The sequence below is a fragment of the Paenibacillus sp. FSL P4-0127 genome, from assembly GCF_038007325.1.
Taxonomy (GTDB): domain Bacteria; phylum Bacillota; class Bacilli; order Paenibacillales; family Paenibacillaceae; genus Fontibacillus; species Fontibacillus macerans.
In genome coordinates this window covers 57,672-115,342 of the sequence record NZ_JBBOWY010000002.1, presented here as the reverse complement: position 1 = coordinate 115,342, position 57,671 = coordinate 57,672, and the positions used below count along the sequence as shown (strand labels likewise).

At 49.4% G+C, this 57,671-nt stretch carries 52 protein-coding genes, 1 tRNA gene, 1 pseudogene and 1 riboswitch (2 of these 55 cut by a window edge); of the genes and pseudogenes, 23 read left to right on the top strand and 31 right to left on the bottom strand.

What is annotated here, in order from left to right; translation table 11 throughout:
- Positions 1-500, top strand: partial view of a hypothetical protein gene (locus NYE74_RS27120; RefSeq protein ID WP_270619881.1) — the 3' portion only. It extends 481 nt beyond the left edge of the window; the window shows 500 of its 981 coding nt (coding positions 482-981); the start codon falls outside the window, past its left edge; it ends in the stop codon at positions 498-500.
- A 102-nt stretch (positions 501-602) separates the two neighbouring features.
- Here NYE74_RS27120 and NYE74_RS27115 read toward each other — a convergent pair whose 3' ends face one another.
- The 4 genes from NYE74_RS27115 to NYE74_RS27100 form a co-directional block, all read right to left on the bottom strand.
- Entirely contained in the window at positions 603-2,846 is a 2,244-nt protein-coding gene (locus NYE74_RS27115) for an amylo-alpha-1,6-glucosidase (protein ID WP_051985725.1), read from the bottom strand.
- 98 nt (positions 2,847-2,944) lie between these two features.
- Positions 2,945-3,823: a carbohydrate ABC transporter permease gene (locus tag NYE74_RS27110; protein WP_082208111.1), complete on the bottom strand. Its 879-nt coding sequence runs from the start codon at positions 3,821-3,823 to the stop codon at positions 2,945-2,947.
- A gap of 18 nt (positions 3,824-3,841) precedes the next feature.
- A complete protein-coding gene (locus NYE74_RS27105; protein ID WP_036626396.1) occupies positions 3,842-4,732 on the bottom strand; it encodes an ABC transporter permease in 891 nt (296 codons plus the stop codon).
- Between the two features lie 21 nt (positions 4,733-4,753).
- Positions 4,754-6,469 (bottom strand): extracellular solute-binding protein, encoded by a 1,716-nt coding sequence (locus NYE74_RS27100; RefSeq protein WP_036626397.1) that lies wholly within the window; start codon positions 6,467-6,469, stop codon positions 4,754-4,756.
- A gap of 273 nt (positions 6,470-6,742) precedes the next feature.
- Here NYE74_RS27100 and NYE74_RS27095 point away from each other — a divergent pair, with 273 nt between their 5' ends.
- Together NYE74_RS27095 and NYE74_RS27090 are read left to right on the top strand one after the other, a co-directional pair.
- The gene (locus NYE74_RS27095; protein WP_036626398.1) at positions 6,743-8,287 is read left to right on the top strand and encodes a response regulator; all 1,545 of its coding nucleotides are present in this window, start codon (positions 6,743-6,745) and stop codon (positions 8,285-8,287) included.
- Between the two features lies 1 nt (position 8,288).
- Complete coding sequence (locus NYE74_RS27090; RefSeq protein WP_170180013.1) at positions 8,289-9,986, top strand: cache domain-containing sensor histidine kinase; 1,698 nt, start codon at positions 8,289-8,291, stop codon at positions 9,984-9,986.
- Positions 9,987-10,102: 116 nt separating this feature from the next.
- Here NYE74_RS27090 and NYE74_RS27085 read toward each other — a convergent pair whose 3' ends face one another.
- Entirely contained in the window at positions 10,103-10,390 is a 288-nt protein-coding gene (locus NYE74_RS27085) for a hypothetical protein (RefSeq protein WP_036626400.1), read from the bottom strand.
- 399 nt (positions 10,391-10,789) lie between these two features.
- Here NYE74_RS27085 and NYE74_RS27080 point away from each other — a divergent pair, with 399 nt between their 5' ends.
- Together NYE74_RS27080 and NYE74_RS27075 are read left to right on the top strand one after the other, a co-directional pair.
- Entirely contained in the window at positions 10,790-11,176 is a 387-nt protein-coding gene (locus tag NYE74_RS27080) for a MerR family transcriptional regulator (RefSeq protein WP_036626402.1), read from the top strand.
- A gap of 65 nt (positions 11,177-11,241) precedes the next feature.
- Positions 11,242-12,066 carry an NAD(P)-dependent oxidoreductase gene (locus NYE74_RS27075; RefSeq protein ID WP_051985727.1) on the top strand — a complete coding sequence of 275 codons (825 nt, stop codon included), beginning with the start codon at positions 11,242-11,244 and terminating at the stop codon, positions 12,064-12,066.
- 124 nt (positions 12,067-12,190) lie between these two features.
- Here the strand turns inward: NYE74_RS27075 and NYE74_RS27070 are convergent, their stop codons facing one another.
- Entirely contained in the window at positions 12,191-12,637 is a 447-nt protein-coding gene (locus NYE74_RS27070; protein WP_051985728.1) for a hypothetical protein, read from the bottom strand.
- A 234-nt stretch (positions 12,638-12,871) separates the two neighbouring features.
- Here NYE74_RS27070 and NYE74_RS27065 point away from each other — a divergent pair, with 234 nt between their 5' ends.
- Positions 12,872-12,955, top strand: coding sequence for a putative holin-like toxin (locus tag NYE74_RS27065; protein WP_082207943.1), 84 nt, complete (start codon positions 12,872-12,874; stop codon positions 12,953-12,955).
- Between the two features lie 528 nt (positions 12,956-13,483).
- Here NYE74_RS27065 and NYE74_RS27060 read toward each other — a convergent pair.
- The 6 genes from NYE74_RS27060 to NYE74_RS27035 all read right to left on the bottom strand — a co-directional run bounded on the left by NYE74_RS27060 (position 13,484) and on the right by NYE74_RS27035 (position 16,637).
- Positions 13,484-14,011 carry a hypothetical protein gene (locus tag NYE74_RS27060; RefSeq protein ID WP_036626403.1) on the bottom strand — a complete coding sequence of 176 codons (528 nt, stop codon included), beginning with the start codon at positions 14,009-14,011 and terminating at the stop codon, positions 13,484-13,486.
- Positions 14,012-14,123: 112 nt separating this feature from the next.
- Entirely contained in the window at positions 14,124-14,567 is a 444-nt protein-coding gene (locus tag NYE74_RS27055) for a HEAT repeat domain-containing protein (protein ID WP_124332773.1), read from the bottom strand.
- 213 nt (positions 14,568-14,780) lie between these two features.
- On the bottom strand, positions 14,781-14,900 hold the full coding sequence (locus tag NYE74_RS27050) for a putative holin-like toxin (RefSeq protein WP_227872865.1): 120 nt from the start codon (positions 14,898-14,900) through the stop codon (positions 14,781-14,783).
- A 140-nt stretch (positions 14,901-15,040) separates the two neighbouring features.
- Positions 15,041-15,202 (bottom strand): hypothetical protein, encoded by a 162-nt coding sequence (locus NYE74_RS27045; protein WP_227877105.1) that lies wholly within the window; start codon positions 15,200-15,202, stop codon positions 15,041-15,043.
- A gap of 279 nt (positions 15,203-15,481) precedes the next feature.
- Complete coding sequence (locus tag NYE74_RS27040; protein WP_155621102.1) at positions 15,482-15,601, bottom strand: putative holin-like toxin; 120 nt, start codon at positions 15,599-15,601, stop codon at positions 15,482-15,484.
- Between the two features lie 112 nt (positions 15,602-15,713).
- Positions 15,714-16,637, bottom strand: a complete 924-nt coding sequence (locus tag NYE74_RS27035; RefSeq protein ID WP_036626404.1) for a helix-turn-helix transcriptional regulator — start codon at positions 16,635-16,637, stop codon at positions 15,714-15,716.
- 96 nt (positions 16,638-16,733) lie between these two features.
- On the opposite strand from NYE74_RS27035, the gene NYE74_RS27030 reads away from it, so the two are divergent.
- The 3 genes from NYE74_RS27030 (at position 16,734) to NYE74_RS27020 (ending at position 20,587) form a co-directional block, all read left to right on the top strand.
- Positions 16,734-17,225, top strand: coding sequence for a GyrI-like domain-containing protein (locus NYE74_RS27030; RefSeq protein WP_036626406.1), 492 nt, complete (start codon positions 16,734-16,736; stop codon positions 17,223-17,225).
- A 430-nt stretch (positions 17,226-17,655) separates the two neighbouring features.
- On the top strand, positions 17,656-19,491 hold the full coding sequence (locus tag NYE74_RS27025) for an Ig-like domain-containing protein (RefSeq protein ID WP_341005342.1): 1,836 nt from the start codon (positions 17,656-17,658) through the stop codon (positions 19,489-19,491).
- A gap of 457 nt (positions 19,492-19,948) precedes the next feature.
- Positions 19,949-20,587: a phosphatase PAP2 family protein gene (locus NYE74_RS27020; protein WP_341005341.1), complete on the top strand. Its 639-nt coding sequence runs from the start codon at positions 19,949-19,951 to the stop codon at positions 20,585-20,587.
- 325 nt (positions 20,588-20,912) lie between these two features.
- On the opposite strand, the gene NYE74_RS27015 is transcribed toward NYE74_RS27020, so the two are convergent.
- Positions 20,913-21,398, bottom strand: a complete 486-nt coding sequence (locus NYE74_RS27015; RefSeq protein WP_316560765.1) for an EVE domain-containing protein — start codon at positions 21,396-21,398, stop codon at positions 20,913-20,915.
- A 336-nt stretch (positions 21,399-21,734) separates the two neighbouring features.
- A pseudogene (locus NYE74_RS27010) lies at positions 21,735-21,950 on the bottom strand (ArsR/SmtB family transcription factor); the annotation flags it as partial.
- 85 nt (positions 21,951-22,035) lie between these two features.
- On the opposite strand from NYE74_RS27010, the gene NYE74_RS27005 reads away from it, so the two are divergent.
- From NYE74_RS27005 to arsC, 3 genes are read left to right on the top strand one after another with little or no spacing between them, the layout of a single operon-like run.
- Positions 22,036-22,362 carry an ArsR/SmtB family transcription factor gene (locus NYE74_RS27005; protein ID WP_328271629.1) on the top strand — a complete coding sequence of 109 codons (327 nt, stop codon included), beginning with the start codon at positions 22,036-22,038 and terminating at the stop codon, positions 22,360-22,362.
- 15 nt (positions 22,363-22,377) lie between these two features.
- Positions 22,378-23,673 carry an arsenic transporter gene (locus tag NYE74_RS27000; protein WP_341005340.1) on the top strand — a complete coding sequence of 432 codons (1,296 nt, stop codon included), beginning with the start codon at positions 22,378-22,380 and terminating at the stop codon, positions 23,671-23,673.
- A 36-nt stretch (positions 23,674-23,709) separates the two neighbouring features.
- Complete coding sequence (gene arsC, locus NYE74_RS26995; protein WP_270619889.1) at positions 23,710-24,135, top strand: arsenate reductase (thioredoxin); 426 nt, start codon at positions 23,710-23,712, stop codon at positions 24,133-24,135.
- Positions 24,136-24,259: 124 nt separating this feature from the next.
- On the opposite strand, the gene NYE74_RS26990 is transcribed toward arsC, so the two are convergent.
- Entirely contained in the window at positions 24,260-25,027 is a 768-nt protein-coding gene (locus NYE74_RS26990; protein WP_270619891.1) for a carbonic anhydrase, read from the bottom strand.
- Positions 25,028-25,497: 470 nt separating this feature from the next.
- Here NYE74_RS26990 and NYE74_RS26985 point away from each other — a divergent pair, with 470 nt between their 5' ends.
- Entirely contained in the window at positions 25,498-26,361 is an 864-nt protein-coding gene (locus tag NYE74_RS26985) for a lytic polysaccharide monooxygenase (protein WP_341005339.1), read from the top strand.
- Positions 26,362-26,413: 52 nt separating this feature from the next.
- Here the strand turns inward: NYE74_RS26985 and NYE74_RS26980 are convergent, their stop codons facing one another.
- The 3 genes from NYE74_RS26980 to azlC all read right to left on the bottom strand — a co-directional run bounded on the left by NYE74_RS26980 (position 26,414) and on the right by azlC (position 29,793).
- Entirely contained in the window at positions 26,414-28,240 is a 1,827-nt protein-coding gene (locus tag NYE74_RS26980; RefSeq protein WP_240752356.1) for an APC family permease, read from the bottom strand.
- 153 nt (positions 28,241-28,393) lie between these two features.
- Positions 28,394-28,573: riboswitch (cyclic di-AMP (ydaO/yuaA leader) on the bottom strand.
- 177 nt (positions 28,574-28,750) lie between these two features.
- The gene (locus tag NYE74_RS26975) at positions 28,751-29,083 is read right to left on the bottom strand and encodes a branched-chain amino acid transporter permease (protein WP_036626419.1); all 333 of its coding nucleotides are present in this window, start codon (positions 29,081-29,083) and stop codon (positions 28,751-28,753) included.
- Positions 29,080-29,793 carry an azaleucine resistance protein AzlC gene (gene azlC / locus NYE74_RS26970; RefSeq protein WP_036626420.1) on the bottom strand — a complete coding sequence of 238 codons (714 nt, stop codon included), beginning with the start codon at positions 29,791-29,793 and terminating at the stop codon, positions 29,080-29,082. Before azlC ends, NYE74_RS26975 begins: the two co-directional genes overlap by 4 nt.
- A 111-nt stretch (positions 29,794-29,904) precedes the next feature.
- Here azlC and NYE74_RS26965 point away from each other — a divergent pair, with 111 nt between their 5' ends.
- Positions 29,905-31,332, top strand: a complete 1,428-nt coding sequence (locus NYE74_RS26965; RefSeq protein ID WP_051985731.1) for an aminotransferase-like domain-containing protein — start codon at positions 29,905-29,907, stop codon at positions 31,330-31,332.
- On the opposite strand, the gene NYE74_RS26960 is transcribed toward NYE74_RS26965, so the two are convergent.
- The 4 genes from NYE74_RS26960 to NYE74_RS26945 form a co-directional block, all read right to left on the bottom strand.
- Positions 31,267-31,983, bottom strand: coding sequence for a glycosyltransferase (locus NYE74_RS26960; RefSeq protein ID WP_082207945.1), 717 nt, complete (start codon positions 31,981-31,983; stop codon positions 31,267-31,269). The two genes, NYE74_RS26965 and NYE74_RS26960, sit on opposite strands and share 66 nt — an antisense overlap.
- A 99-nt stretch (positions 31,984-32,082) precedes the next feature.
- On the bottom strand, positions 32,083-32,871 hold the full coding sequence (locus NYE74_RS26955) for a metal-dependent hydrolase (RefSeq protein ID WP_036626421.1): 789 nt from the start codon (positions 32,869-32,871) through the stop codon (positions 32,083-32,085).
- 126 nt (positions 32,872-32,997) lie between these two features.
- Positions 32,998-33,492 (bottom strand): sigma factor-like helix-turn-helix DNA-binding protein, encoded by a 495-nt coding sequence (locus NYE74_RS26950; RefSeq protein WP_036626422.1) that lies wholly within the window; start codon positions 33,490-33,492, stop codon positions 32,998-33,000.
- Positions 33,482-34,792 (bottom strand): hemolysin family protein, encoded by a 1,311-nt coding sequence (locus NYE74_RS26945; protein WP_036626423.1) that lies wholly within the window; start codon positions 34,790-34,792, stop codon positions 33,482-33,484. Before NYE74_RS26945 ends, NYE74_RS26950 begins: the two co-directional genes overlap by 11 nt.
- 242 nt (positions 34,793-35,034) lie before the next feature.
- Here NYE74_RS26945 and NYE74_RS26940 point away from each other — a divergent pair, with 242 nt between their 5' ends.
- The 3 genes from NYE74_RS26940 to NYE74_RS26930 all read left to right on the top strand — a co-directional run bounded on the left by NYE74_RS26940 (position 35,035) and on the right by NYE74_RS26930 (position 38,653).
- Positions 35,035-35,814: a DUF1836 domain-containing protein gene (locus NYE74_RS26940; RefSeq protein ID WP_036626424.1), complete on the top strand. Its 780-nt coding sequence runs from the start codon at positions 35,035-35,037 to the stop codon at positions 35,812-35,814.
- Positions 35,815-35,933: 119 nt separating this feature from the next.
- Positions 35,934-36,932, top strand: coding sequence for an ABC transporter substrate-binding protein (locus tag NYE74_RS26935; protein ID WP_036626425.1), 999 nt, complete (start codon positions 35,934-35,936; stop codon positions 36,930-36,932).
- Positions 36,933-37,084: 152 nt separating this feature from the next.
- Positions 37,085-38,653, top strand: a complete 1,569-nt coding sequence (locus tag NYE74_RS26930; protein ID WP_341005338.1) for an AraC family transcriptional regulator — start codon at positions 37,085-37,087, stop codon at positions 38,651-38,653.
- A 92-nt stretch (positions 38,654-38,745) separates the two neighbouring features.
- Here NYE74_RS26930 and NYE74_RS26925 read toward each other — a convergent pair whose 3' ends face one another.
- The 4 genes from NYE74_RS26925 to NYE74_RS26910 all read right to left on the bottom strand — a co-directional run bounded on the left by NYE74_RS26925 (position 38,746) and on the right by NYE74_RS26910 (position 43,641).
- Positions 38,746-39,564, bottom strand: coding sequence for a DUF2935 domain-containing protein (locus tag NYE74_RS26925; RefSeq protein ID WP_036626429.1), 819 nt, complete (start codon positions 39,562-39,564; stop codon positions 38,746-38,748).
- Positions 39,565-40,206: 642 nt separating this feature from the next.
- Positions 40,207-41,859: a DUF4179 domain-containing protein gene (locus NYE74_RS26920; protein ID WP_341005337.1), complete on the bottom strand. Its 1,653-nt coding sequence runs from the start codon at positions 41,857-41,859 to the stop codon at positions 40,207-40,209.
- Positions 41,846-42,382, bottom strand: a complete 537-nt coding sequence (locus tag NYE74_RS26915) for an RNA polymerase sigma factor (RefSeq protein WP_240752353.1) — start codon at positions 42,380-42,382, stop codon at positions 41,846-41,848. The genes NYE74_RS26920 and NYE74_RS26915 overlap by 14 nt, the downstream gene beginning before the upstream one ends.
- Before the next feature lie 239 nt (positions 42,383-42,621).
- Positions 42,622-43,641, bottom strand: a complete 1,020-nt coding sequence (locus NYE74_RS26910; RefSeq protein ID WP_341005336.1) for an alpha/beta fold hydrolase — start codon at positions 43,639-43,641, stop codon at positions 42,622-42,624.
- A 142-nt stretch (positions 43,642-43,783) separates the two neighbouring features.
- Between NYE74_RS26910 and NYE74_RS26905 the strand changes: the two genes are divergently transcribed.
- The gene (locus tag NYE74_RS26905) at positions 43,784-44,692 is read left to right on the top strand and encodes a LysR family transcriptional regulator (RefSeq protein WP_341005335.1); all 909 of its coding nucleotides are present in this window, start codon (positions 43,784-43,786) and stop codon (positions 44,690-44,692) included.
- A 369-nt stretch (positions 44,693-45,061) separates the two neighbouring features.
- Here NYE74_RS26905 and NYE74_RS26900 read toward each other — a convergent pair whose 3' ends face one another.
- The 3 genes from NYE74_RS26900 to NYE74_RS26890 form a co-directional block, all read right to left on the bottom strand.
- Positions 45,062-45,430 carry a DUF1330 domain-containing protein gene (locus NYE74_RS26900; protein ID WP_124332776.1) on the bottom strand — a complete coding sequence of 123 codons (369 nt, stop codon included), beginning with the start codon at positions 45,428-45,430 and terminating at the stop codon, positions 45,062-45,064.
- A gap of 143 nt (positions 45,431-45,573) precedes the next feature.
- A tRNA-Thr gene (locus NYE74_RS26895) sits at positions 45,574-45,646 on the bottom strand.
- Between the two features lie 193 nt (positions 45,647-45,839).
- Complete coding sequence (locus NYE74_RS26890; protein WP_036626438.1) at positions 45,840-46,139, bottom strand: MTH1187 family thiamine-binding protein; 300 nt, start codon at positions 46,137-46,139, stop codon at positions 45,840-45,842.
- A gap of 254 nt (positions 46,140-46,393) precedes the next feature.
- On the opposite strand from NYE74_RS26890, the gene NYE74_RS26885 reads away from it, so the two are divergent.
- From NYE74_RS26885 to NYE74_RS26865, 5 genes are all read left to right on the top strand, one after another.
- A complete protein-coding gene (locus NYE74_RS26885; RefSeq protein WP_240752336.1) occupies positions 46,394-47,590 on the top strand; it encodes an IS4 family transposase in 1,197 nt (398 codons plus the stop codon).
- 860 nt (positions 47,591-48,450) lie between these two features.
- Entirely contained in the window at positions 48,451-50,436 is a 1,986-nt protein-coding gene (locus NYE74_RS26880; RefSeq protein ID WP_036626439.1) for an anaerobic ribonucleoside triphosphate reductase, read from the top strand.
- The gene (nrdG, locus tag NYE74_RS26875) at positions 50,433-50,957 is read left to right on the top strand and encodes an anaerobic ribonucleoside-triphosphate reductase activating protein (protein WP_036626440.1); all 525 of its coding nucleotides are present in this window, start codon (positions 50,433-50,435) and stop codon (positions 50,955-50,957) included. Before NYE74_RS26880 ends, nrdG begins: the two co-directional genes overlap by 4 nt.
- 145 nt (positions 50,958-51,102) lie before the next feature.
- Complete coding sequence (locus tag NYE74_RS26870; protein WP_124332777.1) at positions 51,103-53,121, top strand: Na+/H+ antiporter; 2,019 nt, start codon at positions 51,103-51,105, stop codon at positions 53,119-53,121.
- A 137-nt stretch (positions 53,122-53,258) separates the two neighbouring features.
- Positions 53,259-54,326, top strand: coding sequence for a hypothetical protein (locus tag NYE74_RS26865; RefSeq protein WP_341005334.1), 1,068 nt, complete (start codon positions 53,259-53,261; stop codon positions 54,324-54,326).
- Between the two features lie 3 nt (positions 54,327-54,329).
- Here the strand turns inward: NYE74_RS26865 and NYE74_RS26860 are convergent, their stop codons facing one another.
- Both NYE74_RS26860 and NYE74_RS26855 read right to left on the bottom strand, forming a co-directional pair.
- Positions 54,330-57,128: a glycosyl hydrolase 2 galactose-binding domain-containing protein gene (locus NYE74_RS26860; RefSeq protein WP_341005333.1), complete on the bottom strand. Its 2,799-nt coding sequence runs from the start codon at positions 57,126-57,128 to the stop codon at positions 54,330-54,332.
- A gap of 31 nt (positions 57,129-57,159) precedes the next feature.
- Positions 57,160-57,671, bottom strand: the 3' end of a protein-coding gene (locus NYE74_RS26855; protein WP_341005332.1) for a helix-turn-helix domain-containing protein. Its footprint extends 1,072 nt past the window's final position; the window shows 512 of its 1,584 coding nt (coding positions 1,073-1,584); the start codon falls outside the window, past its right edge; it ends in the stop codon at positions 57,160-57,162.

Sequence of the window (57,671 nt, the reverse complement as noted above, 5' to 3'; positions counted from 1 at the left end):
AGCTAGCCTCCAACATCGGTGAAACGGACATCTACGCCGTGAAGGGGTATGATACCGATTTCCGCATTATGTCTTACACCGAGATCGACGGCCAAGTATATGCCGAGCTGTTCGAGCATACCAACGGCATCACCGTAAGCAGCGGAGCTGATCTGCTCGGTAAACTGAATCTGGAAGGCCGGATCGCCTCAGCCGAATGGGAGAGCTTCGACAGCTGGAACAACGGCCTGCAGCAGTATACGCCACTGGAAAACGACGAAACGCTAGGCAGCTTCCTAGCGGCCCTTCAGGACGCCAAACCGCTGGCAGCAGAACCGCTGATAAATCAGGGCATCTACGATGACGTGAACCGTATATCCCTCTACCTGACGCTGGAGGACCATACCCGCGTGGAACTGACGCTATTCGGCCGGGGACTGGTACGCTACGGCAATGCGCCGGTCTTTTTCGAGGTCGAATCCGGTGCGTTTCAAGCGTTGTGGGAGCATATGACACCATAACAAGGCCGGCAATAAAGCAGCGGCTTGTTTCTTCGGAAGCAAGCCGCTGTTTTTATCTGCTCCATATCATCGTGGACATCGGCCATCGTCATAGCTTTAGATTCAACTTATATCGTTTTCTCCAATTACTGGGTGATGCTCCAAACTTAACGGCTCTGCAAACTTCACATTGTGAAAGTACCGATTGTTCTGCGCTGCGTGCTTAGCACGGTCTTCAGACTTAGATACGTCAAGTTCAACGAATTTACCATACGAATCCTGCAAAGTGATCTTTAAGCTGTCGGCGCCAACGTTTAGAGTCAACACCGAGCTCGGCTCAACATCAACTTTTACGATTTCGAATGGGGATATGTCGATCATGGCCTGCAGTGCGATATGCTTAAAAACGTAGCGGTATGCCCGGTTAACTGCATCTTTCTTGTAGCTTGCCTCTATAACGCCTTTGCCTGCCTTCACCAAGTAATTCAGCGACTGTAATTCACCAGGAATTCTAGGCGCGATCGTCAAGGTATGATGAATCAAATCAGGACGCATGCCTAAGAAATACTGATACCATACGCGAAGATGCTCGGCATTCGACCAGGCCTGCAAATAGGCACCTGTCAGCTTGGCCCAGCTCTGGCCTTCATGCGGGTAGGCGTTCATATTTTCACACAATCCCCCGACTACCCCGAGATTCAAGGCCTGCCAGTTCATGTTCTTGAACAGCTTGTACGCCGTCTCTTCCTGTCCAAGTTCAATCATGCGCTGCATGGCTATGCCGTTCAACCAGAGCCACACGGCACCATTATGGTAAGCCGCGTCTTTATGGTAATGAGGCGTCAAATGAAAGGGATGGAACAACGGATGATGCCGTTCCAGAGAAGAAACGCCCCATGGGTAGACGAGTTCTTCCCAAGCCGTGCGGATTGCCTGGCATTTGAACTCATGGTCTTCAAACAGTTCGAAGGCGAACAATTGGTTCGGCCTTAATGAGAATTCCGCCTGATCATGCGCGTCTAAACGATCCGCCAAAAATGGATGCGCCTGATCCCGGAAGTCGATGCCGAAATGATGCTGCAATTTCTCGGCGATGCCATTCCATTTGACGGCATTCTCCGTGTCGTTCATAAATTCGGCGAAATAAACGCCTGCACGCAATTGATTGTACCAAAGCGCTTGAATGTCATTAGCGCGGGTATCACGCGGTGAATACGAGTTCAAGTCGGCATCCCTCGCATCCATCCAAGTTTCATTAGCGGCGTGCATCAGGTAGCCCTTTTCATCCACCCAATATTTAATGGAGCCCTCGATGCTATTACATACGGCAGGGTATAGTTCCTTGATAACATCCGTATCCCCGGAGTATTTCACATAATCCTGCAACTGGATAATAAATCGCGGTGTACCATCCGTCGTATGGTAATCGATATTTTGAGGAGCCAGGATGTTTGGCACTCTACCGAAAAAGACCGAATTCTTATCCGTATTCTGGAACTCGGCAAAGGACAGCAATATATTTCTGGCCTTCTCGAACTGTCCGGTAACGAGACAGGCCCCGGTCAGAGATATAAACTGGTCTCTTCCCCAATATTCATTGAACCAGGGCAGACCGGCATATATGCCGTCGCCCTGCTGTCTGGTAACCAACTGATCCATCGTCATATGAATCCAGTCCAGCGCCAGAGCGAGGTCCTTATCATCGCTCTCCAGATGAACATTGTGCCGCAGAAAATCCTCCATCCGTTTCATACGTGCAGTTTTCCATTGGAGGCTATCGTCTCTGGTACCATGAATCAAGGCTACCGCTTCATCTGCCGTCTTCCCCGCCGCGATATAGAATCCGCCGGCATTTGCCCCGGTAGTTAAAATGTCCTGCTTAAGTTGAACGGCTTGCCCGTCCTTGGAGCTTACGGCAATGATCCAATCCCCCTCCATCGACTGGAAGAAGACATTTGTCTCTTGCTGGCTCAGCAGCTTAAGCTTCTCCCCCGTGAAATGAATTCCGATCGTACGCTCGGCTCCGGCAACTTGAATCTCCAGTATGTTCTTGTAGTCGAACATCCACAGTTCTTCCTTGAGGCCTCCTTCGTGAATCCGTTCCATTTTGTAAGGATAAACCCAAACCTCGGACTTTCGGTTGTCCAGTGCTTTATGATCCGCAGTCAGGGCATAGCCGCCAAAAATCCGGTTCTTGGCGATGTTCATCCCCGCAAAGAAAGAGTGCTCCGCATGATTCGTATCATGAGACTGCGTAAAATAATATGCCGCCTCTTTATTCGTAAAAGAAACAGCCCGATTCGCTTCTGCGGGTACGAATATTCTCATTGCATCCAGAATGTTGCTGTTCGGTTGATGACTGCTCATAATTAACCTCCTGAATTCGCCTTAATCGCTTAAATACAAGGCCGCCATGAAAGATCACAGCGGCCCCTGGTAAACAGTCCCATTCTTTTACTTCAAGTCTATTCTTTTACAGAACCCACTACAATCCCTGAAACGAAATATTTCTGCATGAACGGATAAATCATGAGCAGCGGCAAAGTAGAAACTACGATTTTGGCTGCGTTCAAGGTCCGGTCGGAGATCTTCGCAAGCTCCATTAGTTTCTCCGGATCGGTAATGTTCTGAACCTCTACGCTCAGCTGCTGAATATAGGTCTGCAGCGGATAGTTTGAAGTTTTGTTGATATAGACCAGTGCGCCGAAATAATCGTTCCAATGGCCAACAATCGTAAACAGCATGACCGTCGCCAACGTAGGCAACACAACGGGAAGAAAAATGCGCATCAGGATTCTCCATTGCGAAGCCCCGTCAATCGTGGCCGCTTCTTCAAGCGACTTCGGCACCCCGCGAAATGCGTTCATTAGCAGGATGACGTTGCCGATCGGAACGGCCCCTGGCAAAATCAGGGACCAAATGGAATCGAGCAAATGAAGCTGTTTGACCACCATAAATGTAGGGATCAGACCGCCAGAGAACAGCATGGCGAAAATAACGATGTTCATGTACACCTTCTGGCCGCCGAACTGCCTCGGGCTCTTCGATAACGGGTAAGCGGTAAGAATCATTAGCGTCATATTGACGAGCAGACCTAAGGCTACCCGTTCGACCGAGATCATGAACGAACGCCAAAACTGGGAATCCGATAGCAATTTCTCATAGGAACTTAACGTCGGATTGACCGGAAAAATACTGACCAGATTCGCGGAAGCTGCCGCGTTATCACTGAAAGATATAGCTACCAGGTTAAGCAAAGGAACTAGACAGGATAAGGTAAACGCCAGCAATAATATCCAAATAATAATATCTGCAATGCGGCTTTTTACGATTTGAGCGGTAATGGGAGCCACCCCCTTCTTCTAGAAAATGCGATAATCAGTAAGTTTTTGAGCTATCTTATTCGCGGAAAGAATCAAGATAATACCGACTACCGACCGTAAAAGGCCTACTGCCGTTCCCAAGCTATATTGTCTTTCCACGAGACCTACCCGGTATACGTAGGTATCAATAATATCCGCAGTCTCATAAACCAGCGGATTGTACAGGTTAAAGATCTGGTCAAACCCGGCATTCAGTACATTAGGCAGGTTCAGGGTCGTAACGAGAATAATCGTAGGCATCATGCCCGGAAGCGTAATATGCCACAGCTGCTTCCAGCGATTTGCTCCGTCAATGGAGGCTGCCTCATACTGGCCCGGATCAATCGACGTCAATGAGGCCAGGTAGATGATCGATCCATATCCGAATCCCTTCCATACATCCGTTAGAACCAGCATCGGTCTGAACCAGTCGTTGCTGGCCATGAACAGGATCGGGTCAATGCCGAACCAGCCGAGGAACGTATTGATCGGGCCCTCATAAGAGAAAATATTCATCACTACGGTAGCCAGAATCGCCCAGGACAGAAAGTTCGGCAAGTAAACAACCGTTTGCATAAAACGTTTGGCAAAACGTACGCGCATTTCATTCAGCAAGAGAGCAAAAATGATGGATACCAACGTTCCCGCAACAATTTTCCACACAGCAATGATAATGGTATTGGCAAAGATCAGTTTGCTGTCGGGAATTTGCAGCATAAACTTGAAGTTATCCAGGCCTACCCAGGCTGAGCCGCCGATCCCTTTGGCAGGAATATAGTTCTGAAATGCCATTACAATTCCAAACATCGGAATAAACGAGAATATAATCAGAAAGATCATGCCAGGCAGCATCATGAAGTGGAAGGCTGCTTGATCTTTTTTATTCTTCATTAAGGATCATCTCTTTCAACTTCAATTGGAAGCGAGCGCTTCATTAACTTCCTTGGTAATGATATCGCCACCGGTCTTCTTCCAGCTGTCGACAAAATTATCGAAGGCATCGGGAGTCTGATCGCCGGTAATAATTCTCAAATACATTTCAAGTTCCATTTTGGATAAGGTCGGCCATTTCAACGACATGGAAGGCGTCGTTCCAAAGAACACCGGATTGACCTCCTTGATATTCGCCTCCTTCACCATGCTCGCTGTACTAATGCTGGATGCATAACCTGCCCATGCTACCGAATCCGGAGCCTCGCCTTTCTTCACGCTGTCAAGATATCTCTTGTAAGAATTATACGCGTTGATATCATTGTTGCTGATCAATTTGCTGGCATCGCCTGTTTCCAGGGCTTCCTTCATAATGTCAACGTTGCGGTAGAAAGCGTCATAGTAGTCGATATTAACCATAATCGGAGATCCACCCACGTTAAGATTGCTATAATCCTCGAACTCTTTCAGAGTCGCTTCGTCCTTCTCTTGATAGCGCTGATAATCAAATTGGAGACTGACCATTTTTACGGCTGCCTCAGGATGTTCGAAGCCTTTGCGCACAACCAGGTAGCTACTGGAAGGATTTCCGGTGAACATCGTAAGCGAACCATCCTCGGACTGCGGAGCTACATAAGATACCCACTCTGCATCCGGATTAAGCTTAAGCGTATCCGCTACTGTCCAGCTTCCCCACCAGTTATCCAGGAAGGAACCGCTCTTGCCGCCAGTAAGCAGCGCTTTACGGTCATCCCCTGTACGAACCGCGAGCTGGCGGTCGATCAGGCCTTTCTTGTACATGTCGGCGATTTTAGTAAGCGCAGGCTTCATTTCGGGCTGGATCGAACCATATACCGCATTTCCGCTGCCGTCGTCAATCCACTGTTTCGGGTACGCTCCGTATAAGGAGAAGATGTTGTTCAACGAATATTGGCCGCCGGAAATACCGGCAACGTTCTCATTGTCAACGACGAGTCCAACCGTTTTTCCCGGTCCGTTACCGCCCGGATCTTTTTCAATGAACTGCGTAATAATGTTCTCCACATCTTCCAACGTCTTAGGCTCTTTAAGTCCTAATTTGTCCATCCAATCCTTCCGCAGCCAGAGGACCCCCGGACCGTGAGAAATTTCCGTAGTTGGAATCGCCATCAATTTACCGTCGAATTTGGCATTCTCCAGTACACGTCCGCCGTAGGAATCATAGATCTCTTTAATCCGGTCGCTTGCCGTATTGTTATATGCTTCTGTAAGATCAGCGATCAAATCGTTCTCATACAACTGCTGTAATGTTGAATAATCAGGAACGACCATAATATCCGGAATTTCGCCGCTGACGATCGCCATCGATACTTTCTGGTTGTAGTCTGTTCCGTCATTGGCTTCGAACTTTGCAATGTTCTGTACGTTAAGCTTCTCCTTGAAGTATCTTGTCCAGACATTGTCCGTAGCGTTATCCTTCTCATAAGGAGTTCCATCCAGCATCGAATAGTTCGATGCCGTTTGACCCACTGTATAAGTTACGGTCTCGGGATATTTCCCAAAAGGAGTAGTCATCGCTTCTTCCCAAGCAGGAGCATTCGCAGTAGCTGCTGCAGAACTGTTATTTCCCTTGTCGGAGTTTTGGCAACCGGCGAGGGACGCTGCCACCAGTAGCGCTGCCAACACAAGTGAACTTGCACGCTTTGTTTTTGATAACATCGATAGACCTCCCTATTTTTATCTTATTAAATTTAATAGCGTTTAACTCACACGATTTTAAAACGGTTTCAAAGCGCCGGCTTGCTAAAAAACCTGAATTCCATAAGTACAAATTTATTCTATGATTGACATGAATAAACGTAAACGAAAAAAAATTACGTTTTATATCAAAAAATACTCGCATTCTCCAGGTCAAATTGCCCGTTCGATAACCGGTAAAGTAAAATCATGCTGTAAAGCAAAATCATGCTGTACATGAAGCAGGAGGATATAATGTTAACGATTCTGGTGGTAGACGATCATAAAGAAGAACGCGAAGGGATCGCCTTCCTTATTAAAGAGTTGGGTCTCCCTCTTCAGCTGGAGACGGCAGACAATGGCCCCAAAGCACTCGATTACTTGAAGCGGCAATCCGTCGACATCTTGTTTACCGATGTAAGGATGCCGCAGATGGACGGTCTGCAGCTAACGAGACAGGCTCTGGAGCTTCACCCCGGGCTCAAGGTCATTCTGTTCAGCGGCTTCGCTGAATTCGAATATGCCAAGACGGCTTTAGCTTTGGGAGTCTCCGATTATCTGCTCAAGCCGATCAATGTCGAAGCTTTCCAAACGACGATAAAAAAAGTGATAGACGAATTGACTGACCGGCAGCAGCAGGACGAAGCCTCGCAGATGAAACAGGCTTATGTAAAGAAACATATTCTCTTTACCTTGGTTAACGGCATCGGGGAACCGCCGTCCATGCAAGGATTGTGGCATGACTTCCCTACCTACTATGAAGGAATGCTCCTGCTGGAATTCGAGAAAAATTTCTTTGAGAACGCTGATCCGGAATTCGAGGAATTTCTGCTCTCCCTGCTCGATACCCCAGCCGACTATTTAAACATGAACGGCTGCCAGAGTCTGCTGCTGTTCCCTGAGCAAAGCGGTGTTCATTCAAGTATTTCCTATCAAAAGCTGGCAACGCGTATTCATGATCATATTTTGATGAAATATAGAGCAACCTGTTACATTGGCATTAAAAAAGGGTTAACCGCCATACAGGACCTGTCCGAGATTCTGCCGGAATTGGAGCAATTGATGGAATACCGCTTCTTCCTGCCGGATACCTTCGTGTTTGACACGAAGAATGAACTTCTGTTCTCCGAGCAGCTATTTCCCGACCTGTCCGACACCCAGATTATTGAACAAATCCGCAGCAATATAAAGGACAGAAATATTTTTAGCTTGAAAGCCAACATAGAGTTGCTCTATCAGAAATACTTAAGACAGATTCAGTTTTCGCAATTGTATGTCAAGCATACCTTTTCAACGGTATATCAAAGTATGATGTCTTCCATAAAAGCATCGGAGCGGGAAATCCATCTGGGGATTGATAAAATATATAAAGCTGACGATTTGAGAGATATCAAGAGCATTGTTTGGGAAGGAGTCGTCCACCTTGAACACAGCTTCGGGAATGCGGAGCCTGCCCAGAATAAGGATATCATGTCTATAAGACAGTATATTGAGGATCATTTCGCCGAGGATCTGAGTCTGGAGCTTCTTGCCTCGAGAGTATATTTGTCCCCCCATTATTTAAGCTCGATGTTCAAGAAAACGACCGGCTGCGGGATCAACAAGTACATTAAAAACGTACGCATGCAGAAGGCAAAGGAACTGCTGACAAACACCCATTTGAAGATATCCGATGTATGTAGCGCTGTGGGTTACCGCAACATCTCTTACTTCTGTCAGAATTTCCGGGATTTCTATGGCCATACCCCCGAGAAATTCAGACAGTATAACCAAGGTGACCTTGAATCCGTGGAGGACTAACATGCAAATCTGGCGATCTCTCAAGAAGTATATCCATGACTTGAACTTTCAGACGAAAATCAAACTCGCCTTTTTGCTAATCAGCATGATTCCGGTCATCGTACTGGGGAGCTTCTGTTTCTCGGAGACAAGATCGCTGCTCATCAATCAGTCGAAATCCGATTTGAACGCCGCCCTGAATCAAAGCGCTTTAACCCTTAACAGTCAACTGGAAGCGTACAATAAAATCGTAAACTTTCTGAGATTCAATCAGGAAATCGTAAATGCCGCCAATCATACGTATACCAGTACTTTTGAAATGTACGACACTTTCGTCAACGTGATCGATCAGAATTTCTATACCGCACGCAATTTGAACACAAGCATCGAACAGCTTACGCTATATACGGGAAGCAATCTCCATCAGCATGGGCAAACGGTACACCCTATTGATGAAATCAAGAATACTGACTGGTATCCGCAGGTCATGAACTCCACCAATGTATTGTGGTTTTCTGACAACGATAAAATTTTTAGCGTCACCCGGATTCTTAATACGAAAGAGAGAAACCCGAAAGATAATATTTTGTATGCTTGCATCAACTATGAGAGTCTTATGCAGCCTTTTGAAACGTTGGAGGCTCAGGGAGCGAAGCTCCTTGTATTGGATGGTGATGGGCAAGCTGTCTATTCCTCGGAACAAGAGTACCCTGCTTCTCTTTTCACGGAACCGTCCGTAGAGGAATTGGATTGGAATGGAGAGAAAAATACCGTACTGCATTCAAGCATTTCTACCTCAGGGTGGACGGTATTCCTGTACAAACCTACAGATCTGATTACCAATTCAGCCTGGCGGATCGTCTCGACCGTTCTGCTCATGATTATAGCCTGCATAGCCGCTGTAGCTGTAGCTGGCTCCCTGTTCTCGCGCAAATTTATATCCAGGATTCAGCATCTGCGAAATAATATGAAGACGGTTGAGGAAGGATCGTTGGAAGTGACTGTATATAGTGACTCCAAGGATGAGATCGGGGATCTGATCCGGGGCTTCGGAAACATGGTCTTCAAAACGGAGGACTTGATCAATAAAGTGTACCGAGAAGAAATAGCGCGTAAGGAATACGAAATGAAAGCTCTGCAGGCCCAGATCAATCCTCATTTCCTCTACAACTCGCTCTCGCTGATCAATTGGCGTGCGCTGCGGATCCATGCAACCGACATTAGCGAAATGGCCCAACTCTTATCTACGTTTTATCGCACGACGCTCAATAAGGGCGACAATATGATACTGGTAGCGAATGAGATTTTAAATGTGCAGTCGTATATGAAGATCCAATTGATTATGCACAGCAACAGCTTCGATGTAGAGTATCAAATAGACGAAGCCATTCTCGCCTATCATATGCCTAACCTGATGCTTCAGCCGCTTGTGGAGAATGCGATAATTCATGGAATCGAAAACAGGGGCAAGGGTGGAGAGATTAAACTATCGGGCAGATTGGAGGATGGTTGTATCGTTTTTCAGGTAGAAGACAATGGAATCGGTATAGAACCGGAACGCCTTGCTCAATTGCTTGAATCCAAACCTACAGGCTATGGACTTAAAAATGTGCATGATCGTACAAAAGTGATGTACGGCCCGGAATACGGATTATCGATACAAAGTGAAGTGAATCAGGGGACCAGGGTTACGCTAAAATTTCCGGTAAACAAACACTGATAAAAGAAGACGGATCGCAGGATACGATGGGGTGACATCGCTCTCCGGAAATCCGTCTTTTTGAGAATTCCAGATGCCGGCGAAATCGCTAATACGAAGGCGCTCACTTGAGAGTTTTACTGATATTCGGCAGTTTCGTCCAGCAAGGTAATGACAAGTTGAACTCCGTCCTTCATGCCTTGCATGTACAAAAGCTCATTCTCTAAAGCCCGCCTGAAGTGATGCTTATCCTCCCAATCCATATACTCCGGCAGCTTCTTTTTATCCTCGTCGGGAAACATCGCCTCAAAAGCCGAATGTTCTTCGGCACGAAGTTTACGCATCTCAGGATCACGTGCGATCCGTGCCGACACGTCATCCAGCCTTTGCTGAATTGCGCTTTGCAGCCATGCTGGAAATTGCATTGTTTCTCCCCCTCCTCTCAAAATAACCTTAGCTCTATTATGGAGGAGTTTATAATTGAACTTAATGAGTTTTGAGGGTATTATTTTTGATAGTTTTAAGAGTATTCTCTGGAACTCCCGAAATAAGCTGTCCCCCAATCAACTTCTCTTCGGCAGTTCGGACCAAACCAACACCAATGATGAAACAGAACTGATTATCGATGCTCTAAATCAATGTAGTCTATTCTTGCTCTTCCCGAAAGTAGCTTCGCGATCTGAAGATCCATCCGCGTCCGCATCTGAGTACGGATATAAGCTTGTCTGGAGTTATCCTGTTCGCCTTTACATCGCCCAATCAAAAGTGCTATGATACAAACATGACGTTAACGTTATATTTTATTGTGAAAGGAGTGATCGATCATGGACCGTATGCGTATCGGCGAGTTGACAAAACGTGCCGGGGTAACCCAGCGCACGGTCCGTTATTACGAGAGCATCGGACTGCTTCCTTCAGGCGAGCGCGAGGGCAACGGTCATCACTATTACACGGAAGAAACGGTCGCCCGTCTGCGGAAGATCGATCAGTTGAAGAAACTGGGCTTAAGCCTTGAGGAAATTCGGGACGTAATCGAGCTCTATTTCACGGACCCTAGCGGAGTTCAGCCGAAGCGGAAGGTTCTTGGCCTGCTGCGCCAGCATCTGGCCGACACGGACGAGAAGCTCGAAGCACTGGGGCAGTTCCGCGCCGATCTGCAGTCCCATATCGAACGCTTCGAGCGGTGGCTCGAGACCAATGATCGAGCCTAAATTTTTTTGCCATAAACATGACGTTAACGTCATGTTCATAAAACTTCGAAGGAGGAATTTTATTAATGAGAGAAAACATTGGATTTATCGGACTCGGCCTGCTCGGGCTGCCCGTCGCAGCCAATCTGCTCCAAGCGGGGTATGCGTTGACCGTATACAACCGCACCGCGGACAAAGCGGAGCCGCTCGTTGCCCAGGGCGCGGTACAGGCGGCCCGTCCCGCCGACGCCGTGACGGCCGGGGGCATCGTCGTCACCTTGGTGTGGGACGATGAAGCATTGGAAAGCGTCGTCAGAAGCGAGGACTTCCTGGAGCGGCTCGGGCCGGGCGGCATTCACGTGTCGATGAGCACAGTGTCACCGGATACGGGCAGGAAGCTGGCGGACTTGCACGCGCGGCACGGCTCCGTCTATGTCGAGGCACCCGTCTTCGGGCGGCCCGAGGCGGCCGCTGCCAGGCAGCTGTGGATTCCCGTAGCGGGTCCGCAGGAAGCGAAGGAGCGGTTGCGGCCGGTGCTGGAGGCGATGGGAGCCAGAGGGATTTTTGACTTCGGCGAAGAAGCCGGTACGGCCGTGCTCGTCAAGCTGATCGGTAACTTCCTCATTGTCTCCGCCGCACGCTCGCTGGAGGAAGCACTAGGAATAGCCGAGCGCAGCGGGGTCGATCCCAAAGCGGCGGTCGACATGCTTACGAGCACGCTGTTCCCCGCCCCAATCTATCAAACCTATGGCCAAATGATCGCCGAGAAGACGGCAACCATCTCCCAAAGTAAAATTCCGCAGAAGGATGTCGGCCTCTTCCTGGCGGCGGCGCAAAACGCGCAATTCCCCGCTCCGCTCGCCGGTCTGCTGCTCGATATGCTGGAAGGCGGAGATCGGAGCAGACAATAGACTGGGCCGATTCGCAAAATAAGAAGGGGCTGTCCCAAGGTCACGAAAGTGACCTGAGGGACAACCCCGTTTTTTTCGTTGTACATTCACTATAGTCTTAACAAGTCTTTTGTTTTATACAAGTTTACATTTTAGGAAGATCGATCTTAATCTTCAACCCTTCCTCCTTCAAACCGGGCAGCACAAAAGGAACCCGCATCTTTTCGATTCCCGTTTTGTCATTTACTAAGGTGTAATAAGCCAATAAAATGCCTTTAACGGTATTTTCGTGAACAGGTTCACGCACCAGCAACTCGCTAATGGTAACCTCCCTTTCGTTCTCACCAAATCCGAGGGCAATATGATAATTGAAAAAGGGAATGGAACTCTTGCTTCCGGCAAAACACACAATCGGGAACCGCCAATTGGTAAAATCATTTACCGTAGTCTCGGCCTCTTCTAAGGTAAGAGTTTTAGGCCCAACGTTCAGGTTGCTTAATCCATGACGTATCACTCGATAATATGCAAACTCCATGAGGTGATCTCTAAACTTGGGAATTAATGCCCCATGTAGATAGCAAGGGCCGATCATTCGCAAAACCTCCTAGTCTGACCGGCGAATAACCTGAAAACTGTAATTTTTGGTTCCCTAGTACTTGATGATTCTTGGGTGATGGCCACAGAATCGCCTTGTTCATCGCTATTTTCATTAGAGCTTCTTCTATCATTTCAGTTATCTACCATTAGTATCCATGGTATAATTTGGTTTGTACAACATATCAGCTAACAGGGCGGCAGCCAAATCTCCCGGAAGGGAGGTGAGGCTATGACAGTATATGAAGCATTATCCTTGATGCTCGCATTCGGCATGTTTGTGATTGCCGTGCTGTCTTTCCATAAACGAAAATGAGCCGCCCTGGCAAGGATAACGGCTCATTTCCAATGACCTGAATCTGGCTGCCCGCTCTTTTAGCGGTGGTTGTACAGGGGACCGGCGCCAACCGGTCCTTTTTCTATTTTTATGTTATCACATTGAAAATATTCAGGCAATGCATTTACTTTACAGCGCCCGTTCCGGCTAATACGTCGTCATCTTTTATAATCCAGCACCGGCATTAACACTCTTTTATGCTTGGAGATCTTTTTGTACTCCTTCCTGACCTCCATCTCAATCTCAACGGATAAAGTATCGTATATTAAATTCATTTTGCAAACCGCTCCTCTCCCGGAGAGTGCACCAGATTCATTCTAAATAATGACTGTATCGAGTACAAAAAGTCGTTATCATATCAAAGAAATTTTGACGAAAATCTGCTAAGTGATGATCACTTTTGATTTTGGTTTTTATGTATTCGAATATTCTATCCTGTTCCCTTTTATGTGTGACGACAACAAAACTGTAATCTAGCCCCATAAAACCACCTCATTGCGATATGAATTAACTATTATTGCAAAGTATACATCCATGACACGAGAGATAGACACCATGCTTATCGCATTTCGGATAACCGTATGGAATGGTGGGGCTGTCATCTCCTTCTTCAATCTCAGACCATTCCAAGTAGTTGTTTATATCGACACTTTTTTTTTCAAAAGCACTAATCATTAATTCAAATTGTTGTAAGCATCTCTGGACCATTTCTTGATTAGGTTCATAATTGAGCCGTTCCCATCCTAACCCGTCCATAGCTGATGCAATAGTTCTAAGCATAAATTCTTTCTCCGCTTCAAAAGAGTCGATTTTCCATGGCATTTCATCAATATCAAAACCCACCGTTCCAATTCCAACGCAAGCTTGATCTCTCTGGGCCAGCCAGATGACCAGTTCTTTCTCTCGGTTTGTTGTAGCTAAGATCGACCCGCTTAAAGCAAGGACCTCAATAAAAACGGAAGTCAATCCATTGGACATATGCAAATCTTCAACGGAATAAGCCGGATCTTCGGGTAATGAAATACTATTCCCCATCCCCATACCCACTTTCGGTTCTTTTAATAGGATTTGAAATCCTCGTCATAACTAAAAACTCCAAATGAAGCGGGCTTGGATTTCTTATCCTTCATTCGATTCCCTCCTTAGCCTACCCTTCCCCTAATCGGGCCAGCGCGCGCTTGGCGGCAAGTTTTCCATTATGCATTCCATGTTCTGAGAGCTCTTTTAATTTCTCTTTAGCCGGCAAATATTTGTGATAACCCAAAATGTCGCATGCCCGTTCTTGCACATACATATCCTCGTCATCCAAAAACTTCAGCAGAGTATCCAAGTGGTTATACGGCGTTAACGCCAAAACACTGTAAATATACTGGCATCTTACATCATCGTCCAAATCGGGGGTTTGCAGCATATGATTGATTTGCTCAATACTTTGAAGGTCAGCAGCGTTCGACTCGTTATTGTTATTTTGACCTTGCGGATAATCTTTTTTCAGATCGTCCCAGTCGTGATTCGGATTTTGTTCCAATGCAGCAATAAAAGAGCCGGCGCTCCTAAAAGCAGGAGAAAGATCGGTTTCTTCATGATTCAAATAACACGCTTGTAACCACAGTAGCTGATTCCCATTATATGTTAAACCCGAATTTTAAGCATTGAGGTATAGTAAAGCTTGTGCTACGATAAAAATAGTAAAGGAGCCGTGCTCGCAACACGGACTCCCTGTACACTTGCCGCCTTAAAGAGCGGTCGGCTGTGCTAAGGTGCTACGATCGAAATAGGCCGCATCCTTTGCGTGGAGGGCGGTCTATTTCTTTGTGTTTTGATTAAGCGCTACGATAATGGCCACAACCAGCGTCAACAGCGCAATGATTAGCGCGGCAAAACTGATCATGATCATCAAAGTGTCTTTAATCGCCACAGGCATCACCTCCCTTCCGGGAGATTAGCCGACCACCCTTATAAGCCAGTTTCGTGTACATGCTATATTGTAGCAGAATTTGGCAGTCAGGTAAGAGATGATTTTAACAAGGGTTGGTCATAGTCGTTCCTGCTTGCCTCCTCAATTCATTCATACGCCGACAGATTCGTTCGAAACGCAGGCAAGTTGGCGGCTTTTCCCATCTCGTTCAGCAGATTCTCCATGCTCGCTTGCTGAAAGGACGCCAGATATGCGGCCAACGGTTCATCCGTCCCCTCTAATCCGGTCAGTTCAAACACGATCAGCACATCGTCCTTTACATATATTTTCCAGGAATGAACACTTCCTGCAGCGGCAGCGGTTCATATTGATTATTGCATCTTTGGGTGATATAACCATTCCATTTGCTCGTACAGATGAAATCCGAATTTTAAGCATTGAGGTATAGTAAAGCTTGTGCTACGATAAAAATAGTAAAGGAGCCGTGCTCGCAACACGGGCTCCCTGTACACTTGCCGCTTTAAAGAGCGGTCGGCTGTAGGGTAAAATAGTAACGGAAATAGACCGCTTCCCTTACCCGGGGCGGTCTATTTCTTTATGTTTTGATTAATCGCTACGATAATGGCCACAACCAGCGTCAACAGCGCAATGATTAGCGCGCCAAAACTGATCATGATCATCAAAGTGTCTTTAATCGCCACAGGCATCACCTCCCTTCCGGGAGATTAGCCGACCGCCCTTATAAGCCAGTTTCTTGTACATGCTATATTGTAACAGAATTTGGCAGCCGGGTAAGAAATGATTTTAACAATTTTATTATTATTGCTCGTACTTTGCCAGAATCCTCCCAACGTATTGCCGAAAACCCTCCCGCACTTCGGATGGCCCCACAATTTCGCATTTATCCCCAAAAGCGAGCAGCTTGTCGTAACCAAATTCATTAGGAATGATAGGATACGCAGCCAAGCAAGTATTTTCCTCTACCTTGATTACATTTCCTTCGCCAAATCGCTCAATCACTTTGTCCATCATAGAGCGGTCAATACGGATCGTAACCGAAATCCAATCTTGATTCATCCAATCCGCTCCATCCATCGGAAGCGGTGAAAAATCCCGCGGCACAAAAGTTTCCCGAGAAACTTCCAATTTGCTCATACGAGCCAATTTGAATATCCGGTAATCCCTTTTTTCAACACAATAACCTTGCAGATACCAGCTGCTTTCTTTGAATACGACCCGGTAAGGTTCGACTTTTCGGGAACTTACATGGCCCGCCTTATCAACATAATCAAAGATCAGGCAGCGATCTTCATTCAAGGCCGTTTCCACATGGCTCAGCAGCGTGCGCAACGATTCATTTCCCTGATTCAACGATAAATCGACAACAAATTTTCCTTCCGGAATCGGTGTCCCGCCTTCATGACCAATAGCGCTCAATTTCTCCAGGACATGGACAATTTCCTTATGATTAAACAGCTGCTTATAGCTTTTTAAACTGGTTACCAGTGTTTGAACGTCTGCACGCGTGAATAATTTTTTGTCCACTTTATACGATTTCATCAGGCCAACGCCGCCCGTTGCTCCTTGATGGGTGAAGATGGGCAGCCCGGCAAACGTCAATGTATCGATATCGCGGTAGATGGTTCGTCTGCTAACCTCAAGTTTCTCGGCCAGTTCCCGCGCACTGATAACCTCGTGTTCCAACAATATGACGATTATCGCAATTAAACGGTCTATTTTCATGCCGCACCTCCTCCTCAAGTATGCCATACTGCTGTCATATTTGACATGCTACGCTATATGCGTATTCAAAATAAACCTTAGGGAGGCAAGTTAAAAATGAGCAACTTCAAAATTGAAAAAAAGGCATCTTTCCGTATGATCGGATTTAAAACCGCATTGACAGGCGCAGCAAGCGTCCACTCGCCGTATTTTTCCAACCAGAAGACTTCGTTTTTCAAAAGCACCGTAGACAACGGGAAAATGGCGGCATTGCGTCCATTGGCAGAAAGCCTCTACGGTTACGCTGCCGTGGCCATGAATCACGACACTGCGTTTTATTATGCCGGCGTCCAATCTTCCCGGCCCTTGCCGGACGGGGCAGAAGAAGTATGGTTCCCGGAAAGCGAATATTTGGTTCTATCGGGCGGCGGCGGTTTGTCGCGCCTGGCTTTTGATAAACTGGAGGATCAGGCTTTTGGGACCATCTTAACGGATACTTATGAGTGGGAATATTCCGGCGCTCCAGTCGCAGAAATTTTGCTTAACGGAAATCCGGCAGACGCAGAAGTGGAAGTATGGGTGCCTGTAAAGAGACGTAATGAGCAGTAGACTTATATAGACCGCATCCTTTGTCTGGAGGGCAGTCTATTTCTTTGTGCTTTGATGGATCGCTACAGTTCTTTTAACTTCACAGCCTTTTCTCCCAGTCGTCCCGCCCTAACTGGCGCTCTCCAATCCGCCAAAATTAAGGACAAAGCGGGATTCCCTCCCGGTTCCCTCTTCCGGGATAATAAAAGAAAGAAATATCCCTTAAAAAAACAAAATTGGGAGGGAATGTTGATGTTGCACCGTTTAAAAGGATTAGCCCTATTATCGCTGAGCTGCGTATTGGCCTGGACCGGATGGACCGGCACCAGCCAGGCCGCCGCTTCTCTATCGGAGAAGGCTCTCGAAGCTGAGGTGGAGTGGAGCGGAGAGTACGGCGAAAGCTACGCTTCTCCCCAGGGACGTTCGGTGGTCCCTACTGCCGATGGAGGTTATGCCGCCAGTTGGCTCTGCCGAATACAATGGCGATGTGGCTGGGTATGTGGTCAAGGTGGACGAGGAAGGTGCCGCGGAGTGGGAGCAACGGCTGCAGATCACCGGAGACTACACCAAGGATAGCGTTGAGGCCAGACAAATCATTCAGACGCAGGATGGAGGATATCTCGTAACCGGTGCGATCACCGACCGAACCGGTAGACCGATCACCCTCCCCTATTTGGCTAAGCTTGACGGCCAAGGACAAATCGAATGGGCCCGCTATTATAAAGACCTATATATCGGAACGCATTTATATGCGGGATCCGTGGCGGAAACCCCGGACGGAGGTTTTGCCGTTACCGGGTACAGCGTCAATTCGTATTGGGAAGCCCCCGCCTACCTGCTTAAGGTCGACAATGAAGGAAACCAGCTTTGGTTTAAAACGTACCGCTTTGGGGAAGGGAATAACCAGGTTTTTAACGAGGTTATCAACACGCCCGACGGAGGGTTATTGGCGGTAGGCTATATCGACAGCGTGATCAACTCGGACGCGGACGCCTCCGTGATCGTGAAGGTGGACGCCCAAGGTGAAGTCGAATGGGAGCAGAAGCAACCCGCTCCGCAGACCGGCCGCTCCGCCTATTCGGCTCAATTGTCGGCGGACGGAGGTTATATCGTATACGGGTTGATGCATCCAAACGATGAACGAACCGCTTTTCTCCTGAAAGCGGATGCAGATGGCAATATCGTTTGGGAGAAAAACTATTCTCCCCGCGACGACAACGGCTCTTACAGACAATTAGTGACCACAAAGGACGGATACGCTCTTTTAGGCAGTTCGACCCGTAAGGAAGATTCGAAGTATCAATACCAGATCTCCTTCATCAACCAGGATGGCGAGCTGACCGGCAAACTGCAATATGCGGCTCCGGGACTTGCCGCCGTAGGAAAAGGATCCCCCACTCCGGACGGAGGCTTCATCCTGTCGGGCCAAGTGAAGGAAGAGGGAAAATACCGCATGCAGTTGGTTAAGCTCTCGGGAACTGGCCAAGAGCCTGGAGATCTGGAATTGGCGGACCTTCGCTTCGCCGATCCGGCCGTGAAGCTGGAGATCGGCGAGCGTAAGCCGAGCGTCCTCGAAGCCGTTTATACGGACGGAAGCGTTACCGATGTGACGTATTTTGCCGGCTTCAGTTCTCTGAATCCGGAGATCGCCGACGTGGATAAGGCAGGCGTGCTCACGGGCATATCCTCCGGAACCGCCGATATTGTCGGCGAATACGGCGGACTTAGAGCCGTTCTATCGGTTACGGTTAATGACGGCTCAGGTGAACCCCAGCCCGGCCCCGGACAATTCTGCCTGGACTCGGAAGACTACTCAGTAACTGTCGGCAGTGAGTTGGATATCGAGGCGTTGTTCACCGACGAGGACGGAAACACGTTGAACGTCACCCGCGAAACCCAGTTTACGACGGCTAACCCGAAGATCGCCCAAATTGACGAAAGCGGCTATATCACCGGCATTAGCCCCGGACTCACCTCCGTGACCGCCGTCTACCAAGGCCATGCTTATACGTCCACCCTCCTCGTCGTCAGACCGTATACACCGCCCGGTGTGATGGGCGACTTTGACGACTTTAGAGTGATTGAGGATGTGGACCAGTATGGCCACGCTGCCGCTTACCGCAAAAGCCCGTCCATTTTTAAATGGACGGGCTTTTTGCCGTTTGGACTTCTAATTGCACCGTTGCTTTCGAACCGTCATCGGTGTCAAACCTCATCTCCCAGTTCCCTTCCTGATCCGGTCCAAAAATGTGCTCATATGTCGTGTTCTCTCCGGCACCAAGCTTAGCTTGAATCCAAGTTAGGTCCGTTGGAGAAATTAGTTTATAGTTGACGGGCTTTTTATTTGAATTTTTAATATGGACCCGAACCTTTTCACTGTCTCCGCTACTCTTGAAATTAAAGCCGGAGGATCCTTGTCCATTAAAAGATATCGTTTGATCCGTTAAAACCGAGGAAATACCTGTTTCGTCTTCGGGCTCAGTTATGATTTGAACATTTGGAACCTCCACTGCCGATTCGCTTGTTTGCTTTGTGTGGAGCGTTATCAGATCGTCGGAATTGGTAAATGCTGAGCATGCAGAGGTAACCGCAATCAAAAGAAGTGCTGCTGCCAGAGCATATAACCTCTTTTTCATATCTACAACTCCATATTCATAATATATTTTCCTTTTTAAGTTAACTCAAATGCTGTATTGTGTAAATACTTGCTCAAAATTGGATTAGACGGAGGAAACATTTGCGACATGTTCAAAATCAAATTATCCCTGGCACCGATTGTACTAATTATATGCACTCTGGGGTTCGGAGCGATTTCCCTGTTCGTACAAGACAACGAAATACGCCATTTCGATCAGGTTATCGTCTCGTGGATTCAGCATTGGGAGACCCCGGCTTTGACGGTGGTTATGAAGTTTTTTACGACGATCGGCGGGGGTCTGCCGCTGATTCTTGTGATTATCACGGCCATGGCAGTTTTATATACCGTCTTGGGGCACCGGAGAGAACTTGTCTTCTTGGCCGGTGTTATGCTTGGTTCAACCGTACTGAACTGGGCACTAAAAACGCTGTTTCACCGCGCGCGCCCCGTCATTCACCGGATTATTGAAGCTGAAGGCTACAGCTTCCCGAGCGGACACTCCATGGCCGCGTTCAGTTTTTACGGCGCCCTTGCTTTTCTGATTTGGAGACATGTACCCAATTCATTGGGCCGCTCGCTGATGATCGTTCTGAGCACCCTGTTTATCATGGCCATCGGAATCAGCCGGATTTATTTAGGGGTGCATTACCCGAGCGATGTCCTCGGAGGATATTTCGTTAGCGGGTGCTGGTTGACTGCGAGCATTTTGTGGTATAAGAAAAACGTACTCGATCGTACTCCCTAAGAAGCCAGACCGCATTAAGCGGCAGTTTTAAACCGCGATAGAATGCGGGGCATGAAGCCGCCTAGCAAGAAGGGGAGTCCCAGGAAATGCAAAAGTGCAGGCGGTTTTTGTCGAAACTCCTCTCAACCGGTGGCTCAAATGCAAAAGTGCAGTTCGTCTCCGGTCAAAAGCTGCTTTTTTATCGGATAGGCTCAAATGAGATGCACTTTTGCACTTCAATCGCTCTAAAATCGTTATTGGCGAAAAATAGGATGCACTTTTGCAGTTGACCACATCGCCCCCATCAGGTCGTCCTTCTTCCTGTGAAAAACGATGAACTCGGCTTTCAGCGTTCAACTCCACCGCTCCCCAGCATCTCATTAGCTATGGTCAGAAAATCTTCCCGGCTGATTTCGAATTGTCCGAAGCGAAAGGAGTATCCCCAGTTGCGTTTCCCCTTAGTGAACGTAAGCTTGTCCAACAGAGCGGCAATTTTAACGGTGCGGCAGGGGAAATAATGCATATTCCGGCGATATGGAATAAAGTCATCGCTCATTTTAAATGGATATACGATATCGTCTGCCACCTGGCCAATCGCCGTAAACGCCTGCAGAACTTCCCCGCCCTTCATCTCTGTCCGCGGCGAGTAATAAATGAGCCAATCGCCTGGCCGCATTCTTCCGAGAGGGCGGGCTTTGCCATGGCAAGTCTGGGCGATCCCTTCCCTAACCCCGCGGCTGACATGCGATGCGGAGACTACGCCAATCCAATAGCGGCTCCCTTTAGTTATATCGTTCCCGGCAAACCCCAAATCAGGTGACTTGTCGATCATTTTATTGCGGCCTCCTTTTGATTTGTATAACGAAAGTATACAAAAACGCTGCTGACAACAGCATGTCAGTAGCGTTTCACGGATTTGCAGTGCATATTAGTTATATGGTTTTATTGCTTTGATAACCGCCGATTGAATATAGTCTTCCAAATGGCCGCCAGGCTCCCAATCCTTAATAAACTCATGGGATTGATCTTTCGGTTCAACGGCAATTTCCTGAAATCCGCTGTTCCGGAGCATTTCCTTAACTTCTTCGACGGTTGACGCCCCGGATATACAACCCGCCAATATATCAAAATATTTTGATTAATTAGATAACTTAAAACCCAGCGGATTTCATGAACAGCATCCGCCAGGTTGTTTGTCTGCCTTTCGAAAAACACAGCATAGCTCCGGAGACAGCAGCCGGTTGACTTCGGCATGGTTTAATTCATAATAGCTCCATGTGCCCTTTGTCTCTCTGGTGATTAATCCGGCTTCAAACAGAATCTTTAAATGATACGAAAGTTTCGATTGCGGCATATCCACGATATCCATTAAATCGCAAACGCACCGATATAAGTGATTGATAATATAATTGATTGATTATATAATTTGTCTTGCTAAGTTTGCCAATTTTAGTGAAAGGAGTTAACAGATGACCTCACCCGAAACCTCCATCGCTGAAATGGCGGAAACGCTGAAGTTGCTTTCGGATAAGACGCGTTTAATGATCGTCGCCCTCTTGAAAGAACAAGAGATGTGCGTATGCGATATCGTGGATATTCTTGAAACGACGCAGCCTAATATCAGTCAACACTTAAAGAAATTAAAAACGGGCGGAATTGTGAACGAAACCCGCCGCAGCCAATGGATTTATTACGCATTGAACGTCGGCGACAAACCTTATTTGAACGATATCTTAAATCAACTCCCTTCCATGAAGGAGAAAATGAAAGCCCATCATCCTAATCGTTGTTGTTAACCCGGGAGGTCTCCTATGCTTATTATCGCCACAATGGTCTTTCTTGTTACCTTGATTTTCGTTATCTGGCAGCCAAAAGGGTTAAACATCGGGTGGTCCGCATGCGGAGGCGCCATTGCCGCCTTAATCTGCGGCGTTGTAAATCTGCAGGATGTGTGGGACGTAAGCCGAATCGTTTGGAACGCCACATTGGCGTTTGTTGCAATTATTCTGATTTCCCTTATTTTGGACGAAATCGGCTTCTTCGAATGGGCCGCGCTGCATATGGCTCGTTTTGCGCGCGGGAACGGCATACTTATGTTCATCTACGTGATCCTGCTCGGAGCCGTTGTTGCTTTTTTCTTCGCCAACGATGGGGCCGCCCTTATTCTTACACCGATTGTCCTGGCCATGGTCAGGGCGCTCCATATGGATGAGCGCATGATCATCCCCTTCATCATGGCCAGCGGCTTCATCTCTGACACGGCATCGCTGCCGCTCGTTGTCAGTAACCTTGTGAACATCGTTTCGTCCGATTTTTTCGGGATTGGTTTCTTGGAGTACGCAAGCCGCATGATCATCCCGACCCTCTTCTCGGTTGCCGCGAGCCTGCTGGTTCTATACTTGTTTTACCGGAGGAGCATTCCGAAGAAATACGACGTATCGCAGCTCCTGAGAAATCCGGTTGAAGCGATCAAAGACGTTCGTTTGTTCAAGATTTCCTGGGTTATTTTGGCGGTCCTCTTTATCGCCTATCTCGCCAGCGAATTTATTCAGATCCCCATCTCCATCATTGTCGGCGCGACAGCTTTGGTTTTACTGCTGTTCGTAAAACAAAGCCCGGGATTTCATCCCTGGAAGCTCGTCAAAAGCGCTCCTTGGTCTGTGGTGGTTTTTTCCATCGGGATGTACGTGGTTGTCTATGGGCTCCGAAACGTAGGTTTAACGGATCAACTTGCGGAGATGTTCGAATGGATCGGGGCTCAAGGCCTGTTCGCCGCAACGATCGGGGCTGGATTTATTGCGGCAATCCTGTCGTCCGTCATGAACAACATGCCTACGGTCATGATCAACGCCCTGGCCATTGACGGAACAAGCGCAACCGGCCTAATAAGGGAAGCATTCATCTATGCGAATGTCATTGGTTCCGATTTGGGGCCCAAACTTACGCCAATCGGTTCGCTGTCCACCCTGCTTTGGCTCCATGTCCTATCAAACAAAGGCGTTAAAATCACGTGGGGCGCGTATTTAAAGACAGGTATCGTCTTGACGGTTCCCGTATTATTTTTAACGCTCTGCGGTTTGTTCATTGGGCTAAAAATAATAGGTTAGTTCAAAAAAATAATGAATGTAAAGGGGAATTTGAAAATGAGTACAAAACCGCTTGTTTACTTCTTGTGTACGGGAAATTCTTGCCGCAGTCAAATCGCCGACGGATTTCTGAGCGCTCTTGGCGGAGACAAATACGAAGTAAAAAGCGCCGGCCTTGAGGCACATGGGCTTAATCCCCGCGCCGTTCAAGTGATGCGGGAAGCCGGGATCGATATCAGCGGAAACAGTTCCGATGTCATCGATCAGGACATCTTAAACCGCGCCACTTACGTTATTACGTTATGCGGACATGCGGACGAGCACTGTCCTGCGATTTCAAATCCAAAGATGATCAAATGGCATTGGGGTTCCGACGACCCGGCCAAAGCAACCGGCACCGAAGAAGAAATCATGGCGCAGTTCCGAACTGTTCGGGACGCTATTAAGGCCAGAATCGAATCGTTCGTTCGGGACGGCCGGTAAAGAGGTTCTGCCCGCGGGATTCCACGTCAGGAGGCCTGCTATACGGAGGAGTCCAAAGAGTTTCCGGTACTCCTCCGACTGCGGCAGGCAAATGTGGTAGACTGCATACATCCTTAGCAAGAAACTAAGATTTCACAAAAACTTTACGATCATTTAATTCTTGGATGTCGCGATGATTGTGGTCGTAGTATTTATAAAATTCATTCAGTTGCTCCTGGGAAAGTTCAACAGGCTCCGTTAGAATATACCATTCCACATTTTCGGTTAATGGAGGTGTCGTCAAGGACCCCAAATAATGATAATAGCCCAAATGAGCAGGGAGCAATTGGCCGATATCCAGGTTGTCGATCATTATTCCCTTCTCCCCTTTTGCATTCGCTTCTGCCGCGTCCAAAATTTGCCCGAAGGCTTTATTTTCTTCTCCTGCAGCAAACATAACCCCGATCACGGCGATCCGGCCGTCTTGAGCTTGGTGCACAAAGTGCCCTTCAAGCGGAAAGTGCTTGCCATCGATCGTATGCTCGCTTTCGGCATGAAAATGAACTTGGGACAGCGTAAACGTCCGATCATTTATTTCTGCGGTACCGCGTAAACCCACCTGTATGCTATGCCCGTTATCCTCAATGGAAGTGCCCACCTGATCATAGCTTAATGCCAAATCAGTTCCCTCATAATCAATAAGCTTGGATGTAACAATGTCTATTGGAGATTGCATTTTCCCCGATACAAATCCCCACTCCTCTTGATGGTCATACGTGAAGTGGCTTACTTCTTTAACTGTTGGATTTTCTTTCTGAGAATTGGTAGTTAAATTGGTTGCCGCATGGCTTGCCGAACAACCCGCCAACAATATAAAAGCCGTAAATCCGAGTACAATGAAATTTTTCTTCATATCCATGCCCTCTTTGCATTTATTTTTGGTCCGGCCGCGGACATCCTCGATCGATCTTTGTAAAATACAGGAATATCCCGTTGATCATTATACTCCTTACCCATTTTGATGTAATGCATCTTACCAACCAAATTCAAACGGACACTATAGTTCTACGGGTACAACAAATTATTCAAAACTTCGACATATATGTAAATATTATTACCTAATATATATTATAATCTCATTGACAATTATGGGGTCATAATATAGTATGTAGTAAATAAATCCAATATATGGATTATCTATCATTAAGGGATCAATTTCCATAAGAATGGACAGGCTTCTTTGGAATTGATTCATAAAAAGTTCATTGAAGGGAGGGATCTGCAGACTCCGATCACCTGCGTCTCAAGCCAATGAAAGCGTTGTCAAAGTGACTTGTAAGTTCGCAGAAAATTCTATTAAAAAATGCAAGGAGGAGTAGAATGATGACAGCCCGGACTATTGTGAATCGTCATAAGTTATTTATGAAATGGTTTGTCGTTTCGGCAGGTACCCTGTTCCTGATGCTGGCGGGTTCGTTGGTGTTTGCGGACAGCGCTTCCGCGCACGGATATTTGACGGACAGCCGCGCCCATCTATGTTCCACAGGCCAAAACAGCGATTGCGGGCCGGTGAAATGGGAGCCTTTCAGTGTGGAGGGCCGCGGAGATTTCCCTGAATTCGGCGTCCCGGACGGCCAGATCGCCAGCGGCGGGAAATTTTTTGAACTCGACGAGCAAACGGCCGATCGCTGGACCAAGGTAGATATGGTAGGCGGAGAGCATACGTTCCATTGGAAGCTTACAGCCAATCACAGCACGAATACATGGGATTATTATATTACGAAAAAAGACTGGGACCCCGATTCCCCTTTAAAACGGGCGGATCTTGAGTTGTTCTGCCGCTATATCGATGACGGCGCGATTCCGCCAATCGACGTTTATAACGATTGCTTTGTGCCGAACGACCGGGAAGGCTACCACGTCATCGTGGCCGTTTGGGATATCGCCGATACCCCAAATGCCTTCTATCAGGTGATGGATGTGAACCTCAGCATCAATTCGTCGGCGCCCACCACGCCCGAGCCCGGTTTCCCGGGAGACCCGAACCGTTTCGGAAAGTACCTCATCTGGAATCCGATCAGGGTCTATAACGAAGGTGAAATCGTTGTGCATAACGGGCAATTCTGGCAAGCCCTGTGGTGGACACGAGGACAGGAACCGGGAACAACCGGAGAATGGGGTCCGTGGAAGCTGATCGGCGACGTGCCGCCCGACGAGGAAAGCAGCGCGGGATCGGACAGCGTGTAAGAGCGCATCCTGCAAGAGCCAGAGGGGAACTCCCTCTGGCTCTTTGATTCGGTTATTTTTTCAAATGATACGGAACCGTGGCGACGATGACATCTCTCCGGTAAAGCAGATGCGCGCGAATCAACAGGCTCGATTGGTTGTGCAGGATATTGTGCCATCCTTTTTTCGGAATAAATTGCGGGATGACCACAGTCACCTGATAATTTGCTTCGTGCGCCTTTTTTTGCACCGTATCCACGAACTTAATCAACGGGTGAATTATGCTTCGATACGGAGAGTACAATGTCACCAATCTAACGTCCGGCTGCCATTTTTTCCACTTCTCTTCAAACACCGCTTCGTCCGCCTTCTCAAAAGGGACGTGCACCGCAATGATTTGATACGGGGACAGGGACTTGGCATAGTTCAGCGAATTCTCCACCACGCGCGTGATTCCTGCAACGGGTACGATCACCACGTTTCCTTCGATCGGTATAGCCCGCTCGCAAGTTGAAATTCTCAACTGCTCCGCAATCGCTTCGTAGTGCTTATGAATCCGATAAAAGGAGTAAATAATTAAAGGTAAAAAGATAAGGACCGGCCAGACATTATGGAACTTGGTGATGAAAAACACCACGCTGACCAACAGACTGATCAAGGCCCCGATGGTATTGGCCAAAAATTTCTTGATCCAACCTGGAGGTTTTTCCCGTAACCACTTTACCATCATGCCTGACTGGGACAGTGTAAAAGGAATAAACACGCCGATCGCATAAAGCGGAATTAAAAGTTCGGTTTTCCCTTCAAAAACGATAATCAGCAAAATCGAAAACAGCCCCAGGAAAATAATGCCATTTGAATATCCCAGCCGGTCTCCGCGAACCGTAAACGCTCTTGGGATGAACTTGTCTTTGGCCAAATTAACGGCAAGCAACGGAAAGGCGGAATATCCGGTGTTGGCAGCCAGAATAAGAATCAAAGCCGTCGTTCCCTGAATGAAGAAATACATGATATTTCTTCCGAAAGTGTGTTCCGCGATTTGGGAAAGCACGGTAACCTCCGCGAGAGGGCCTATGCCATAATAATAAGCCAGAAACACAATTCCCGTGAACAATACAGCCAATATGCCCCCCATGGCCAGCAAGGTTTTTGCCGCATTGCGCGGAGCCGGCTCTTTAAAGTTGGGGATGGCGTTTGAGATCGCTTCTACCCCTGTCAAAGCGGAACATCCGGAAGCAAAGGCACGAAGCAGCAAGAATAAACTAATTCCAGCCACTGGAGAACCAAGCGGAGCGTGTAACTCCGGCAAAATTTGGCCGGTCATAATTTTATAAAGGCCGGAACAAATCAAAATCACCAGGGCCAGAACAAATAAATAAACGGGAAAGGCAAAAATCGTAGCCGATTCGGTGACACCACGCAAATTGAGAATGGTAATTAACAATACAAAACCTACGGCTATGGGCACCGTGTATGGATGAAGGCCCGGAAAAGCCGAAGTAATAGCGTCCGTACCGGCCGAAACGCTTACCGCAACGGTCAAGATATAGTCAACAAGTAATGAACCGCCGGCAATCAGTCCGGGAATTACACCCAGGTTTTGCTTGGAAACCACATAAGCCCCACCGCCATGAGGATAAGCAAAAATAATTTGCCGGTAAGACAAAATAAGCGCCACCAGCAAAACCAAAACACCGGCAGCAATGGGAATCGAATACCAATAGGCTACCGCTCCCACGACCATTAAAACAAGCAGGATCTGTTCCGGCCCGTAAGCCACCGATGACAAGGCATCGGAAGAAAGGATGGCCAGCGCTTTGGTCTTGCTTAGTTTCTGTTCGCCCAGTTCCGTTGATTTTAACGGCCGTCCAATAAGAAATCGCTTTATATAAGAAAGCACAGGGGGTCACCGCCTAAATTACGTTGTTTTTTTATATTGCTCGGCAGAAATAAGTATTATTTCAAATACAAACTGAAGATTAAGGGCAAATAGGCCAATTTGAGGCAATAAAAAAACACAGGGGCCCCTGTGCTAAACTTCACAAGTCATACAACCCACTCCTGACTACGCTTACGAGGTTAGCTGTCGGATTCGGGCGGCAAGAGTCGCCCTACCTGGCGGATCGCTGGATCAACTGCCAAGATTCACCCCAAAAGAGAAACTCACCTGAAAGGCAGGTAAGTTTTTAACGGGTCCCCCGTTTTCCTTAAGGAAATTCAGCGATAATGAATTGATTTATTCTTAGTGGAAACAAAATAAATCATACGTTCAGTGTAAAAGTTTGTAAAGCAGGAGTAAGGAAGGTGAACTGCCGGAATCATACAAAAGATCATATGTTAATCGCTTACAATTCAAAAATGCTCTCCAAATCAACGTTTATTAATGACTGACGCTATTTTTTTAAACATTTTAAAAAACAAATTGAACCAACAGCATATAGACCAGGGTACCCGTTAGGATCGATAACAGCATATTCCTTTTCCAAAAATGCAAGAAAGCAACAATGGCCATCGAAATCAATTCTGGCGCTCCATGGTTGCCGGATATAAAATTCACGTCTTTGATACTGTAGACAACCAATAATCCTAAAGCCGCCGCGGGCAGCACTTTCCCGAGATATTGCACATAACGCGGAGCGGGCCGGCCCGGAGGGAAAATCATAAAGGGAATAAATCTGGTCAGCATGGTTCCCAAAACGACTATTCCAATAGTAATCACTTGTTCCAATAAAGTCATTGTCATGTAGTTTCACCCGTTTTCTTTTCCAGTGGCCTCCGCATCAAAGTAAGCACGCAGAGGATCAAAATCATGGAAGGTATGATAAAGTTGTCCCCGTTAAAAATAAAGAGGCATAACACAGATAGCCCCAACCCCAGTAACGCGCTGTGATGTGTTGTTTCTTTCAGCCATTGTTCGATGAAGATGACCACAAATAAAGCCGTCATCACAAACTCAAGTCCTTCCATGTTTATTTGAACTAGTGACCCAAACAGTCCCCCAATGGTAGCGCCAAGCACCCAATAGATGTGATTAAGCAAGGTAACGAAGAACATGTACCACCCTTTATTCACCCCTTGCGGTATTTGGGCGGTGTAATTAATGGAGAACGTTTCATCACACATGCCAAAAATCAGATAGATCTTTTTTAACCCGCTCCCTTTAAATTTTTCAAGCATAGATATCCCGTAAAAAAGATGGCGCGCGTTAACCATTAAAGCGAGGAAAAAAGCGCCTAATGGGTTAAAAGCGCCCAGCAGCAGATGGACAGCGACAAATTCCATCGACCCGGCAAAAATAAGCAGGCTCATCAGGAAAGCATACCCTGCCCCAAATCCCGATATGTTCATAAAGATGCCGTAGGCAATCCCCAAGAATAAAAAGCCTGCCAAAATGGGGATCGTAGCAGGAAAGGCGGCACGAAACGCCAATTGAAGTTCGCTTCTGTTAGTCATGATTTACTTGCATCTCCTCGTACGATTACTTATCCATGCCATTTTAGCAGTGCAAATCCATACAATCAACGATATAATTGTATGGATTACAATTTTGTGAGGTGTGCAAATATGCCGATCAATTCCTTCACCGATTACCCCATGTCATGGAAACCCGATAGAGACGCTTTGAAACGTCCACTCTATCGTTCGCTCGCCCTACTGCTGGAACATGACATCACAAACGGATTTTTAGCCCCGGGTACAAAACTGCCACCGCAAAGGGAGTTGGCCGATTTTTTGGACATAAATTTTACGACCATAACACGTGCCTACAAACTATGCGAACTCAAAGGCCTAATATATGCGGTAACAGGCAGCGGCACATTCGTTTCAGCCAACGCGGCACGCTCCATTACTATTTCGAAAGACAAAATTTCAAATGAAATCATCGATCTTGGTTTTGTCGCCTCATTTGAGCAAAGCAACAATATTGTCGCTGAAGCAGCTAAGAAGGTGACGGAGAAAGGTTATTTGGAACAGCTCTTGAATTACAATGACCCTACAGGCATCCCCCATCAAAAAGCAGCGGCGCTAAACTGGATGGCGGATTTTGGGATCCATGCGGACAAAGACAATATGGCGATCGCTTCCGGGGCGCTAAATGCATTGGCGATCACGTTATTAGCTCTGTTCGAACCAGGCAACCGGATCGCGGTCGATATGTATACATTCTCTAATTTTATCGAGATTTCGAAATTGTACCGTATTAAATTGGTCCCGATTCCCGGTGACGAACATGGCATGCTGCCGGGCGAGCTTGACAATCAGTGCCTTCAAATGGATGTGCACGGCGTTTTTCTGATGCCTTCTTGTTCCAACCCCACGACGGTCATGATTCCCGACTACCGCAAACGCGAACTGGCGGCCGTCATTCGAAAGCATCGGTTGATTTTAATTGAGGACGATATACACGCCTTTCTGTCAGCCGGTATTATGGCAGATTACGGACAACCTATGTTTCAGCTTCTCCCGGAACAAACGGTGTATATTTGCAGCACGTCCAAGTCCATCTGCTCGGGCCTTCGAGTGGCTTATATCGTGTTTAGCGAGGCTTTTAAAGAGAAGATCGTGAAGGCCATTTTTAATATTAATGTGAAAACCTCTTCATTGGATGCCGAGATCATCAGCGAACTGATCTTATCCGGAAAAGCAAGTGCAATTGCAGCGAAAAAAAAACAGCTGGCGGAATCCGCAAACCGGTTGTTTACGGAGTTTTTCCCGCAGCTGCCTCGTACTGGCCATCCACTAAGCTTCTATAGATGGCTTCCCATATCGGATGATGCCGATGGAACGCACATGGAGAATTATTTTCTGAACAAAGGAATTCGCGTGTATCACTCCGATCGCTTTTTAAGCGGGGCCAGTACACGGGACAAATATTTACGAATAGCCCTTTCTTCCACCAATTCTCTGGAGGAATTACAACGAGGATTAGCGATTTTGAGTAGCCACTTTCCTAAATTGATCGGTTCGCGCAAAAATCCGGCTCCCCTTTAGGACATATTGATCGCTGCCTTTCCATGTATGCGATGTTTTATTTTTTCTTCTAATTTGCACATAGTTATACGGATCAGGCGCATATACTTTATATCCTTTAGCCCAGCATCTGCTTAAAAATGAGACGTCTTCTCCTAGCGACACATGGGGAAATCGGACGCGGTCGAACACACGTCTTTTAAATAAGATGGTCCCTCCCGCAACTACACCGACGAACTTATTCTGTTGTTTGGGAAAGCGAAGAACGAGCAATTTCTTGGCTTCGAGGTACGCCAAGTACGCTCGTTTCCCCACCACATCGGCATTTGACCGATGTAAAGCCTTCATTTGTCCGGTTAGATAATAAGGCGAGTAGAAATCGTCATCGTCAAACTTGGTGATGTACGGGTATTTCGTTTTACTGACGGCATAATTAAGGCAGCTGCCTAAGGATTCTTTTTCAGGAAGCTTGTAGACGGAGACATTTTTATACTTCCGGGCAATTTTTCGGTACTTATCTAATTCCATGCTATCTTTATTCAAGATAATAACCAGTTCTTTTACCGGGTAAAGCTGATTTCTGTAATTTTCAAGAATATTATCGAAAAAACGCGGGCGGTTCGTGCTTGTTATGATTGATATCCCTTTTAACGAGCTAGAAGTTTGGCCCAACTCCCTCTCACCTCCAAGTCAATCAATAACGGTATATGCTGAGCCGCATAGCAGCGCTTGTTCGTTTGTTCCTGTAATGGCCGGCGCCATCTCCTTCTTTTATTTCAGCAGGATTTGTGTTTGAAGCAACATGGCTCCCCATATCAGAAGGCTGCCTCCCCAGCATGTTCGCGAAATCCAGCGCTCGGCCGGCCCCCCGTTTTTAAACAACCGGAGAGCGATTTTAAGCTTCGGCAGCAGCAGGAAGTGAATCCCTTCGTCCCCAAATATATCGCCGGCGAGGTGCGCCCACCAGCCGATGACAAACCCGATCGCCGCCATATTGATAATTTCCGGTTGCTGAGCGGAAAAATTAAGCAGACCTATGGATAGTACGGCCGCAAACTCCGGGGTATGAATCACCCCGCGATGTTTAACCAGCGGAAGAATGAGAAAGGCAAAGCCGGCAAAAGCCGCGATCCAATGCAGGTCATACATCGCGTATCCCGCCAGCAGCAAAGCGCCAATGCCGATCAAAACCAAGCTGCGCAGCCTTGCCAGCAGCCAGAACAGGATGGCGGCGCCGAGCCATAACGGCCCGCTCTTCACCCATTCCTCAAGCGGTTCGGGGACGTGTCCGAACTGGCGATAAGCCACTAACCCTACACCTAGCGCTCCCAGAAATCCGGACAAGGTCCGAAAGAGACGCCGGTAGCGGAGGGGAAACTGGATACGATTGCTCACCGTGCTTGTCTTATGATCAAAATCCGGGAACACTCCGCCGACTCCCGCTGCCGCCACGAGCGCCGCTGCTATTCCTGCATCGGTTTGCACGGCCAATGACGGCATCATCAGCAGAGCGGCCGATCCCGCTGTCACCGCCAAAGCAACATGCCCTTGTTTATTCATATTCATCACCTTATTTCCGTAAAAATGAAAACAGCCTTAAAGGCGGCCTTTCTATTCTACAAGAATTTTTAAAATTTGCGAACAAAAAACAACCCTTGCCCCGTAAAACAAGACAAGGGTTGCCGGCTAGGTTCCCAGCAATAAATCCGGCTTCGCGATATTAGGGCGCTGCACGAGCAACAATTCCCGTCCCTGCCGCAAATAGGACTTGATCGTTTCCACCCGGCAGTTCAAGACGTAAGCCGTTTCCTCGGGCGTCAGCCGATGAGCGTACTTGAGAATCATCGCGATCCTGGGATAGAAAGGTACCTGGCGCAGCAGTTCTTCCGCCTCATCCCCCGGTTCGCCGACGCGCTCTGCTTCAGTACCGGCCTGCACTGAGCAGGATACGGCGAGCGAATACAGCCATACATGAAACGGCACGGAGAAATCGTAATCGCCGAGCCGCTGCCTGGCCGTCACAAATGTACGGACTACCAGGTCCTGAACCGCGGTTTTATTCCCGGCCATCCGGAAGCATAAGTCGAAAACCTGTTTATTGTACATGTCTATCAGCTTCTTGAAAGCGCGGATTTCACCGGCAAGCGAACGTTTAATCAGGCGATCGGGCTTAATCTTCATGGCCGGACACCATTGCTTTCAGCTTAACAATTTCCAGCTTGCGAATCCGATGGCGGTCTTTTTCCCGGACTGTAAACTTCAACGGGCCGTACGTCCATTCGCTTCCCTTCTTTAAACCCGGGTTTTGCGTATAGACCCATCCCCCGATCGTATCCAGTTCTTCGTCAAGCAATTCGATCCCCAGCAGCGAACAGACCGACTCCAGCGAAACTTTACCGTCCACGAGAATATGGTTTTCTCCCAGCTTTTCAATTTCGGCTTTCTCTTCCGTATCGAATTCGTCGCGGATTTCGCCGACAATCTCTTCCAAAATGTCCTCGATCGTGATCAAACCGGAGGTTCCTCCATATTCATCGACCAAAACGGCCATATGCACCGATTCCTGCTGCATGCGCAGCAACAGATCCTTTACCGGCATAGCTTCCGAGACAGACAGGATCGGCTGAACCAGCTTGCGTATTTCCACCTTCGGATCATCGCTTAATTGCATCAAAAATTGTTTGGTATTGATAATACCAAGGATATGGTCCTTGTTCCCCTCCAATACGGGAAACCGGGTGTATTGCTCGGATTTCATGATCTGCAGCGCCGCTTCTTTGCCGGCATGAACGTCGATGCACATCATATCCGTACGCGGCACCATGATTTCACGGGCCAGCCGCTCGTCGAAAGCAAAGATTTTGTTCACATACCCGTATTCCGCCTGGTTGATCATCCCGCTCTTGTAGCTTTCTGTAAGAATAATGCGCAGCTCTTCCTCGGAATGGGCCTCTTCGTGTTCTTTGGCCGGCTTAATACCGAAGATGCGCACCAGCCGGTTGGCGGAACCGTTCAAAGCCCAGATAAAGGGGTACATCGCTTTATAGAAGTAGATCAAAGGCTTAGCCGTCAGCAAAGAGACCGTTTCCGCTTTTTGAATGGCCAAGGTTTTAGGGGCCAATTCGCCCAGCACGACGTGAAGAAAGGTAATCGAAGCGAACGCGATGCCAAAGGATAAAATGCTGCTGATTTCCGCGGGCAATCCGTACCGGTCAAAGACAGGATGCAGGATTTTCTCCACGGTGGGCTCCCCCAGCCATCCAAGTCCCAACGCGGTGATCGTGATGCCGAGCTGGCAGGCGGATAAATATCCGTCCAGATTGCTCGTAACCCGCTGCACGGCCAATGCATTTTTTCGGCCTTCCAGCACCATTTGATCGACCCGGCTTGATCTCAGCCGCACGATGGCGAACTCGGCCGCCACGAAAAAGGCGGTAGCCAAGATCAGCAAAGCAACCAGAAACAAATTCAAAGCGTACATGCAAACACTCCTTGTTTGATCAATTCTTTGGAACTTTTTATTTATGAGTTCTTATGAACTTATAATATCAAAGTTCATATGTCGATATCAATATCCGACTTTGCCTGCTTTGGAGCAAATTGCTCCAAATTCGAACTTCTCCACGCCTCTTTAACCCGTAATGCCCGATTTGCTTCTTCTTTGACTTTTTCTCGCCACCGTCGTAAGATGAGTTCGTAAGAACTTATATGGAGGAATTGAACATGGAAACATTCCATCTCACCCGCAGTGAAATGTCGCAGCTCCTGCTTAGCCTGAGCGGTCAAAGCCAAAAAGCGCCCAAAAACATCCTCCAGGAAGCATGGGCGAAATCGCACAAGGAATTGATCGAAGGCGGCAACTCATTAGGCGCTTTTATCTCCACGGCTCTGCCCCCGATCTTTGAGAAGCTGATGAACATGAATCCAAACGATATAGGACTGTCGCTTAATGAAATCGTGGCCCTGGGTTCCCAGATTGAATACAACCATTTTGCGCTGACAGCGGTGCAAAATTGGGTGAAACGCGATTTGAAAGAGATTATCGGTACTCCGAGGTTAGGAAAGAAATATTCGATCGAACAGGCGGCAATTCTGTTCATTATTGAGGATTTACGGGCCGCGTTGGATCTGGAGTCCATCAGGAAGCTGCTTTTGCTGATCTTCCATAACTTTGACGATCAAGCCAAAGATCTCATCAGCCCCATCGATCTCTACGCGGGTTATTCCGGGATTTTCGAAGAGCTCGACCAGAACAACGACCAGGTGCTCGATCTGCAATCCGGCCACTTGAACAGAGACAAAAAACAGGATCATCTCATGGAAACGACCGTGAAGAAAAAAGCGGATGAATTTGCCCATGGCCTTGCCGGCTTAAATCCCCAGCAGCAGGAAGCGGTCAGCAATACGATCGTGATCGCCATGTTATCCGTTCAAACCACATATTTTCAAACTTTGGCCAAACGTTTCCTCAACGCTTCTCTCTTTTTGCACAATTTAAAGTAGGAAGACAGGTTGCAAAAAAAGTCCAAATAACCAAAAAAATATTCATTGTTGATCAACCGAAACTCGCGTAAAATGGTCCCTGTGTTGATAATCATTCTCATCGAAAGGGAGCGTCTAGCATGTATATCCCGAAGAAACGATCATTTGGGGCGCTGTTGCTGGCGGTGACGCTCACGTTGGGGCTGGCGGCCTGCGGTACGAGTAAGGAAGAGGCCGCGAACGGCACACCGGGCAGCAGCACGAATAAGGGGCAACCTCCTGCGAGTCATACGTACACCGACGCTTTAGGCCGCAAGGTCGAGATTCCGTCAGAGCCAAAGCGAATTGTGGCCCACTTCTATGCGCCGGAAATGGTGTCGTTGAACACCAAAATGGTAGGGACAAACTTTGCCAACGCCCGGTTGGTATTAGAAGAGGAACAACTGAAGGGCGTAGAGGATATTGGCGGTCAAGGTTCGGCTCCCAGTTTGGAAAAAGTCCTCGCGCTTGCCCCTGATCTGATTATCGTGCCGGATTTCCTGGATGCGGCCGCACTGGAGGGGTTGTCGAAAATTGCGCCTACCGTGACAATGCCCTACAGCGGCGATGTGTTCAGCCGAATCACGGCGCTGGGCGACATTATCGGCAAGCAAGACGAGGCCGCGGCTTGGATCAAACGTTACAAAGACAAGTCGGAACAAAAGAAAAAGGAGCTGGCTCCGCTCGTTGAAAAAGGACAAACCGCAGCGGCCTTCGTTGTTTTTCAGGACAAGCAGCTCTATATATACGGACCGCAGCGGCTCGGGCCCACGATGTACGATGCGCTCGGCTTTAAGCCTCCGGAAGCGTTGAAACGTCTGTTTGCCGAAAAAGAAAATGAAGATAAGATGTGGTTAACGATTTCTTTGGAGAAGTTGCCGGAGCTGGCCGGCGATCATATTTTTCTAGTCACGCAGGACGCCAACGAAGCTTCCCGTAAAGGTGTCGAGGAATTAATCCAAAACTCCGTCTGGAAAAGTCTGCCCGCTGTCCAAAATGGACAAGCCTATGTCGTGAGCAACCGGTGGGCTTTTAATGATTCGGTTACACTAGAGTGGCTTTTGGACGAAATGCCCAAAGTATTGAAGCCACAATCGTAAAGCAGCGCCGGCAGAGGTTCCGCATTCATCCATGCGGGGCCTCTTCTTATTATATGTGCACGGTATCCCGCTAAAATGGCCGCGTTGCTGGCGGATGGATAATTTGATAAAATCATGGATAATAAATTTGGAAACATTGGAGTTCTTCGACGATGAAGCATGAGCAATCCGATCCCTCCTCCCCATCGATCCCTATCCTATCCCTTCTTAATATCCGCCAATTTGACATTGCCGGCGGGAGCAATACGCAAAAGTATCGAAGCGAACATTATTCTATATGGTGGATCAAACAGGGTTCCGCGAACCTGGAGGTTGATGGAGCAACGCATCATCTCGGTCCTAACGGCTGCGTGCTGGTCCCTCCCCGTTCGATCGCCGGCCTGCTCCCTGCCGCCCCTGTTGCCGGAAACCTGCAGGCGTATGAGTTTGTGTTCATGTCCAATGAGGCGGCTGCGGCGCTTATCGGATATGTCACAACGGTCTTTTCCGTCAGTGGGGAATGCGTTTCCGGCTTATACGCCGTGCTGGATCAATGGGGCGCGGCCCGCGGGCTTGCGCTGCTCCGGCTTCAAGTCCGTTTTCAGGAGCTGGTGACACTGCTGCTTGAACAGCGGGACAGGAGCTCCAAATTCGGCGTAGAGCGGGAAGTGGAGGAAACGATTCATTACCTGCACCGCGAATATTCGAAGGATATCCGGATCGAAAGACTGGCGGAGCAAACGGCACTGAGCCGCTGGAAGTATAACGACATGTTCAAGAAAATGACCGGCAAAACACCGGTACAATATTTGACCGAGTTGCGAATAGACCGGGCCAAGCAGTTGCTGATCGGCTCCGATCAACGCTTGAAGGAAATCGCCGAGCAGACAGGCTTTCGGGACGAGTATTACTTCAGCAGACGATTCAAGCAAGCCGTTGGCGTGTCCCCTACCCAGTTTGTCCGTTTGCAGTCCCGGGATATCCGGATCTGTTCCTTGCATACGCTCGGCGATCTGCTGCCTCTCGGCGTCGTGCCCGTAGGTGCGAACCGTTTTTTGGCCGATCTTTATGGCGAAGAAGCACGTGATATTCAGCCGCTGGACGAGCCGCTCGATATGGAGAAGCTGCTCTCCCTGCAGCCCGACCTGATCATATGCCCCAGTTATATGCCCGAACCGCAATATGACCGTTTGGCCGCGGTTGCTCCAACCGCTCTGCTCAACTGGCATGACCACATTTACGCGCGGCTGTACAAGCTGGGCCGGCTGCTCGGCAGGGGCGATAAGGCCAAACTTTGGATCGAATCGTATCGGAACAAAGCGCGGAACATACGCCAAAAGCTGAAACCTTACGTGCAAAAAGGGGAAAGCGCCGCAGCTTTTGTATACCATCGCAACGAGCTTTACGTCTACGGCGGTCATAATTTCGGCCACACCTTATATGAAGGACTCGGTTTTGTCCCTCCGGACCGGGTCAGGATGTTAATGACGAAGTCGCTAAAGTGGAAAAAAATCGCGCTTGAGGACATTTCCCGTTACTCCGGAGACCGGGTATTCATGGCCGTCGAGAATAAGGACAGACACAGCAATGATTTCCAGGAAATGCTGCAAAGCGAAGCCTGGGGCAACCTCCCGGCCGTCGGCAATAAGTGCTCTTACATCGTAGAACATCGTTGGGGCCTTTATGATGCGTTGACATTGGAACGTCATTTGGATGAAATGCTGTTGCTGTTGACTCGCTGATTGTTACTTTTTGCGCAAAAAAGCGCGGCCCCCGAAAACCTCGGAAACCGCGCCGGCCTGACATTCCGTTTATAATCACTATTCAGTCAATTTCAATGTAAAATTTCTTTCCTGTTTACCTTCATACCGGACAATGACCGATCAAACATGTCAAGAATAAACAAGAATCTTTCTGCTTCGCGGAAAACATGATCCGCTAACAAAGGATGAATGATGCTTTTTATTCGGCACTCTTCAATTAAGTCACGTGCAGTTTTCTTAAAATCACGCAATGATTTTACTGAAATGCGATTTTCATCAACAAATTGACTCAAAAGCGGATGTGTTTGCGACTCAGGGCGCATTGAGCTTAAATCGATAGCCTGATACATCAGCATGTCGAATTCGTGGCTAAACTCTCTTGCTTGCTCTACCAGTTTTCTTTCAGACGGATCAAGCAAATGACCTATAAACTTTGCGTGGTCGGCCATAATTTTCAGAAAAAATACATTCTCATCAATAATCGCATCAGCTAACGGTTCAAGCCTTCCGTTATTAAGCTCATCTAATCGGTTACTGAAATATCTTGCTTCCCGGCTAACATGATCTACAAGCAGAGGAAAGTTGTTGCCTCCGGGAAGTTTGCACCGTAATATCAGCCCGAGTACTTTCCTCTTAAACGCCCAAATGTGTGTGGCTGCATTGTGAACTTCTGAGTTGAACTGTCTGATGGTTTGGGGATCAGTATTTTCTGGATATGCATGAGCCCTTCTTTCGATATCCTCAAAGATCGCCTGGAATTGATTGGCCTCATCAATTAATTGAGTGTCCTCGCACCTAAAACCTAAGCGAAGGAAGAAGGAATGTTCCTTCATAATGCGTGACCAAAAACGTATCTCATCTAATGAACGTATAACAAAAGGATCCGACATCAATATCACTCCATTCAGAATCCGGTTATAATACATTGGCTTAATAACAGATTTTATGGGATTGGCTTGTTCCAATATGATATCGGCATAAAAAAATGTGGACTTTTTTTCTAACAAATCAAGATTTACAAAACTTAGTTAAATAAAGAACAAGGTGATATTATCAATAGGGTAAAAAATTGGGCAGTTATAGCACTAGTTTTCTGGGGAGTATTTCAAATTTTTATTATATACCAAAAAATTAATGTTCGGACAAATCAATATACCGTCACCTTATGAAAATATTGTTCAGCCAATAGGCCTGGTCATAATTATTCTACTCTCAATCATTTTTGCAATACTTTTGGTCAAAGGAAATAATAAACAATAACAAAAAAGAGTGGGGCTATATCGATATCCAGCCCACTCTTCTTTTGTACGTTCAACTACAGATCCATTTCTCTGTTTCACTATTTTGTGTCGAAAATTGATGGGCTCCACAATCGATTACGCCCTTTTGGTTGAGGCTGCCCCGTTATGCGGCTATCCGAAAACTAAGTGCACTTTCAAACAACATAGGGACAGGGAAATGGCTTTATCCGGACTAGGAGACCCCCTGTAATCTCGGCTGGGTTCTGTCGAATTGTCAAAGCGGCTGCATAACTACTTCCCCGGCTTGACCTGTACGCGCAGTTCGTCCTCCGGCTGATTGGTCGTATACATGAAAATGTAAATGTCCTGCTCGGTTTCCTTAAAGTTTTCAAACACGTCTATATTCTCATTCCCCTCGTCTCCAAGCATGCGGATGAGAGCAGGCTTCCCGTAATTTCGCTCCCCGCCGTCGAGATAATAGGTCTGATTCACCCCGCCAAACGCCGGATCGCTGCTCCGGGATTCTACATACAAATTGCCGTCCTTCATATAATAGGTCCATGTGATCGGATACCCCGCGATGCTGGAGCTCACGGTTTGCCGCTTCGTCGAGATGCCGGTTAGCCGGACCGGCTGGTTATCGCCCTTGTGCTCGTCGACACGGTGTTTCGCAATCAGAGTTATCGGCTCATTGGCCAACGCTTCCGGAGTAAGGCCGGCCATTTCGAACCGCAGTTCGGTTTGGGCCGGTTCATTGGAAACGGGCCAGAGTCCGCCCTCGAGAAGCTTGCCCCCAACATCCAGCTGATATTCCGTATAAGGCACCCCCGCGTATTTCTCTTCATGGGTCAACACAAGCCGAACCTGGGTTGGTGTAACGATCATTTCAGCGATTTTTGTTCCTCCCGGCACCTCCTTGAGCGGAATGTTCAGCTGGTCCTTAAACGAGCTGCGTTCCAGTTGCTTCTTTGAGAGGGCGGTATGGAGACTCCAGGTTCCAGCGGCCGTTCCCAGCGTACGGTCATATTTGAGCTGGAACGAGGTTCCTTCGGCCCGTAAGTCAGCTGCCGAATATATCTGCTGGTTCGAATATTCGTCAGAGGCTTCAGGTGTTCCGAATACGGAGGGCTTAGATTCCCGGATTCGCTCGCCTTTAGCGTTGACGGCTTCAATACGAACCCAGCTGTTATTCTGAAGCCACGAGTCGGTGAAGGAAATAACGGACTTCAGCAGCACCTGCCCCTCGGCTTGCTCGAAGGATTGCAGCGTAACGGTGCCGATACCGTCCTTCTGGATGGTGAATGTCTGGGTCTCCGCACGGTCGGGACGAAAATCGATGGCTTGGCTGCCGTCTCCGACGAAGCGGATGTTTTCCACGAAAAACTCCACATCGGCTTGAGGCTCATTGAGCACCCAATCCGTTTCGAAATACCCTTGATATACCTTAAGCTCCTCATTCCAATGATAGCTGTTGTTCCCCTCAATCACCCGGCCGCCGCCATCGCGAAGTCCGATGTTTTCGAAGCTGATAGCCTTCCCTTTCCGGGCCGGGCCGGGATCGAGGCTGTACAGGAGGAAGGTCCGGTTCTCATCGGTAAAAGCGGTATGCAGCGTAAACGTTATGCCGTCCTGGGTGACCGACTGTTCGATCGTTTGGCCAAGGCCCTGCTCCAGGGCCGTCTGAATCCCGGCTCTATAAGATAGAAGGTTCGACCAATCATACGTAACCGCTGCATATACTGGCGTAGCTATAAGGGCAACGGACAACGAGACGGCGATGGCGGTCCGCTTCCGGCTGCGTGGACGCGGAATTGCCGCTTCCCCTCCGGCGGCCATCCGCAGCTCGTCTTGGCGGATGCTGCTCCACATCCGCTCGAAATCCGGATAAGGCACCGTGTCCGCGTGTTTCATTTGGTCTTTTAACTGGCTTTCAAAACGTTCCAATTCGTTCCTCTCCCTTCAACCATATAGGGTGGTTCTGTTCCAGTTTCTTGCGCATCATTTTCAACGCTTTATGAAGCCTTGATTTCACGGTTCCTTGCGGAATGCGCAGGGTTTCAGCGATTTCTGCCATCGACAGTTCGCCAATATAGCGGAGGGTCACGACCGCCAGCAGCTTATCGGGCAACTGCTTCAGCAGCTTCTCCCATTCGGCGGAGGCCTCCTTCTCGAGCACGACCGCGTCCACAGGTTTAACCGCTGCTGCGACGGCGTGCTCATGCAGCCGCTGCACCTCGGATTGCTTCTCCCGCTTCGTCCGGTTTTTTCGAAGCAGGTTCAGGCAATGATTCATGGTAATGCGCATAATCCAGGCCCGTACATGCTCGATCCGCTGCCAGTCCTGCCGAAACACGGTAACGAAGACGTCATGGCATACATCCTCCGCGTCCTGCGCGTTCCGGAGCATATAGTAGCAGGTTCGGTAGACGTCTTTGTTGTAGCAATCAAACAGCTCACGTTCCGTCAATTGCTGCACTCCTTTCTTTGCGTTATGTCTTATAAACAGATGACCCTTGAAAAGGGTTCATTTTTTTAAAAACTTTTCAATAAGAACGAAAAGAACATTCAACTACTCTACAATAACAAAAGAACACCCGTCCCGCTCTAAATAGTGGGGCAAGTGTTCTTCCCGGTTTGGATGAGGTGTGTTAATCGCAAATCTGGCTATTCCTGACAGGACACTCACACTCTAATGTTAACGATGATCTATTCGTTTGTACTAAGCGTGAGCAAGCGTTTTAGATTGTCATCAATAAATTGATTGTCGGCACTGTTGATTCCGCGACCGGCAAAATGCCCCCAAATCGACTTAATAGGGTTAAAAACAGCATTAGGCATAAGTTTAGCCTCATATTCGTTATCGTCCGCCGTGCAGAAGAGATCCGTGCTCCCCGGCATAACGCAGGCAAGCGCCTTAATGCTACCCAGCGCTTCATCGAAATCTCCGTTATAGGAGGGGTTTGCACTAATATCTGCATGTTGTCCTGTCCATAACATGGCCAGGACATTGTAAGGATCCATCTTCATAAAGCTATTTTCCCAGACGCCAGCTACAAAATCCGCCAATGAGTCAAATCCCAGTTCACGATAAAGTTCCTCTCTGTAAAAGGCCTGCGATAAGCCCCAGCCCGCATAGACACGGCCAACGGCGCGCATGTCTGCGGAAGTCAACTGGTTTAGCTTGCTTAAATCGAAGCGGGCGGCAGCCATGAGCGCTGCTTTCATCCCATCGAGGACCAAAAACGTATGTGGCCAAGTCTTGGCAACTCCGGCAAAAGGCGCGATTCGTTCCACCATGTCCGGATAACTTGCCCCCCATTGGAACGCTTGAATGCCTCCCATTGACCATCCAACGACGAGAGCGATCTTTTGAATGCCGAATTTTTCGGTCACCAGCCGATGCTGGAATTGAACATTGTCATAGATGGTTACCTGCGGAAAATGAGCCCGGTCGAATGGGGGCGGCGTGTTCGTAGGAGACGAAGATAATCCGTTGCCCAGCAGATTGGGGACGATAATGAAATATTCTTGCGGATCCAGGGCCATGCCGTTTCCAATCAACCATTCATTCTGAACATGCGTGTCGCCAAAAGCCGTTGGATAAACGATGACATTATCTTTCTTTTCATTTAATCTGCCATAGGTCTTATAAGCTAGAAAAGCGCCCGGCAACGTCACTCCTGATTGCAAGGTTACGTCACCCAATTCAAAAATCTCATAATCCATCGTATTGTTTGCTCCCTTCAAAATGAACCCATGCATTTAGATGTATTTCTTGTTGTTAGTATAGATCTGTGATACTCTCAATAAAAGTGAATAGAATTCAAAGCAGTATTCAATAATATTGAAAGCAAAAGAGGCAAATATGATGGAATTACGCCAATTGATTACCTTCACCACGGTTGCATCAACTTTAAATTTCACTCGGGCTGCTGAAGTGCTGGGCTATGTCCCCTCCAACGTCACGATGCAAATCAAAGCATTGGAGGATGAGCTGGGTGTTCGTCTTTTTGACCGCTTGGGCAAGCAGCTCGTTCTTACAGCTGCGGGCAAACGCTTTTTAACTCATATCCAAGGCGTTCTAAACAAATTGGACGAAGCTCGCAGCGTCGTTCATGACAATGAAGTGCTAAGCGGCACCCTAACGATAAGCGCCAATGAGGTTATTTGCGCCTATCGCCTTCCAACTGTCTTTCAACGATTTCGTTCGCAGCATCCGGGAGTTCGTTTGATCTTCCGCTCCGTTCCAAATCAAGAGCTCAAGCAAACACTCTTTGAGGGAACCGCGGATGTTGTCTTTATGTTGGACGAACCCATTCGCTCGAGCGGACTAGCCGTGGAACCGTTGGTGGAAGAAACTTTCCGCTTGTTCGCTGCTCCGGATCACCCGCTTGCAAAACGAACTGAGCTGCAGCTGGAAGATTTCCACGGAGAAGTGTTCCTGACAAATGAAAAGGGTTGTCCCTATCGAACCATGTTTGACCGGTCATTTGAGAAAGAGGGCATTGATAGTATTACGTATTTAGAGTTTCAAAGCGCTGAGGCCATTAAACAATGTGCAATTTCCGGAATCGGTATTGCCTTTCTTCCTGAAATCGTAGCGGAAGCCGAAGCTGAACGGGGCAAACTTGTTGCTCTTCCATGGCAAATTCCCGACTTGCACGTGTATACGCAGATGTCATGGCATAAAGACAAGTGGCTTTCACCCATCATGTTGTCTTTCATTGAAGCAGCAAGGGAGGTTCTCGCTATAGAGGAGGGGAACAAAACTGTTTAGCCTATTCATAAAAATATCTAGCTGGCACCGTTCTTCGCATACCTGGATACGGCCAGCTACAGGCGATGTGCCAAGGAGAATAATTAATGAAGCTTTCCACGAAGGAAGTAACGAAAATTGTAATAGATCAGTGCTTATTCATTTGCATCATCGATCAAACGCCTTCAAATGATTCATTAAGTTTTAAAATATATCCATCAAATACTAAAACATCGCACTTCCTAATATTGTTTTCTTGGGAAGTTAATTGGTCCACTAACTTATGTAAACCAAGTGTTTGTGCGAGACTAGTTAAATATGCAATAAACAACGGCTGGGATTATATAAAAGAGAAAAGAATAGTGAAAATTGAGCAAGGCGATTTTTTGCTCAATGAACTAAGATTGGATTCATAATTGATTCAACTAACGGAACACTTTTACGAATCGTTAATACGGCGGGACCAAGCTCCCGCAGCTTCCGCGAGAGTTGGGAGTTGGCCTTCGTTGCGGATTGGCGTAATTTAATCAGGGGGGCGTAAGCATCTGAGTAGTAAAGTTTCTGAGCAATTTCGTAATCTGGGAATTCATGGACGACAATCATAGCCGGTTTCCAGGTGCCCTCCAGCATTTTGGGCCGATCATCGAGGGACAAGTTGCGGAAGCCTGGAACCTCCTGCAAAATCGTATCTGCCTGAGCGGCATATTGTTTAAATACTTCCTCAATGGACTGTACGCTAATAGCAATTTTCCATAGCATTCTAAAATATAACCTGCAATAATTTAACGATTAACGTTTTAAAGCAATTAAGGGTAGAAAAATGGTGGAAGTTTCGCTTTTTACGAAAAAAAGCACGTCCCCCGAAAACCTCGGAAGCCGCGCCGTGCTTTACATTATGGAGATGCTGGTGAAGGGATTCGAACCCCCGACCTACGCATTACGAATGCGTTGCTCTACCAGCTGAGCTACACCAGCAAGTTCACTTTTAGCGAACAAAAATTATTATACCGCGTTTTAAAAAAAATGCAAGCCCTAAAGTTTGGAAATTTTACGCAAACCCGTTTTGCCCGGAATTTGTGGTGCTTCCGGCGCACATTGCGTGCCGCGCAACGGCACAACCACGTGGTCCTACCACACACGTGGTGCTGCCACAACCAAGCCGCTTGCACTACAGCTTCTCCCTCACGGATTGGAGCTTCTGCTCGGACGAACTCGCTTTGTCGCGGCGGTCGTCGATCTTGATTGAGGTCGACACCCGGCCGGCGCCCGCCTGGAACGGCGCTTCATGAATCGCCCGGATCGCCGCGAATACGTCGTCCAGCGCTCCTTCAATGATCGTGCTCATCGACGTCAGCGTGAACTTAATGCCTTCCTGCTTCTCCAATACCCGTTGCAGCTCGGCAACGTAGGAGCTGAGGCTGGTGCTGCCCGTACCAATCGGAATAACCGTTACTTCCGCAATCGCCATTTCCGTTCCCCTCACTTTACTGTATTTATTCCTATATTATTTTATCAATTCCCCGCCGGCAAATACAAACAAAAAAGGGCTCAACAACATAAGGGCAAAAAATGCACTAGCGTTGCATAAAACCTAACGCGAATAATCAAATATTAGTTAAATATGGGTAATTATGATCATTTTTCATGGAAAAAGCATAAAAAATCTCCTATTGTAAAGAGGTAGGTACGTTGTCCATAACTCTCTACAAAAGGAGACCATCCATGGATAACGTTAAAGCTAAAACGGTCATTCGTCAACTGATTTCCTTACTGCCCATCGATGTGCATCAACGTTTACTCTTCGACCATTACACCAAGAAACTTACCACGATGAAAGCGATCATGCTCTTCATCAATGCTCAGTTGAAACAATGGTCATCTTACGGTGAAATGGAAATTGCACTTCGTGCTGAGCCGAAACTTCAGCAGCTTCTACAGTTGGAGAGTATCAGCGGCTCGCAATTATCCCGAAAACTCGATCAGATCCCAACGGAGCTGTTGGAGTGGATGTTTCAGCATCTGGCATCACAAACACAGCAACGTGCTTGCCACCAGGGCCAGAGCGGGAAATTGCACATCATTGATTCTTCCAGCATTCGACTGCCGCTTCAACTTGGAAGTTGGGCCAAGATGTCAAATAAGAGTAGCGGCGTCAAGATGCATCTGCGCCTCGTTGTTACAGCTCCCGACAAGCTATTTCCTGATGCCATGATCCCCAGTTCGCTCAATGTAGGGGATCGTGCGGGGGCCGTTGAACTGGTCGTCCCCTCGGATGCGATTTATGTGATGGATCGCGGTTATGATGATTATGCCCGGATGGATCAATGGGTCCAGGACAACATCCAGTTTGTGATCCGTATGCGAGATCGCGCGCTTGCCACCGTCATTGAGGAGTATCCTGTTCCGGAAGGCTCGAACATCACGCGGGACGCCAAGGTTTGCGTGGGCAGTTCCTTCCGATCCATGGAACATTCCGTTCGTTTGGTGGAGTTTTATGACGAGCAGGAACGGACTTATCGTATTTTTACATCGGTATGGGATAAGACCGCTGAAGAAATCGCGCAGATCTACAAAAATCGCTGGCTCATCGAGTTGTATTTTAAATGGCTGAAGCAACATTTGCGATTGAAGAAGCTGCACAGTCATAAACCACAGGCTATTTGGAACCAATTATTCTTGGCTTTAATTACTGCCTTGCTCGTGGAGCACATCCGGCACAGCACCCAAACGGCAAAAACAAACTGGCAAGTGCTCCGGATTCTCCGCGAGTATTTGTACCGTTCATGGCGATCCTTTCGAACCGAACTGGATCGGAAACCCAGTCGAAGTAGTCCGGGGAGACGTCCGGGGTCAGGTCCCAAAGCGTTATCGGTGCGCACAATGGTTGGGATAATTAAGCCAAGCAAGTTCAAGAAATAATATCCATTATATACATTTAATGGGACATCGCGACCTACGCATTAGGTAACCTTGACTTTTTGGTCTTAAGCTTAAAAAATGACTGTAAAAAAATCCGTTTATAGTTTCAATAATCCAAATGTGGGTTTTGCTGAAAATTGATGTTAGTGTTCTTGCAACGCTAGTGCAAAAAATGTCGTTATTCCGCCGCTATCCCCTATTGAAAGAGAGATAAAGGCAATTTATGTCGCTATTTTCTCGGACCGTAACAAAATACCCGCAATCTGTACCGTTCATAGGGAAATAAGAACAAAAAATACCGCTAATGGGGATGAACATGCTCAGCCCCGGATAATAAGTACATAAAGTTCCGTTATTCTGAAGGCTGGCGGTCGGCCGTCCAGTAACCGATGGTTAGCCGACGAGCGGTTTGCCATCCCAGTAACCGCCGGTTTGCCAATGGTCGGTCAGTAGGTTCGCCGTTCCAATAACCGACTGTCAAGCCCCGATTTCTAGGTTGAACCACCAAAAAAATTAAAAAAATTTTTTCGTTCCCCGCTCCGCGCATCACCTGTGGGCTCCGGCGGTTTTGTCCCGGCTTCCGGCCTGTCCATGTGATGCAAGTCACACTTTAAACACAATATATTGTGCTAATCTTGTTTCAGAGAATCAAAATATAGTGTGAACCACTAAAACCTGCGAGGAACAGGCAGGATGTCCGTATGCAGCTTTTACATATGCCTTATTGGATCGACAGCCGTTGTAGTTGTAGAAGAGTCTTCATTAGGCAGCGCATTCGGGCATGTTCAACCTGGGCAGGTTGGAGATGCCTTTTTACTTAGCGTTAAATAAATTAGCTTTTGGGGAGGAGCATTTAGATTATGGCATTGCTAAACCAAACCTTCACCGGCCGGGATACCATGCTGGATGAAGTCATTCAAATGGGCGAGGAAATCATTCAAAGCCGCAACCTGGAGGTGCTGCGCGAGAACGCGAATTTGAACGGCGAAAGCTTCTCGGGGAAAATGAGCAAATTCGGCAGCGAGTACGCCAGATGGTATGCGACGCATTTCATCTTGCCCAAACGGGTGGTGCAGGCGATTCAAGACAATATCGTCTACGTGCATGATCTTGATCAATATGCGATCGGAACGACGAACTGCATTTTCATCCCGTTCGAAAAGCTGCTGCGCGAAGGCTTCAACACCGGCAACGGCAGCGTCAGACCGCCGAATTCGATCATGACCGCGATGGCGCTGGTGGCGATCATTTTCCAATCCCAGCAAAACTCCCAGTACGGCGGCGTATCGGCCAACAAGCTGGATTTCGACCTCGCTCCCTACGTGGCCAAATCGTTCGAGAAATATTTCCGCAAAGGCCTGGAATATTTCGAAGAAGGCGCCCGCGATGCCGAATTGGCCGGGAATGGGGACGTCTCGATGAGCCGCAGCGACCTGCAGGAGCGTTATCCGAAATCGTTTAAATTTGCGCTGAAGGAAACCGAAACCGAAACGCTGCAGGCGGCCGAAAGCCTGATCCACAACCTCAACACGATGTCGAGCCGGGCCGGCGGGCAAATCCCCTTCACCAGCATCAACTACGGCACCTGCACATCGCTTGAAGGGCAAATGGTGATCAACTCCCTGCTGACGGCCACGATGCGGGGGCTGGGCAGCGGGGAAACGCCGATTTTCCCGATCCAGATTTTTAAATGCAAACAAGGCGTCAACCAGAACCCGGACGAACCGAATTACGGCCTGTTCCTGAAAGCGGTGGAATGCTCGGCCAAGCGGCTGTATCCGAATTTTGCCAATCTGGACGCCCCGCTCAACCTGATGCATTACGATCCGAGCGATCCGGACACGGAATTCGCCACGATGGGCTGCCGCACCCGGGTGCTGGCCGACCGGTTCGGCCGGAACCATCTTTCCGGCAAAGGCAACCTGTCGTTCAACACGCTGAACCTGGTCAAGCTGGGCCTCGAGCACGGCATTGCGCTGGGACGGCGGACAGAGGCGGACGAGCGCGGCTTCTACCGCGAGCTGACGCATTATATGGACATCGCGCTGGAAGGGCTGCTGCACCGTTTCAAAATTCAAGCCGCTCAAAAAGCCAAAGCATCCGACTTTATGATGCGCGAAGGCGTGTGGGAAGGCGGCGAACAGCTTGGACCGGAGGACCCTGTCGGCGATTTGCTCAAGCACGGCAGCTTGTCGATCGGGTTCATCGGGCTGGCGGAATGCATGAAGGCGATGTACGGCAAGCACCACGGGGAGGATGAAGCGGTCTATCAAAAAGCGTACGAAATCATCGCCTACATGCGCGATTACTGCGACCGCCAAAGTGAAATCCACAACCTGAACATCACGTTGTTCGCCACCCCGGCGGAAGGCTTGTCCGGAAAATTCACGAAACGCGACCGCGCGGTTTACGGTCCGATTCCCGGCGTGGCGGACAGAGAGTACTACACCAATTCGTTCCACATCCCGGTGTATTACAACATCAGCGCGGCAAGAAAAATCGAGCTGGAAGCCAAGTTCCACGGGCTTTGCAACGCGGGAGCCATTTCGTACATCGAACTTAACGGCAATGCCCGGAACAATCAGGCCGCTTTTCTGAAAATCGTTCAATACGCCCTGCAGCAGCAAGTCAGCTATTTCAGCATCAACCATCCGATCGACCGCTGCTCGGCCTGCGGCTACGAAGGCATCATCGGGGCGACCTGTCCTTCCTGCGGCAGCCATGAGAACGACGTGCACATCCGCCGCCTGCGCCGGGTCACCGGGTATCTGACGGGGGATTACCAAACGCGGTTCAACGCCGCCAAACAAGCGGAAGTCCGCGACCGGGTCAAACACGACGCATGAATATTTGCGGCTACTACCCGGAATCCATCAATGAAGGCGAAGGCCTGCGGGCCGCAATCTTCATCAGCGGCTGCCGCCATTACTGCAAGGGCTGCTTCAGCCCGGAGACGTGGAATTTCAATTACGGCGAGCCGTTTACGCCAGAGCGGGAAGCGGAAATCATTCATGACATTAAAAATAATCCCCTGCTGAGCGGTCTAACGATCCTCGGCGGAGACCCCTTTTTCTCCGCCGCCGAGGTCAGCGGGTTTATCGACCGGCTTGTGGCGGAGACCGGGCCGATTTCGATTTGGATTTACAGCGGGTATACGTATGAGGAATTGACAGAGCATCCCGGTTCCCCCGAATATGAGCTGCTGCGGCGCTGCGAGGTGCTGGTGGACGGGCGTTTCGTCCAAGAGCTTCGCGACCCTGCCCTGCTCTATTGCGGCAGCTCGAACCAACGGCTGATCGATATCCGGCGAAGCCTGGACAGCGGACAAGCGGTTCTTTGGGAGCCAAGCCTCCCGTTCATGCGATAAATATAATCCTCGAAGAGCGCAGATGGCTGCGCTCTTTTTTTTCGAACGCCTCCCCAAGCGCTTGTTAATCTTCAGTTTAAAAAGTGGGATATAATAGAATAATGTCGACTTGCAATGCAATCCGTTCGGGAAGGAAGTTTGATACATGGATTTGTTGATTACGGTTATTTTACTGCTTATCTGTCTAGTCGTTTCCAACATCATCAGCCACTACATTCCGTTTATCCCCACCGCGCTCACCCAAATCGTGTTTGGCATCGCCATCGCGCTGGCGTTCAACGGGATTCATCTGGAGATCGAAACGGAATGGTTTTTGCTGTTGTTCGTAGCCCCGCTGCTGTACAACGACGGAAGGCACTTCCCCCGCGAAGAGCTGTGGAAAATGAAGGGGCCCATTTTCGGCAACGCCATCGTCCTCGTTCTGCTGACCACAATCGGCGGCGGTTATTTCATCCACGCGATCATTCCGGAAATCCCGCTCGTCGCCGCCTTCGCGCTGGCCGCGATTCTGTCGCCGACCGACCCCGTCGCCGTAAACGGGATCGCCAAGCGGATTCATATTCCGGACAAAGTGCTGAATCTTGTCCGCGGCGAGTCGCTGATCAACGACGCTTCCGGTCTGGTTGCCTTCAACTATGCGGTCGCGGCGGTCGTAACCGGCTATTTTTCGCTAAGGGAAGCCGTTTACGACTTTACATACATGTTTATCCTCGGGGCCGTTTTGGGCCTCGTGCTCAGCCTGGTCATGACCTGGCTGCGGTTTTCGCTCCGCAAACAGGGCATTCAGGACGCCACCCTGCATTCGCTGCTGCAGATTCTGACTCCGTTTCTTATTTTTATCGTCACCGAAAACCTCCTGCACGCTTCCGGCGTCATTGCGGTCGTCGTGGGCGGCATCGTCCATTCCCTGCTGCGGGAACGAACGGAAACGCTGCTCGCCGAGGAGCAGGTCTTGACGGAAAATATATGGCAAACCGTGCTGTTCATCCTGAACGGGGTCGTCTTCCTGCTGCTGGGGCTGATCATCCCCTCGTCCATGCGCGCCACGGTGGAAAATCCCAACATCGGCAATACGCAGGCGATCGGCTACGTTTTGGCCATCGGGATTGCCATATTGGCGATTCGTTTTGTCTGGTCTTATTTCTTCTCGCTGTACGATTACAAAGTCTCCAAGTCGCAGGAAACCCCCAAGCCTTCCGTTAAAAACAGCCTCCTGGTTAGTCTGACGGGCGTTCGCGGCGCCGTTACGATGGCCGGGGTGTTGTCCATTCCGTACGTGGTCGCCAGCGGACAGGCTTTTCCCGAACGGTCGCTCATCCTGTTTTTGGCCGCGGGCGTGATTTTATTCACCCTGATCGCGGCCACCCTCTTGCTGCCGCTATTCAGCAAAGGGGCGGCCGAGGGCGAAGAAACGGGCGAGTACATCGATATGGCCGAAGCCCGAAGCCGGCTGCTGCGGGTCGCGCTGCAGAAGATCAAGGCCGAAATGAACGATTACAATAAAACCGCCGCCTATCAATTAATGGACGAATACAAAATGCTGTTCCGCCCCATGTATCTTCAGCAGGACGCTCACAGGCTGGAGCGGTCGGAAGCTTTGGGGAGAATGACCGAAATCCAGCTTGGGGCGTTAAAAGCCGAGCGGAATTACATTCACGAAACGATGCAAAGCGGCGGAATGAGCAAAGAAATGTTCGAAACTTTCGAGAAGGCGCTGGACCTTCGCGAAGAAGGGCTCTGCAGAACCGCCCGCGCCCGGATTTCGTTCCTGATCGGCAGCGCCGTCCGCGACTGGCGGCGGGCCACCCGCAAATACCGGCAGTTCGCCGGGCTTCACCCCGGCCAGAAAATCCAGGTTGAGGCGCTGCAAGCGGCGCTTGAGTACTTGAAGGGCCTAACCCGGGAAAACGAACAGGACCCCGCCCTGCAAAGAGTGATTCTCCAGTACAAGCGGGTCATCGCCCAATTGACCGGTCCAGGGCCGCAATTCAGCGAACAGATGGAAGCGCAAAAAGAAGAACTGCGGATCCAGGTGATGGATGCCGAACGCGCGGAAATCCACAACATGTACGAAGCCGGCAGCATCAATTGGGAACAGGCCAGGGAGCTCAGAAGAATGGTCAACCAGGTCGAAAGCGTCACGCTGATCGAACACGCGGAATAAAAAGAATGGCAAACAAGGGGCGTTCCGGTTGGCCTTACCAACCTTTGGAGCGGCCCTTTTTTTCAGCGTAAGGAACCTTTTCTCCCGCTCGTTCGTCAAGTAAACAAGATATATTACGGAAGGAAGTGTACCTGCAAATGCCGCAATGGGCTGTAAAAATCATGCTGTCACTGTCGGTAACCGCGATGTTGGCGGGAGCTTTATTAACGGGGTGCGCCGATAAAAAAGGGGCTGCCGGCCCGGGACCCGGGCAAACCGGTACAGAGCAAAACGCGCCGGGGCAGGGACAAGCAAACAACGCTAACGGAAGCGAAAACGGCGGCGGAAATGGTGGCGGAAATGGTGGCGGAAGTGGCGCTGCGGCGGCATCCGGCTCCGAACAAAACCGCATCCTTGAACAGTTTGAGCGTCTGCAAGCCGGCCAATCCGAGGCCAAGGACTATTTGGCCTTTTTCGATGAGCATTTGGCCGCCCTGCCCCAGGACGACGCCGACCGGCTGATGCAGAAACTGCTCGCTTTTTACGGGGAAGACCTGCTCAAAACGCAGGATAAATTCGCCGAAGAAGCCGTCCTCCAGGCGCTCGGCGAACTTGGCTGGCCCATTTCGGACGAACAGCTGAAGCAGATCAAAGACGCTGCCGTCCGCCAAACCGTCCTGGGCGCCCTGGCCGGCGGCTACAAGCTGGAAACGGCCGAAGGCACGGTGTTTCCCGTGGTCGACTACGGAGCGCTTAAAAAATACAATTCGGCGCTAAGCGAAAAAATGCAGGACTTTATCGCGCTGCTCGCCCTGGATTCGGACGCCAAAATGGCCAGCGACGGCGGGCTCGTCATCACTTGGGATGAATTGGCCAAGCGGACCGCCGCCGCCGAACAATATTTTACGCAGTATGCAGGTACGCCTGAGGCCGAGCAAGCTAAAAAGCTGTTTTATACCCGCTATCTGACCACCTATCTTTACGGGCTGGACAATACGCCGATTTTCGATTTCGACACCTTCAAGTTAACCGACGAAGTCAAAGCCAGTTACGAACACACGGTCAAAACGTACCCGGGCACAAAAACGGCCGCAGCCGTGCAAGGCTTTCTGAACGTGCTGAAAAGTACGGATTGGCAGGTGTTCACCAAAGAAAAAGGCATGCAAACCGATATCCCCGCGGTAAAACAATACCGCGACCGCGTTCTCGCCGGAGATGCGGATTAAGCCTTAGATCCCGCAGGTGCCGCGTTTGCCGTTCAAAGCGGAAACCCGCAGCTTTGCCCATGGCAGCAGCTGCCCTTTCGGATGGCTTATGTGCACCGTCCGGCTTTCCCCGGGAAGCAGGTCAAAGTAGTTGTCGCTATAGCGGACGCGGCCCAGCGGCAGCTCCAGCTTCACGAACCGCGCGGCCCCCGGCCCCGCCGCGGTTACCGTCGCCGTTTGCGCCGCCTCGTCCACCCGCACGTCCAGCCGCGTTTCCGGCAGGCGCAAATCCTTCGGGTCGCGCAAGTAGTAGCGGTTCGCCGGGGCGGCAAAACCGGAGGCGGTCAGCACCGCCGCGACCTCTTCCGGAGCGGCTCCGCGCAAGGCGGCCGCTTCCTCCAGCGCGCCGATCCGCACCGTGGATTGCGGCGGAATGTCCGCCGCAAAAGCGGCCCGGGACAAGACGCCCCCGCCGCTCAAGGCGTGCACCGTCAGCTCCACCGTTCCCCGCAGCGGCTCCAGCGTGTCATTGACCACCCACACCTTCAGCGGTTCGCCCGGCTCATGCTCCAATGAAAGCAGCACGGGGTTATAAAACGTTTTGGCATAATAAAAAGAAGCCTTCGGCAGCAGTTCGTAATCGATCATCGACCAGCTCGTGCCCGGCCAACTGTCGTTCAGCTGCCAGACGAGCGCGCCGCTATTGCGGTGTCGGTTCCGCCGGAAATGCTCGATCCCGTACTTCAACCCCTCGGCCTGAGTCAGCATCGAAAAATCCATGTATTCCTCGATATCGCGGGGAATCCCGGTATAGCCTTCCATCAGCAAAATGCCTTTGCGGTGGTTCGTATCCTTGTTGCGGTAAGCCATCTCCGCGCTCCCCCAGACAAACTGGCCGGCGGGGATGTTTTTTTCCAGCGTGTAGCGGTTCGCCGCGGCATGCATGCCGAATTCGCTGCTGAACAAGGCGAAATCCTGCTTGTATTTTTTGAACGTTACGCCCTCGACGCTGTAATCGAGCCGCGGCTTCTCCCCCTGCATCCGCGGATACACCGAACCGTGCCACACCTGCCAGTTATGGCGGTCTCCGGTGTGCGGATCGTTGGCGTCGTAACCGCCGCTTGCCCCGTAAGGCGAAGAAGGCCAATACGGGCGGGCCGGGTCCAGCTCAGCCAGCACCTCCGGAATCAGCTCATGATAAATGCGCTCCCCGAAGAAGGGCCCGGTTATGTCCCCGGCGGCGCTTTTCATGTCATACAGCCAGTCGATTTCATTGTTGCCGCACCAGAGCGCGAGGGACGCGCGGTTGCGCAATCTTTTGACGTTATCGATGACTTCGTGCCGCACGTTGTCCATAAAGTCCTGGTTGAAATCGGGGAACAACGCGTTGGCGAAGGCAAAATCCTGCCACACCAGCACGCCCTGCCGGTCGCATTCGTCGTAAAAGACATCTTTTTCGTAAATGCCTCCCGCCCAGACGCGCAGCATGTTCATATTTCCTTCTACCGCTAGATCGATCAGCCCGCGGTAGGTGGACGCCGGGATCGAGCCGATCAGGTTGTCGGCCGGGATCCAGTTGGCGCCTTTGGCATAAACCTTAACCCCGTTAAGGATAAAAGCAAACGCATTGCTGCCATCGTCGTTACGTAGGGCAAGCTCCAACGTGCGGATGCCAAATGGCTGGATGTAGCGGTCGACTTCCTCGCCTTCGGCGCGCAGCACGACCTCCAGCGTGTACAAGTACGGCTCGCCCAAATCATGCGTCCACCACAGCCGGGGAGCGCGGACCCGCAGCTCGGTGTCGGCCCGGCCAAAAGCTCTGCCGGCCCCATGGATGTGGGCGGTTCCGCTGCCGGTCCCGCCGCTGTTAGCACCGGCGCTTCCCAGGCTGCTCTCGCCCCCGCTATCACCGGCGCATCTCAAGCCGCCGTCGCCGCTGCCTGCGCCGCTTGTGTTGCCTGCCCCGCCATCGCTGCCCGTGCTGCTTACGCCCCTACCGCCGTCATCACCTTCACCAACGAAACTACCTGCGCCTTCGGCAGCGCCGCCTTGTCCCGCCCGGCGGTCCCCAAGGACCGCCAGGACGGCGCATGCCGCCTCCAGCCCTTCGGCATCCAGCAAGCGGACCACGACCTCGGCCTGTGTCCCCTTCCGGAAAGCCTCAGCCTCCGCGCTAAAATGAAGCACCGCTTCCCCGGACTCCACGGACCGCGTGCGGGCGTACACGCCGGTCAGCTTGGCCAGCTTGCGGCGCGTGAGGCGCACCTTGCCCCAGATGCCCGCGGTCACGATTCTCGGTCCCCAGTCCCAGCCGAAATTCATCGCCGCCTTGCGGATCCAGGGCCGTTCTTTCGTATAGGAGGACCACTCGAGCTGCTCCTTATCCCGGTGATGCAGATGCAGCGGATCGAACCTGACGGCCAGCACGTTCCAGCCCTCGCGCACAATCCGCGTCACATCGAAAACATACTCCCGGAACATGTTAGCCGTCCTGCCGATTTCATGCCCGTTGACGTAAACCGCCGCAAACGTATCCAGCCCCTCGAACTTAAGCTCGATTCGCTCCCCTTGCCCCGGCGCGGCGTCCAATGTAAACGGTGTGCGGTACCACCATTCCTTGTGCTCGATCCAACGGCATTTGGCATCGTTATGCCCGAAATACGGAGGATCGATGATGCTCCGTTCCAGCAGCGCCGAATGCACGTCCCCCGGTACGGCGGCGCCGATCCAAAAGCGGTCGTCCAACCCCAGCGCGGCCAGTTCATGGGCAGGCTTTTCCCCTACTTCAAAATGCTGCAGTTTCCAAGGACCCGACAATTCCATGCTGCTTCCCTACTTCCCGAAAAAATTTGGTTTATGCTTCCCCATACAACAAACCTCCGTCCAGCGCCTCCTCGCGGAACTCGCTGGGCGTTTTTCCCGTGTGCTTTCTGAACAGGCGGCTGAAATACTTCACGTCCTCATACCCGGTCATCGCCGCGACTTCGCTCACTTTGGCCGGGGTCACCGCCAGCAGGTTCATCGCCCGGCGCATCCGCATCCCGGTGACGAAGTCGCCGAAGGTGCTCCCGGTTTCTTTTTTGAACAGCTCGCTGAGATGGCCGGGGTGTAGGTGCACGTACGCGGCCACGCGCTGCAGGCTGAGCGCCTCCGCCGGGCAGGACGCCATATACGCTTTGGCCCGTTGAACGTGGGACATTTGACTGCCGCCGAGCGACGTATGATACATATTCATAATGCCAAGCAGATGCCGGAACAGCTCATCCTTCAGCCTGCCGTCTTCCGGCTGTTCCTGCGGCCAAGGCTCGATGCGCACCTGCTCCTCCCGGCCGACGGCGCGGAGCGTCCGCTCCAGCCAGCGATGCC

What these genes read in the sequence shown, in the direction of transcription:
- NYE74_RS27115 (WP_051985725.1), bottom strand. Translation starts at nt 2,846, where the DNA reads ATGAGCAGTCATCAACCGAACAGCAACATTCTGGATGCAATGAGAATA.
- NYE74_RS27105 (WP_036626396.1), bottom strand. Translation starts at nt 4,732, where the DNA reads ATGAAGAATAAAAAAGATCAAGCAGCCTTCCACTTCATGATGCTGCCT.
- NYE74_RS27100 (WP_036626397.1), bottom strand. Translation starts at nt 6,469, where the DNA reads ATGTTATCAAAAACAAAGCGTGCAAGTTCACTTGTGTTGGCAGCGCTA.
- NYE74_RS27095 (WP_036626398.1), top strand. Translation starts at nt 6,743, where the DNA reads ATGTTAACGATTCTGGTGGTAGACGATCATAAAGAAGAACGCGAAGGG.
- NYE74_RS27090 (WP_170180013.1), top strand. Translation starts at nt 8,289, where the DNA reads ATGCAAATCTGGCGATCTCTCAAGAAGTATATCCATGACTTGAACTTT.
- NYE74_RS27085 (WP_036626400.1), bottom strand. Translation starts at nt 10,390, where the DNA reads ATGCAATTTCCAGCATGGCTGCAAAGCGCAATTCAGCAAAGGCTGGAT.
- NYE74_RS27080 (WP_036626402.1), top strand. Translation starts at nt 10,790, where the DNA reads ATGGACCGTATGCGTATCGGCGAGTTGACAAAACGTGCCGGGGTAACC.
- NYE74_RS27075 (WP_051985727.1), top strand. Translation starts at nt 11,242, where the DNA reads ATGAGAGAAAACATTGGATTTATCGGACTCGGCCTGCTCGGGCTGCCC.
- NYE74_RS27070 (WP_051985728.1), bottom strand. Translation starts at nt 12,637, where the DNA reads ATGATCGGCCCTTGCTATCTACATGGGGCATTAATTCCCAAGTTTAGA.
- NYE74_RS27065 (WP_082207943.1), top strand. Translation starts at nt 12,872, where the DNA reads ATGACAGTATATGAAGCATTATCCTTGATGCTCGCATTCGGCATGTTT.
- NYE74_RS27060 (WP_036626403.1), bottom strand. Translation starts at nt 14,011, where the DNA reads ATGGGGAATAGTATTTCATTACCCGAAGATCCGGCTTATTCCGTTGAA.
- NYE74_RS27050 (WP_227872865.1), bottom strand. Translation starts at nt 14,900, where the DNA reads ATGCCTGTGGCGATTAAAGACACTTTGATGATCATGATCAGTTTTGCC.
- NYE74_RS27040 (WP_155621102.1), bottom strand. Translation starts at nt 15,601, where the DNA reads ATGCCTGTGGCGATTAAAGACACTTTGATGATCATGATCAGTTTTGGC.
- NYE74_RS27035 (WP_036626404.1), bottom strand. Translation starts at nt 16,637, where the DNA reads ATGAAAATAGACCGTTTAATTGCGATAATCGTCATATTGTTGGAACAC.
- NYE74_RS27030 (WP_036626406.1), top strand. Translation starts at nt 16,734, where the DNA reads ATGAGCAACTTCAAAATTGAAAAAAAGGCATCTTTCCGTATGATCGGA.
- NYE74_RS27025 (WP_341005342.1), top strand. Translation starts at nt 17,656, where the DNA reads ATGCCGCCAGTTGGCTCTGCCGAATACAATGGCGATGTGGCTGGGTAT.
- NYE74_RS27020 (WP_341005341.1), top strand. Translation starts at nt 19,949, where the DNA reads ATGTTCAAAATCAAATTATCCCTGGCACCGATTGTACTAATTATATGC.
- NYE74_RS27015 (WP_316560765.1), bottom strand. Translation starts at nt 21,398, where the DNA reads ATGATCGACAAGTCACCTGATTTGGGGTTTGCCGGGAACGATATAACT.
- NYE74_RS27005 (WP_328271629.1), top strand. Translation starts at nt 22,036, where the DNA reads ATGACCTCACCCGAAACCTCCATCGCTGAAATGGCGGAAACGCTGAAG.
- NYE74_RS27000 (WP_341005340.1), top strand. Translation starts at nt 22,378, where the DNA reads ATGCTTATTATCGCCACAATGGTCTTTCTTGTTACCTTGATTTTCGTT.
- arsC (WP_270619889.1), top strand. Translation starts at nt 23,710, where the DNA reads ATGAGTACAAAACCGCTTGTTTACTTCTTGTGTACGGGAAATTCTTGC.
- NYE74_RS26990 (WP_270619891.1), bottom strand. Translation starts at nt 25,027, where the DNA reads ATGAAGAAAAATTTCATTGTACTCGGATTTACGGCTTTTATATTGTTG.
- NYE74_RS26985 (WP_341005339.1), top strand. Translation starts at nt 25,498, where the DNA reads ATGACAGCCCGGACTATTGTGAATCGTCATAAGTTATTTATGAAATGG.
- NYE74_RS26975 (WP_036626419.1), bottom strand. Translation starts at nt 29,083, where the DNA reads ATGACAATGACTTTATTGGAACAAGTGATTACTATTGGAATAGTCGTT.
- azlC (WP_036626420.1), bottom strand. Translation starts at nt 29,793, where the DNA reads ATGACTAACAGAAGCGAACTTCAATTGGCGTTTCGTGCCGCCTTTCCT.
- NYE74_RS26965 (WP_051985731.1), top strand. Translation starts at nt 29,905, where the DNA reads ATGCCGATCAATTCCTTCACCGATTACCCCATGTCATGGAAACCCGAT.
- NYE74_RS26955 (WP_036626421.1), bottom strand. Translation starts at nt 32,871, where the DNA reads ATGAATAAACAAGGGCATGTTGCTTTGGCGGTGACAGCGGGATCGGCC.
- NYE74_RS26950 (WP_036626422.1), bottom strand. Translation starts at nt 33,492, where the DNA reads ATGAAGATTAAGCCCGATCGCCTGATTAAACGTTCGCTTGCCGGTGAA.
- NYE74_RS26945 (WP_036626423.1), bottom strand. Translation starts at nt 34,792, where the DNA reads ATGTACGCTTTGAATTTGTTTCTGGTTGCTTTGCTGATCTTGGCTACC.
- NYE74_RS26940 (WP_036626424.1), top strand. Translation starts at nt 35,035, where the DNA reads ATGGAAACATTCCATCTCACCCGCAGTGAAATGTCGCAGCTCCTGCTT.
- NYE74_RS26935 (WP_036626425.1), top strand. Translation starts at nt 35,934, where the DNA reads ATGTATATCCCGAAGAAACGATCATTTGGGGCGCTGTTGCTGGCGGTG.
- NYE74_RS26930 (WP_341005338.1), top strand. Translation starts at nt 37,085, where the DNA reads ATGAAGCATGAGCAATCCGATCCCTCCTCCCCATCGATCCCTATCCTA.
- NYE74_RS26925 (WP_036626429.1), bottom strand. Translation starts at nt 39,564, where the DNA reads ATGTCGGATCCTTTTGTTATACGTTCATTAGATGAGATACGTTTTTGG.
- NYE74_RS26910 (WP_341005336.1), bottom strand. Translation starts at nt 43,641, where the DNA reads ATGGATTATGAGATTTTTGAATTGGGTGACGTAACCTTGCAATCAGGA.
- NYE74_RS26905 (WP_341005335.1), top strand. Translation starts at nt 43,784, where the DNA reads ATGGAATTACGCCAATTGATTACCTTCACCACGGTTGCATCAACTTTA.
- NYE74_RS26900 (WP_124332776.1), bottom strand. Translation starts at nt 45,430, where the DNA reads ATGCTATGGAAAATTGCTATTAGCGTACAGTCCATTGAGGAAGTATTT.
- NYE74_RS26890 (WP_036626438.1), bottom strand. Translation starts at nt 46,139, where the DNA reads ATGGCGATTGCGGAAGTAACGGTTATTCCGATTGGTACGGGCAGCACC.
- NYE74_RS26885 (WP_240752336.1), top strand. Translation starts at nt 46,394, where the DNA reads ATGGATAACGTTAAAGCTAAAACGGTCATTCGTCAACTGATTTCCTTA.
- NYE74_RS26880 (WP_036626439.1), top strand. Translation starts at nt 48,451, where the DNA reads ATGGCATTGCTAAACCAAACCTTCACCGGCCGGGATACCATGCTGGAT.
- nrdG (WP_036626440.1), top strand. Translation starts at nt 50,433, where the DNA reads ATGAATATTTGCGGCTACTACCCGGAATCCATCAATGAAGGCGAAGGC.
- NYE74_RS26870 (WP_124332777.1), top strand. Translation starts at nt 51,103, where the DNA reads ATGGATTTGTTGATTACGGTTATTTTACTGCTTATCTGTCTAGTCGTT.
- NYE74_RS26865 (WP_341005334.1), top strand. Translation starts at nt 53,259, where the DNA reads ATGCCGCAATGGGCTGTAAAAATCATGCTGTCACTGTCGGTAACCGCG.
- NYE74_RS26860 (WP_341005333.1), bottom strand. Translation starts at nt 57,128, where the DNA reads ATGGAATTGTCGGGTCCTTGGAAACTGCAGCATTTTGAAGTAGGGGAA.